This is a genomic window from Actinoplanes sp. NBC_00393 (assembly GCF_036053395.1).
Classification (GTDB): Bacteria; Actinomycetota; Actinomycetes; order Mycobacteriales; family Micromonosporaceae; genus Actinoplanes.
Genome location: NZ_CP107942.1, coordinates 8,705,001 through 8,761,761, shown reverse-complemented (window position 1 = coordinate 8,761,761; position 56,761 = coordinate 8,705,001). Strand labels below are relative to the sequence as shown.

The following is a 56,761-nucleotide window of genomic DNA, read 5'->3' as shown; positions in this document are numbered from 1 at the left end:
TCTCCGCCGCGCTGCGGCGGAGGATCATGCGGGGATTCCGCTCACCGCATCGGCGACGGCCTGCACAAGATCAACGGTACGGGGACCCCAGCGCGACGCGATGTCGTCATCGAGCGGGTAGATCTGCCCCTTCTGCACCGCGGTCACGGCCGCCCAGCCGTTGCGGGCCTTGACCGTCTCGGCGGACTGCTGGCAGCACTTGGCATCGGCCAGGAACACGGTGTCCGGGTTCGCCTTGACCAGCGCCTCCTGCGCCATCTGCGGATATCCGCCGAGCTTGCCGTCCGGGTCCGCGGAGTCCGCCACGTTCGTCATGCCGAACAGCGTGAACACCGAACCGATGAAGGTCTTCGAGGTAGCCGTGTAGAGCTCCGGGCCCAGCTCGTAGAAGTAGCTGAGCGGCTTGCTCCGGGCCGGCACCGACTTGACGATCCCGTCGATCTTCGCGGCCATCTCGGTGCTGACCTTCTCCGCCTCGGCCGCGTGGCCGGTCAGCGTGCCGATCTCGCGGATCTCCCGGTAGGTGTCCTCGAGCGTGACCGCGGCCGGCGTCAGATAGACCGGAATCTCGAGTTTCCCGAGCTGGGCGACGATGTTGTCGGTGTCGTTGGAGAGCAGCACCAGGTCCGGGTCCTTGGCGGCGATCGCCTCCGCGTTCGGCTTGAAGCCGGAGAGGTCGGTCTTCGGTGCCTCGGCCGGATAGTTCGACTGGTCGTCGACCGCGGTCACCTGCGGCCCGGCGCCGACGGCGAAGAGCATCTCGGTGGCGGTCGGGCTGAGCGAGACGATCTTCTCCGGCCGGGCATCGAGGGTCACGGTTCCGACCGTGACCGGGTACGCGGCGGACGCGCTGGACGAACCGGCGGCCGGCTCCTTGCTGTCCCCGCCACAGCCGGCGGTCAGCAGAGCGATAGCCGCCACCGCGGCGGCGAGCAGACGTTTCACGATTCCTCCTGTCGGCAGGGCATGTGGTGCTTCGCCGACAGGGGCCACTCTCGGCCGCCGCCCGCGAGGCGCCCCTCCCCGAGAGCGCTACTTCGCGACCGACGCCCAGGCGACCTGGCTAGACCTCACGAACGGAGGGATCACAGTTGCGGGACAGCTCCGGTTTCTCACCGGCTTCGCTGCGGCGCGGTCTGAGGAAACGCTAACCCACCGCCGTTTCTCCGGCTCAGCCGAGTAGCACGATTCGCCCTTCCACCTCGTTCATCCCGAACGTGCCCCAATGCCGCGAATCCTGCGCCGCATCCCGATTGTCACCCAGCACGTAGATCTCCCCGGCCGCCACCGTGACCAGCTCACCTCTGGACGTTGGCCAACAGAGCCAGACAAGGCCGCTCCGCTTCTGGGCGCTGACCGACAGAGCCGGACGCGGCCACCCAACCCCCGGGCCACCGACCCACAGAGCCGGACGCGACCACCCAACTTCTGAGCCTTACAACAAGGCCAGGCGCGGCTGTTCAGCTTCCAGCCGCTCGTGGCGCTAGGCGCGGCCCTCAGGCCTTGGCTTTGCCTGGCGCCGCGTCTTCGGCGTCGGCCGCGGTCACCCGGTCGCCGGCGGCTGCTGCGGTCTCGTCGCCGGCGAGGGCCGAGCGCAACCGCTCCTTCTCGGCCGACCGCTTGGAAGCGATCGAACCGAGCTGCTCGGCCATCTCATCGCGCCACTTGCGCAGCAGCAGGAACGAGAGGGCGGCCGACGCCACGAACGCGACCATCAGCTTGACCAGCGGGTTGAGCGGCACTGGCAGAAGCGCTGTGAAGGAGGCCGCGAACAGGCCGAGCCGGCCGAGTGTGTACTTGACGGCGGGACTCATGATTTCTCTCCCTCAGCCGGCCCGATGGCTGAGCCACCGCAGACCGTAGAACCAGACCAGGCAATACACGACCGTACCGGTAGCCGCTCCGACTCCGCCGCTGACCAGGGCCGGTACGAAACCGGCGATGAGCCCGGCGGCAGTCATGCCCGCTGCGACGCCGAAGCCTGCGCCCAGGCCGGCCACCAGGATGCGGTGGGCCCCGAAGCCCTCGGCCCGGAACTCCTCGGTGAAGAGCCAGACCGGCAGGATCAGTGCCAGCCAGCCATTGGTGTCGCCGAACGTGCTGATCCCGGTCAGCGACAGCACCGCTTCGAAGATCAGAAGAACGGCGAGACCGGCAGCGAGACCGGCGAACGCGGAGCCCAGCAGGTCGCCGATGGTCGCCAGACGCCCGCCGGCATCCCGGCGAAGACCGCGCACACTCCTCTGCTGAGTCATCGCGGTGCTCCTAGGCCCAGACCCGTTGCGGCTCGCTGCGCCGCTCGGCCAGCGTGGGCGGCTGCTCATACTCCCGGACGACCTGGTAGCGGGTGTTGCGCTCGACCGGCTGGAAACCGGCGTCCCAGATCAGGTGGAGCAGGTCGTCGCGGTGCATGGTGTGCGGCGTCCCGTACGAATCGGCGTCGTGGGTGATCTTGTATTCCACCACCGAGCCGTCCAGGTCGTCGGCACCGAAGTTCAGCGAGAGCTGGGCGACCGACAGCCCGTGCATCACCCAGAAGCACTTGACGTGCGGAACGTTGTCGAAGAGCAGGCGCGAGACCGCGAAAGTCTTCAGCGACTCGGCCGGCGCGGCCATCGTCGTACGCTCCTGGATTCGGTTGCGAACCTTGCCGTCCGCCGAGTCGTGGAAGTCGTGCTGATAGCGCAACGGGATGAACACCGCGAACCCGCCGGTCTCGTCCTGCAGCTCGCGCAGGCGCAGCACGTGGTCGACCCGGTGCCGCGGCTCCTCGATGTGCCCATACAGCATCGTGGCGGGCGTACGCATACCCTTCTCGTGCGCCAGCCGATGGATCCGCGACCAGTCCTCCCAGTGGCAGTTGTGGTCGACGATGTGCTGCCGGACCTCCCAGTCGAAGATCTCCGCACCGCCGCCGGTGAGCGACTCGAGGCCGGCCTCCATCAACTCGTCCAGGATCTGGCTCGCCGGAAGGCCACTGATCTTCTCGAACCACTGCACCTCGGTCGCGGTGAAGCACTTGAGCGCGACGTTGGGCAGAGCGGCCTTCAGCTCGCGCAGCACCGTGGGGTAATAACGCCAGGGCAGCGCCGGGTGCAGGCCGTTGACGATGTGCAGCTCGGTGAGCTGCTCGTCCTCCATCTCCTTGGCCTTGCGGACGGCCTCGTCGACGCGCATCGTGTACGCGTCCTTCTCCCCCGGCTTACGCTGGAACGAGCAGTACGCACAACTGGCCGAGCAGACGTTGGTCAGATTGAGGTGCCGGTTGACGTTGAACATCACCCGATCACCGTTCAGCTCGGTGCGCTTGTGGTGGGCCAGCCGGCCGAGCCAGGCAAGATCGTCCGACGCGTAGAGCGCGATGCCGTCCTCGCGGGTCAGCCGCTCACCGGCGTAGACCTTGGCCTCGAGCTCGCGCCTCAGTCCGGCATCCATGTACGCCCCTTTCCGTCACCTCGCCGTCGAGAGTACGTCCAGGGTCTGACAACGGACACGCGACGGGCTCGGCGTTGCCCGCGGCACCGGTAAGTCGAGAAATTCTCAGCGTGCTTTCACCTTCATTCGATCGACATCGGTACTCCGCGTGAGGTATGAACCTTAAGGAACGACAAGCGACGGTCCGGACCGACGCGGACGGGGAGCTCATGTCCAAGGCATTGCGGTACGGGTCACCGACCCCCTCGCGCCTGGCACGAACCTGGCTACGTCCCCTCACGATCTCGACCGCCACCGCGGTGGCACTCGCGGCGCTGCTCCAGCCCATTCCGGCGATGGCCGATCCGGTCGGCGCACCCGTTGCCGCGACCCCCTCGGTGCCCGATGCGGGAGCCCGCCCGGTGCAGACCGGGGCGCTGATCCTGCCCGGCACACCGGTCCGCCCGACCACGACCACCCCGACGCTGCTCGCCCCCGGTGCCAGCGCGAGCCCGATCGTCCAGCAGGTGGAGAAGGGCCGGGCCGAGATCGCCGCGCTCGGCGACCAGCTGATCCGGATCGGTCAGGAGCGCGATCTGGCCCAGAGCCAGTCGACCACCGCGAGCCAGAAGATCACCCAGGCCGAGGAGGCGATCCGGCTGGCCAAGGTGGATGTCGCCACCGCCGCGGACGCCGCTGTGCGACAGGCCGCCGCCCTCCCGCCCGGTGCGCTCGACGCTGACTCCGGACTGCTCGATCTCGACGCGCTCGCCCGCCTGCAGCGCGGTGACGTGCCGCCCGACGAGAGCGCCGCCCGCCGGCTCAAGGCGGCCGAGAGCAACCTCCAGGCCGCGCGGACCGAGCAGACCACCGCCAGCGGGCGATACACCGCGCTGGCCGCCCAGTGGACGCAGCTCAACACCCGGATCACGCAGAAGCAGGCCGCGCAGGCCAAGCTCGAGCAGAAGAACGCGGCCGAGCTGAGCGCGGCCGAGACCAGCGAGAACGCGGCCGACCAGCAGCTCGGCGCGGAGTATCTGGCCGGCGCGGCCGATGGCCGCAGCGCCGACCCGAAGGCCATCCAGGCACTCCAGTTCGCGCTCGCGCAGCGCGGCGATCCCTACGTCTGGTCAGAGGAAGGCCCTGATCAGTACGACTGTTCGGGCTTGATGTACGCGGCTTACCGCTCGGTCGGGTTCCCCCTGGTCCGCGTCTCCCGCGATCAGTACTACCAGACTCGCAACAAGGTGGTGGACCGCTACTCGCTGCTCCCCGGCGACCTGCTGTTCTTCAGCTCCTCCAACAGCTGGACGGGCATTCACCACGTCGCGATGTACGCGGGCAACGGCATGATGGTCGAGGCGCCGCGGACGGGGTTGAACGTTCGACTCGTACCGGTCCGCTGGAGCCGGCTCTTTCAGTCCACCCGGGTGTTCGGCTCGGTGGAGGGCGAGGGCGAGACCCCGGATCTCGGCACCCCCGATCCCGAGGAGCCGGGCACCAACCCGAACCCGAACCCGACGAGTCCCACCCCGCGGCCGACGACTCCGACGCCCAGCAAGAGTTCGACGCCGACCAGGCCGACGACCTCGCCGACCACGTCCACCTCGCCGACCACCCCGACCAGTCCGTCGTCGCCGCCGCCGACTTCGCCGAGCCCGAGCGCCAGTTCGAGTTCGCCGCCGCCCAAGCCTTCGGAGAGCGCGTCGCCGGCGGCTCCGAGCACGACTCCAGCCCCTCAGGAGACGTCGGAGAAGCCGACCACGAGCCCGTCGGCGGCTGAGACCTCCAAGTCCCCGAGCGGCACCACCTCTTCGGCGAACGCCGCGGAGTCGTCGGTGGCTTCGACCGCAGGGTCGAAATCCCCGTCGGGATCCGCGTCGAAATCAGCCTCCCCGTCCGCTTCGTCCGACGAGAAGTAGGCCGACATTTAGTCCGGATATCGTGTAGTACGGCACCCGGGAAAATCATCCGAAACGGCCACATGCCCCTCAGGCATCGGTAGGGGTCCGGGTGAGTCCGATGCCGGGTGTGTTCACACCGGCTGATGTGGCACGGTTAAGGTCAGCGCCCGGCGTCCGAACCGTCGGCAGCGGTGGTCGGGAGGACCCAGATGGACGAGCAGCAGGCGACCCGGGACGGCGACACCGGTGCGCCGCCCGCCGCGCGCCCGCCCGCCACCGACAGCGACGGCTACACCCCACCGCCACCACCGGCCCCGGGCGCGCTGTGGGCCGCCCCGGCCAAGCCCACCAACGGCTCGACCTCAACCGCTGCCGCCCCGGAAAGCAGCTCCCCGTCCGACTCCGCGAGTATGCCGGCGTCCGGCAAAGCGGAAGAGGGAACCGGCACCCCTCCGAACGGCAAAGCGCAGGTGTCCGCCGCGGCTCCCACCGCAGGCGAGGCCGCAGCCCCCACACCAGGCGAAACCTCGACCGAGAGCAAGGCCACGCAGCCGGCCGAAACGTCGGCCACCGGCGAAAAAGCGAGCGCGGCTGCACGGCCGAGTGAGAGCTCGGTTGCAGGCGAAGAACCGGGCAAGACCACGCAGCCAGGCGAAACCTCCGCCGCAGGTAAGGCCGCAAGCAAAGAACCGAGCAAGACCACGCAGCCAGGCGAAACGTCCGCCGCAGGTAAGGCCGCAAGCAAAGAACTGAGCAAGACCACGCAGCCAGGCGAAACGTCTGCCGCAGATAAGGCCGCAAGCAAAGAACCGAGCAAGACCACGCAGCCAGGCGAAACGTCCGCCGCAGATAAGGCCGCAAGCAAAGAACCGAGCAAGACCTCGCAGCCAGGCGAAACGTCCGCCGCAGATAAGGCCGCAAGCAAAGAACCGAGCAAGACCTCGCAGCCAGGCGAAACGTCTGCCGCGCGTGGAGCTGCAGGCAAGGCCAGGCAGCCGGGTGAGACATCGGTCGCCGGTAAGGCTGCGGTGCCGGGCAGCTTCTCGGGGGCGGCGGCCGGGGTGAAGGGGTTTGCCGGTTCGGCGCGGCCTATCTCCGCTGCGCCCGGGTCGGGGGCGGCGCGTGCCGTGGTGCCAGGGGCGCTGCGGCCTGCTGCCGATGAGCTGAACGCCGGCCAGGCAGCCGGGCGGCCGTCTGTCTACGGCACGCCGCATCTGACGCCGGTTGCCGCGTCGGATCCCGTGGAGCCTGAGCCGGAGAAGCCTGCACCGTCCGAGCCTGAGCCGGGCAAGCCCGAGCCGGAGAAGCCGGAGCCCGGCGAGCCGGACCCGAGTGAGCCCGAACCGTCCGAGCCGAAGCCGCAGCCGGTCCCGTCACCTCCGAAGCCGGGCGAACCGAAGCCAGGTCAGCCGAAACCGGGCGAACCGAAGCCAGGCGAGCCGAAACCGGGCGAGCCGAGCCGGCCGGAGCCGATCAAGCCGCCGTTTCCGCAGCCGCCGGGCCCTTTCCCGACGCCGACGCCCGAGCCAGGGCCCTCACCGGTCCCGCCCGGCCCCGGACCGTCGCCCGTGCCACCCGGCCCGGGCCCCAGCCCGGTCCCGCCCAGCCCGGGCCCGAGCCCGGTGCCGCCCGGCCCGGGCCCCAGCCCGGTCCCACCCGGGCCCGATCCGGCGCCTAGCCCAGTCCCACCAGGTCCAGGTCCGGGTCCTGCTCCTGGCCCCACGCCCAGCCCGGTTCCGCCGGGCCCGGTTCCGCCGGGCCCCGGCCCCAGTCCGGTACCGCCCAGCCCGGGTCCGAACCCCGTGCCGCCAGGACCAGGCCCCGATCCCGTGCCGCCCGGTCCGGGGCCGAACCCCGTACCGCCGGGTCCGGGACCGAGCCCGGTGCCGCCCGGCCCGGGACCTGGCCCGATGCCGCCGATCGTGCCGCCGCCCCCGGTCATCGGGAGTGGCCTGCCTGCCTATACGCTGCCGCCAACCGGCTCGGCCGGTCTGCCGCCGACGACGTACGGCAAACCCGCCGCCACGCCGAACTCCTCCCCGCCGGAGAACATCGACATGACGCAGCCGGTACACAACGGACCTCCGACCCCGCAGTCGTCGTGGGGTGCGCCGACCACGCCCGTGGATCCGGTGCCCGGTGGCGTGCCGCAGCAGCGCGGTCAGGGGACGGTCTACAGCACCGGCGGCTACCCGGCGATCGACATGACGATGCCCGTCTCGGACCCGCTGGAGAACTCCGGGTCGCTGACCGGCCACATCCTGGCGCAGGGTTGGTACGACGCTCCGGTCGAGCAGCGCCGCAGCAACCTCAAGGTGGTCGTCGCCATGCTGGCCGTGCTCGGTCTGCTGGTCACGATGAGCTTGGTGTTCGTGTTCACCGCGGGTGACGCTTTCACCGACATGATCAACAACCTGACCAACTGACGGGTCACCGACAGGCGCCTTAACTCGAACCGGTGACCAGCGACGTTTGCTGCCCTGAGCAGCAAGCTCTAAGCTGGCGAGGTTGCGCTCCGGGGTGAGCCTGCCCACTACCCGACGGGAATGCGGTCGGCGGTTCAGGCGTTGACCCGTACACTGATGGTAGTTATTGACGCGGCGTGCCCACCCGGTGCACGCCACGGGCGTTCTTGCGGGCATTTCAGCGAGCGGCTGCATCTGACAGCCGCGGCGGGCCATTCGCGAGCATGCGCCCCCGTAGAGAGGTTCTCTTGACCACTTTCGCTGATCCCAGCACGTTTCCGTCCGTAAACGAAACCCCCGCCACTGAAATCCAGGAGCCGGAGACCGCGGCCGCCCCCGCCGCCCCGGTCCGCAGCTTCGGCGACCTCGGCCTTCCCGCCGAGATCGTCCGGGTCCTCAACCGTGAGGGCATCACCACCCCGTTCGAGATTCAGGCCGCGACCGTTCCGGACGCGCTGGCCGGCCGTGACGTGCTGGGCCGTGGACAGACCGGTTCCGGCAAGACCCTGGCGTTCGGTCTGCCCGTGCTCGCGCGTACCGCGCAGGGCGGCAAGGCCCGCCCGCACCACCCGAAGGCTCTGATCCTGGTTCCGACCCGCGAGCTGGCGATGCAGGTCGCCGACTCGCTGATGCCGATCGGCCGGGCCGTCGGTGTCTTCCTGAAGACCGCTGTCGGCGGGGTTCCGTACGACCGGCAGATGGACGCTCTGCGCCGCGGCGTCGAGGTGATCGTCGCCACTCCGGGCCGGCTCGCCGACCTGATCGAGCGGGGCGCCTGCCGGCTCGACGACGTCGAGGTCACCGTGCTCGACGAGGCCGACCAGATGGCCGACATGGGCTTCCTGCCCGAGGTCACCGATCTGCTGTCCAAGACCCCGGAGAACGCACAGCGGCTGCTCTTCTCGGCCACTCTGGACGGTGACGTCGACACCCTGGTCAAGCGCTTCATGCACGACCCGGTGACGCACTCGACCGCTCCGGCCGAGGCCAGTGTGTCCACGATGGACCACCACCTGCTGCTGATCCCGCCGTCGGACAAGTTCCCGATCACCTCGTGGATCGCGAACCGGGAGGGCAAGACGATCGTCTTCGCCCGCACCCAGATGGGCGTGGACCGGCTTGCCGAGCAGCTCGCGGCGGTCGGTGTGCGTGCCGGCGCTCTGCACGGTGGCAAGACGCAGCGGGTGCGTACCCGTACGCTCGCCGAGTTCAAGGAGGGCCGGACGAACGTGCTGGTGGCGACCGACGTCGCCGCCCGCGGCATTCACGTCGACGGCATCTCCCTGGTCGTGCACGTCGACCCGCCGAAGGACCCGAAGGACTACCTGCACCGGGCCGGTCGCACCGCCCGGGCCGGCGAGTCCGGCGCGGTCGTGACGCTGGTTCTGCCGAAGCAGCGCCGCAGCACCCAGGCGATGATGGCCAAGGCCGGGGTTGCTCCGGGTGAGGTCCGGGTTCGCCTGGGCGACGAGAAGCTGGCCGACATCACCGGTGCTCGCGAGCCCAGTGGTGTGCCGGTTGTCGAGGAGCCGGAGCCGCGCCGCGAGCGGGGCGACCGTCCACGCCGGTTCGGTGACCGCCAGCGCGGTGGTTACGGCGACCGTCCGCAGCGTTCCTACGGTGACCGGGGCGGCGACCGCAACGGTGGCGAGCGCAACTTCGGCGACCGGCCGCGGCGGCCCTACGGTGACCGGCCGTCCGGCGACCGCGGCGGGGACCGTCAGTACGGCGACCGCCCCCAGTACGGCGACCGCCTTCAGTACGGCGACCGCCCGCAGTACGGTGACCGTCAGCAGTTCGGGGACCGTCAGCAGTTCGGGGACCGGCCGCGTGGGGAGCAGCGCCACTTCGGCGACCGCCCGGCGCGCACCGAGCGGACCGGCGGCGACCGGCACTTCGGTGACCGCCCGGCCCGGACCGGCGACCGCCCGACCGGCCAGCGCCGCGACGGCCGCACCGACCGGCGCGAAGGCCCGTCCGGCCGCTTCGGCACGGCCCGCCCGGCACGCAGCCACTGAGAACGGCACGCAGCCATCTCAGAACGGCACGCAGCCACCTGAGAACGGCACGCAGCCATCTCAGAACGGCACGCACTCATAAAAGATGAACGGAACCCCCGGCACGCAATCGCGTGCCGGGGGTTTCGCATACCACCTGCCGTTTCCCGGCGGCCGCGCTGCGGCCCGGAGTAAAGCCCAGATCGCGCGGTAGTCAGAAGACGCGTAGTTGTTGTCCAGCCGGATTACCCGTACGTCCAAAAGGGGTAGGTTACGGGCATGCCGCTGCCCACCGCGCTGTTCTGGGAGCGCCGCGATGTCGCCGGCGCCGAGCATGCCCTCCTGGAGGCCCGCACGGGCCTCTATGCGCACGGCACCGCGCTGGCCGCCGCCCCCGTGCCCTACGCCTGCCACTACGAGCTGCAAACCGATCCGGGCTGGGTGACCACCCGGCTGGATGTGCGGGCCGAGGGCGCCGGCTGGGCCCGGAGTGTGCGCCTGGAGCTGGCGGCCGGGCGGTGGCGGATCACCGCGACCGAGTCTGGTGATCTGGATGCCGCGCTGGTCGCGGCCGGACATGCCCGCGCGGGGCTGCCGGGCAGTGAGGATCCGGACCTGTTGTACGGGGCGTTCGACGTGGATCTGGGCGGTTCGCCGCTGACCAACAGCCTGCCGATCCGCCGACTGGACCTGTTGAAGGCGGAGGCCGGCGTCGCGCATCGGCTGAGCGTCGCGTGGGTGCTGGTGCCGAGCCTGGAGGTGGTGCAGGCGGACCAGATCTACACGCCGCTCGGCGACAACCGGGTGCGCTATGCGGATGAGACCTTCGCCGCCGAGCTGACCTGTGACGACGACGGGTTCGTGGTGGACTATCCGGGGTTGGCGGAGCGGGTCACACCCGGCTCTTGATCCAGCTCAGGCAGGCCTTGTCGACGGCCGCGAAGGGCTTGCCGAACGCGGTCGGGGCGGCTGCGGCCGGTTTCTGGCCCTGACGCAGGACGAGGTCGGCGAAGCGCATGAGCTTGGGTTCGCCGTATTTGGCGGCCATGCAGCCGGTCGCGTAGTGGCCCATCGCGTAGAGGGTGGAGACCGTCAGGTCGTCGGCGTCGTCGGTCAGCGATTTCACCGCGATCGACTTGGGGCTGCCGCGCTTGCGGAACGCGTCGGCCAGCACGTAACGGCTGTAGGTGTTCTGCGGCTTCTTCGGGTAGGCGCCGATGTACTCGGCGATGCCTTCGACCAGCCACTGATCGTCGTCGGTGTCCCGGCTGCTGAGCCCGGCGAGGGTGGCCACGTGCCCGAGTTCGTGCTGGATGATCAGCGAGATGTCCTCTTCCTGGAGCACCTTGCGGGTGCGCAGGACGATGTCGGTGCCGGCCGCGTTGAGCGGGATGGCGTACCCGATGGCCCAGCTCGAGTCGTTGCCGCCGTACCAGTTCTTCCAGCTCTTCTCGTCGGCCAGGTAGATCCGGTAGCGGGCGTTCTGCTTGTTGCCGATCAAGCCGGCGTAGCGGTCGGCGACCGCAGCGGCCTTGTCGGCGGCCTTGAGGAACCGCTTGAGGTACTTCTTCTGGCTGCTGGAACCGGCCACGACCACTCGTTTTCCGGTCGCGAAGCTGAGTGCCGGCCCTTCCCAGGGTGGGGCGGACAGGGCGCCCTGGTTCCTGGTGGTTTCCAGCGCGGTGATGACGTAGCGGTCGCCGCGCCGGGTGAGCGTCACGTCCTGGTAGAGCTTCGGCGGGCCGGACGAGTACGTGTTGCGCCACTCCGGGCAGGTCGCCCCGGTGAAGCAGTAGCTGAAGGTGGCGCTGACGATGGCTTTGGCGCTCGTCGACACCGAGCCGGGACGGCCGTGGTACTCGACCGGGCCGACGCCGAGGCCGCGGAGGTTGCGGAAGGTCGTGCGATAGCGGGCGACGAGTTTCGGCTGCTTCGTGTCGACCGGAGCGAGCCAGGCCTTCTCGTCGCCTTTGCTCAACGCCGCCGCCTGGGCTTCGAGCACGTTGAGGCCCTGTTCGAACGGGGTCAGGGCCCGGGACGGCTTCGGGGTCGGCACGGCTGCGGCCGGCTCGTCGGCCTCCGGCCAGAGCACCGCGGCCGCGGCCCCGCCGGCCAGGATCAGGAGCGCGAGCACAGCCGCGAGGACCGGCTTGTGCGAACGCTGGGCCGTCGGCGCCGCGGGCAGTTCGAGCACCGAAGGCGAGTGATCTTCCACGACCGTGGATTGAAACACGTGCCTTCGATGTGTGGCTATCCCGTCCAGGTGCCGTCCGCGAGGAAGCGGTCGACGACCGTCGCGTACGGGATCAGGTCCAGCTGCTGCGCGGCCACCCACTCGTCGGAGTAGTAGGTGTCGGCGTACCGCTCGCCACCGTCACAGATCAGCGTGACCACCGATCCGGTCCGCCCGGCCGCGAGCATCTCGGCGATCAGCCGGAACGCGCCCCACAGGTTGGTGCCGGTCGAACCACCGAGCCGGCGGCCGAGCACCGCCGAGCCGGCCCGCATGGCGGCCAGCGACGCGGCGTCCGGCACGTGCTCCATCCGGTCGACGACGGCGGGCTGGAAGGACGGCTCCACGCGGGGTCGCCCGATGCCTTCGATGCGGGAGCCCCGGCCGGTCACGACACTCCAGTCGCCGGCGAGATAAGCCTGCCAGAACGCCGACCCCTCGGGGTCGACAACGCAGAGCTTGGTCGGGAATCGGCGGTAGCGGGCGTACCGGCCGATGGTCGCGCTGGTGCCGCCGGTGCCGGCGCCGACGACGACCCACGCCGGTACGGGGTGCCGCTCCAGGGCCAGCTGGCTGTAGATCGACTCCGCGATGTTGTTGTTGCCCCGCCAGTCGGTGGCCCGTTCGGCGTGCGTGAACTGGTCCATGAAGTGCCCGTCCAGCTGGGCCGCGAGCCGCCGCGCCTCGGCCACCACCTGGGTCGGGTCGGCCACCAGGTGACACTTGCCGCCCTGGAACTCGATCAGCGAGATCTTCTCCGGCGAGGTGGCGGCCGGCATCACCGCGATGAACGGCAACCCGAGCATTCGCGCGAAATACGCCTCACTCACCGCGGTCGATCCGGACGAGGCTTCCACGATCGTCGTCTGCGGGCCGATCCAGCCATTGCAGAGGGCGTACAGGAAAAGCGATCGTGCCAGACGATGCTTGAGTGAACCGGTGGGGTGCGACGACTCGTCCTTGAGGTAGAGATCGATCCCCCAGGACAGCGGCAACGGGAACGGCAGCAGGTGGGTGTCGGCCGAACGGTTGGCGTCCGCCTCGACCAGCCCGATCGCGTCGCGGGTCCAATCCCGGACGGCGTCGTCGGAGCGCTCCAGGAAGGTCATCCGAGACCTGGCTGGGGCCGGTGCTCCCACTTGGTGGAGAGGGCGATCGCGGTGCGCGTCGATGCGACGCCGGGCGTGCGGTTGATCCGGACGATCAGCTGCTCCAGCTCGGCGATGGTGCCGACCCGCACGATGAGCTGGTAAGACTCCACGCCGGCCATGAAATAGCAGCTCTCCACCTCGGGCATGGCGCGGACGGCGGCGAGCACGTCGTCGGTGTCCGCTCCGGAGTCCTCGATGATGCCGATCAGCGCCGTGACGCCGAGCCCGATCGCCTCGTGGTCGATGTCAGCCCGGTAGCCGCGGATCGTTCCGGCGGTCTCGAGCTTACCCACTCGCTCATGCACGGCGGGTGCGGAGAGCCCGACCTTGCGGGCAAGTTCGGCGTACGACGAGCGCGCGTTCTCTCGTAGCAGGTCGATCAGCCGGAGGTCGATGGAGTCCATGGCTGAAACCCTAATCGGGTGGCGCTCCAGCCTTCACGCCCGGTAGCGGTGAATGGGCGGCAGGATAATGACCACTGTCGCAATCGGGGCTTTTTCCGCATTTCACGGACTTGGTTCAGGGGCGGTGCTCTAATGGCTTTACGTCCAGATCGAGCACGCCGACACTCACCGTGACCACCGGCCGCTCCAGATACCAAACCGGAGGAGGGGGTTGTGGACACTGGAGATCGTCTGCTGACACCGGGTGAGGTGGCCGCGTTATTCCGCGTCGACCCCAAGACGGTGACGCGTTGGGCTGCGGCCGGACGCATCGGCAGCATCCGTACTCCCGGTGGACACCGCCGATTCCGCGAGTCCGAGGTTCGAGCCCTCCTCGAGGGCGACGGTGTGATCGAGGAAATGCGCGAGGACGACGCCGCCAACAAGCCGCGTAACAACGGCCCGAGCAACCCCGGTGCGGGCTACGGCCCGCCCAACGGGTTGCGCTGACCGCGTCCCTCACCCAATTCACCGGTCCATCTCCGGAACAGCGAGTGGGGTACGCCCAAAGCGTCCACCACTTTGCCAGCCACGAAGTCGATCAGTTGTTGTGCCGTCGCGTCCGCCCCGGACCCGTAGAACCCGGGGCTGGCCGGCAGCACCACAGCCCCGGCATCGTGCAGTGCGATCAAATGCTCCAGGTGACTACGTGTGACCGGAGTCTCCCGCGGAACGATGACTGTGCGTCGCCGTTCCTTCAGGTTGACCTCGGCCGCGCGTTGCAGCAGATCCTTGGAGAGACCGATCGCGATTCCGGCACACGCCGCGGTACTCGCCGGCACCACCACCATGCCGCGCGCCGGGTACGAGCCACTGCTCGGCCCGGCCGCCAGATCACCGGCCGGCCAGTAGGCCAGGTCGCCAACACCCGCGTCGCGGCCGAGCCAGGCCGCGACGTCGTCCTTCCAGTGCGCGTCGCGGATCGTCGCGCCGGTCTCGTCCAGCAGAGTCAGCCGGGCGGCCCGGGAGACGACCAGGTCGACGGACTCGCCGGCGTCCAGCAGGGCGGTCAGCACCGCCTTCGCGTACGGGGTGCCGGATGCTCCGGAGACGCCGACGATCCAAGGTTCACGCATGCCTACCAGTGTGCCGTCAGCCTCGGGGAAGCCGCGCAGACACCGGCACCGCGTCGTCGACCGGGAACCAGGTTCCGCGGTCGTCCAGGTCGGCCGCCGGGGTCACCGAGCGCAGCACCTGCCGCAGGTCGGCCACGTTGTCACCGCGCGCCTGGAACAGCACTCCGGCGCCCTTGTCCCACCGGTAGCAGTCGAGGTCGACGCACTGGACCTTGCCGTCCGGGTACTTCGACTCGGCGGCCGGGGTCAGCGACACGGTGAGGCTCTTGCCCGGGCGTTCGGTGTTCGACCCGAACACCTGCGCGTCCCGCAGCCGCGCCTCGGCGGCCTGGCTGGTGAGGAAGGTCAGCCGCATCGGCTCCACCCGGCCGATCACCGTGCCCGCCGTGATCAGCCGGTAGTCGCCGGGCAGCTCGTCGACCCGGAACCCGATCCTCGCCGGCTGCGCGGGCGCCGGAACGAAGCCCTCGGCGACCGTCTGCGCCTCGGCCCGGCTCATCTCCAGGCCCGGCCACACCACCGCGGTGGCACCGTCGGCATACTCCCACTGCAGGTACTCGGGGCCGTCGTCGCCGCTGGTGGTCCGCATCCACTTCGCCGGGCGGCCGTCGACCGTCGCGGTGCCCACGGTGGTGCCGGTGCCCCAGGGGAACTTGATGATCCCCAGCGGCAGGATCCAGAGCCGGCCGACCTCCCGCCCGGATCGCCGGATCTCCGCCATCGAGCCGTCCAGGCCGACCGTGTCGGGTCGCTGGACACGCAGATTGCCGACGGCGTACGGCTGTGACAGCTCGGACAGCGACAGAAGGTTCGAGGTGGCGCTCGGGCTCGGCACGGCCGGTACGATCGCCGGTCGCGCCTCCGGCCGGGCCAGCAACTGCGGCACCCCGATCGACGCGGCCACCGCCACCACAGCCGCGAGCGCCCACCCGGAGTTGCGGCGCCGGCGCCGGGACCGCCCGGCCGCCACCACGTCGTCGACGTCGTACTTCAGCGGCGGCGCCTCCACCTTCGCCTCCCGCAGCAGGTCAGACAGTTGCCTCATGGCGCACCTCCCACTCGGTGCCGAGAATCCGGCGGAGCGCGTCGAGCCCGCGTGACGTGTACGCCTTGACCGTCCCCTCCGGGCAGCCCAGTGCCGCGGCGGTCTGCTGCACGCTGAGCCCCTCCAGGAACCGCAGCACCAGCACCGCCCGCTGCCGGGGTGGCAGGGTGGCCAGCGCCGCGCGGATCTGCAGCCGGTCCTCGACCGCGTGCGTGGCGTCCGGCTCGGGGCGGTCCGGCATCGCGTGGCTGTGCGACTTCTCCCGCCGCCACCACGGCCGGCGGGTCTCGTCGATCGCCGCCCGGATCACGGCGCTGCGCGCGTACGCCTCCGGGTTGTCGATCCGGTTCCATTTCACGTACAGCCGGGACAGCGCTGCGAGGACGGCGTCCTCGGCCACCTGCCAGTCGCCGCACGTCAGGTACGCCAGGCCGCGCAGCGACTCCATCCGCGCGCCGACGAACTCCCGGAACTCGGCCTCTCTATCGCTCACGCGGATTAGACGGAGGGTCCGGTCGATCCGGTTACAGCAGAACCAGATCGAGCAGGGCGAAGAGGAACAGGGCGATCCCGATGAAGCCGTTGGCGGTGAAGAACGCCCGGTTGACCTTGGAAAGATCGTTCTCGGTCACCACGACGTGCTGGTAGACCAGCGCACCCGCGGTGAGCAGCAGCCCGATCCACCAGAGCCAGCCGAGACCGACCAGCTGGCCGAACCAGACGAACAGCGCGAACGTCACGACGTGGGTGACGGTGGAGATGTGCAGGGCGGTCCGCACACCCCAGCGGGCCGGGGTGGAGTGCACGCCGATCCGGCGGTCCACCTCCACGTCCTGGCAGGCGTAGATGATGTCGAAGCCGCCGATCCACAGGCCCACCGCGGCGCCGAGCACCCAGGCCGGGAAGGAGCCGTCGAACGTACCGGTGATGCCCAGCCAGGCGCCGACCGGCGCGACAGCCTGGGCCAGCGCCAGCACGTAGTGCGGGTAGTTCGTGAACCGCTTCGCATACGGGTAGATCACCAGCGGGACCACCGCGAGCGGCGACAGCACCAGGCAGAGCGGGTTGAGCAGGCCGGCCGCGACGATCAGGACGACCAGCGAGACCAGGGCGCCGGTCCAGGCGGTCCGGACGCTCACCGCCCCGGTGACCAGCTCCCGATTCTGCGTACGCGGATTCAGCGCATCGATCTTCCGGTCCAGGATCCGGTTGGCGGCCATCGCGAAGGTCCGCCCCGACACCATGGCGATCGTGATCAGCACCAGGTCGCCCCAGTGCCGCCCGGTCCCGTCCCGGTCGATCGCGACCAGCGCGGAGAGATAGGCGAACGGCAGCGCGAAGACCGAGTGCTCGATCATGACCAGCCGCAGGAAGGACTTGACCTTCCCGGGCTGTTCCTCGACCGCCGTCATATGCCGTATTCCTTCCACCGCTTGTCGACGAGGGAGACGACCTCGGAAGACATGGTCATCTCCTCCGGCCAGCCCCGGGTGTAGCCCTCGGTGGGCAGCTTACGGGTGGCGTCGACGCCCGCCTTGCCACCCCAGAACTGCTGGTAGGAAGCGTGGTCCAGGTGGTCCACCGGCCCCTGGGTGAGCACCAGGTCGTGGGCGTAGTCGACGTTGCCGAACGCCCGGAACGCGACCTCCTGGTAGTCGTGCACGTCGCAGTCCTCGTCGACCACCACGATCAGCTTGGCCAGCGACATCAGGTGGGCGCCCCAGAGCGCGCTCATCACCTTCTGCGCGTGCTTCGGGTAGCGCTTGCGGATCGACACGATGAGGCAGTTGTGGAAGACGCCGGCGGCCGGCATGTCGTAGTCGACGATGTCCGGGATCAGCAGCTTCGCCAGCGGCAGGAAGATCCGCTCGGTGGCCTTGCCGAGGCCGTGGTCCTCCTGCGGCGGCTTCGACGTGATGATCGAGTGGTAGATCGGCTTCTTGCGCATCGTCATGGTCTCGACGTGCAGCACCGGGAACGGCTCGACCGGCGTGTAGTAGCCGGTGTGGTCGCCGAACGGGCCCTCCGGTAGCCGCTCGCCCGGCTCCAGGTAGCCCTCCAGCACGATCTGCGCCTCGGCCGGCACCTGCAGCGGCACGGTCAGGCAGTCGACCATCTCGATCCGCTCGCCCTTGAGATAGCCGGCGAACAGGTATTCGTCGATGTCGGACGGCAGGGGCGCGCTCGACGCGTACGAAACCACGGGGTCGCAACCGAAGGCGACCGCGACCGGAAGGCGCTGGCCGAGCCGCTCGGCCACCGCGTGATGCGCGGTGGAATCCTTGTGGATCTGCCAGTGCATGCCGAGGGTGTTCCTCGAATGCTGCTGGAGCCGGTAGAGGCCGAGGTTGCGCTTGCCGGTCTCCGGGTGCTTGGTGTGCGTCAGCCCGAAGTTGTGGAAGATGCCGCCGTCACCGGGCCAGACCTGCAGACCGGGCAGCTTGTTCAGGTCGACGTCGTCGCCCTTGAGCACCACCTCTTGGCAGGGCGCGGACTTGATCTTCTTCGGCGGCATCGACTTGAGCTGAAGCACCTTGCCGATGCCCTCCCGGATGCCGGACCAGCCGACCGGCAGCTCCGGTTTGATCATGGAGCCGATCCGCTCGCCGACCTCGTCGAGGCGCTCGACGCCGAGGGCCATCGCCATCCGCTTCTCGGTGCCGAACAGGTTGATCACCAGCGGCATGTCGCCCCGGGTCGGCCGCTCGAAGAGCAGCGCCGGGCCACCGGCCCGCACGGTACGCGTGACGATCTCGCTGATCTCCAGCGTCGGGTCCACCGGCACCTTGATCCGGCGCAGCTCACCGGCTGCTTCCAGGGCGGTGATGAAGCTCTGCAGATCGGCATAGGGGAATCCACGGGGCGCCATGGCAACCAGTCTTGCACCGGAGTGCTGTGGAGCCCCTGGCAGCCCCGTCACTCGTGATCGGTTACTCGCGTTGAGCGGGGCGTGAAGCTCCGCAACGTGGCCCGGTGGTGTGCCCTGACCGGAATCGTCGCCGGCCTGGCGGTCGCCGGGCCGGCGATCTCGGCCCGGGCGACGCGTCTGCCGGAGTGCGCGCCCGGCCCGAAGTCGACCCGTCCGCCGACCGGGCCCGCCGGGCCGAAGGCCCCGGGCGCCTGCCGCGCCTCGGGCCGGATCCTGGAGTCGGGGGTACGCATGACCCGCCCCGGGAACGGCTTCACCCCCAGCGGCTACCACCATCTCGGGGCCGGTACGAGCGGCGAGTGGAGCGGCGTCTCCGGCCGGTTCTCGATCGTGGACGGCTCGATCCGCCCGAACACGTACGACTTCGTGGCCGGCCGGTTCATGGCGAAACGGGACATGGGCGGCGGCCAGATCCGGTGGCTGGAGGCGGGCTGGGCGGAGACCGGCTGGGCCACCCCCGGCCGCCAGCACATCTACACGTTCAACACGAACACCAACGTCTGGCAGTTCCACAACCAGTACGCGGTGCGCCCCGGCGACCAGATCTGGTTCGACCTGAACTCCGACGCGAACGGCGTCTGGCGGGCCTGGCTCTGGTGGAACAACCGGTGGAACCTGCTGACCACCCAGAAGCTGCCGATCGGCGCGACCGCGCAGATGGAGCAGTACGTCGAGGTGCACGTCGACAGCAGCCGGCCGGCCCGGATCGACGTGCCGAAGGTGACCGTGGACAACGTCCGGTTACGCCCGGCGGACCGTGGACCGGCCCGGTACTGGCGCGAGGACGTGGGCACGCTTACCGGCGCTGAAGTCAATCAACAGCAGCGCCGGGGCGGTTTCTGTCTGGACTGGGTGACCCGTTACGACACGTGGACAGCGGGCGGCTGCTGAGGCCGTCGGGTCAGCCCGCGTCGGCGTACGAGTGCAGGCCCTCGAAGAACAGGTTCACGCCGAACAGGTTCATCAGCATCGTGACGAAGCCGAGCAGCGCGATCCAGGTCGCGGTCGTCCGCTTCACGCTGGGCGTGGCCCGGGCGTGCAGGTAGGCGGCGTAGACGATCCAGGAGATGAACGCCCAGACCTCCTTGGGGTCCCAGCCCCAGTACCGGCCCCAGGACGCCTCGGCCCACAGCGGTCCGGCGATCAGCGCGCCGAACGTGAAGAGCGGGAAGGCGAAGGCGTGCAGCCGGAAGGTGAGCCGCTCCAGCCCGGTCGCGTCGGTGACATGCTTGCCCAGCGTGTACGGGAAGCTGCGCTTGCCCTCGTCGTACCCGTTCTTGATCAGGAACATGGCGGCCGGCACCGCGCCGATCAGGAAGATCCCGGAGGAGACGATGATCGTCGACACGTGGACGATGAACCAGTACGAGTTCAGCGCCGGGACCAGCGGGCCGACCGGGGTGTAGGCGATCAGGTTCGCCGCGCCGAGCAGCACCACGAGGGTCAGCGAGGTGAACAGGCCGAGGTGCCGGACGGCCGGCTTGCGGATCAGCACACCCGCCCAGACCACGGCGCCGACCAGCGTCGCGGAGAGGATGTACTCGTACATGTTGCCCCAGGGCATCCGCTCGGCGGCGATGCCCCGGGTGGCCGCGGAGCCGAGGTGCAGCGCCAGGCCGAGGAAGGTGAAGGCCACCGCGATGCGGCCGGACCACTCGCCCCGGGTCAGCTTCGCCTTCTCCTCGACCGGGGGCGCCTTTCCCACGACGGGCGCCCCGGCGCCGACCAACTCCCGGACGGCGGCCCGGCCGACCCGGCTGCGCTTGCCGAACGCGTACTCACCCGCATGACTGATCATGGCGACCAGATAGGCCAGCACGGTGAACGCCATGAGCTGGTCGGACAGCTCCGCCATCAGGACTTTCCTTCCTTGATAACGCCTTGGGTCAACGCCTCGAACTCGTCGGCGAACCCGGAATAGTCGGTGCGGGGCAAACCACCGGCTTCGATCACGCTACTCCCCGTCTCGCCGGGGGCCGGCGAGACCCGGAACCAGACCCGGCGGCGGTGCACGGCGAGCGAGAGCATCAGGCCGATCAGGCCGAGCACCGAGCCGATGAGCAGCACGAACTGCGTCGGGTCGTACCGGATGGAGAGGGTGGCGAACTGCCGGGTGCCGACGAACTCCAGCTTGCTGCCGTCGTCCAGGGTCCAGGTTTCGCCGGGGCGCAACACGTACGGCCGCTCGCCGCTGATCTTGGCCAGCTTGCCGTTCGCGATCTGGCCCCGGTCCAGCGAGTAGACCGAGCCCGGGATGCCGACGTCCAGGCCCAGGTCACCCCGGTAGGCGGCCAGGTAGAGCACCGGATTGTTCTCGGCCGGGAACTGCGAGCGGGCACTGCCGTCGGTCCCGCCGGTGGGCAGGTAGACGCCCTCGAAGCCCATCTGCAGCTTGTCGTCGCGCTTGTTGGTCTTCGGATCGATGTTGACGTCCGGGAACTGGGCGACGCCCTCGCTGGTCAGCATCCCGTCGGTGGGCAGGAACGGCACGATCTTGGTCTGCTGGACGCCGTACCGGTCGGTGAACCGCAGCACCGGCGCGTAGCCTTGACCGAGCAGGTAGACGTTCGCCCCGTCCAGCCGCAGCGGGTCGTTCACCGTGAACGACCGGATCTGATCGGTCCCGCCGCCCTCGCTGACCGCGACGGTCGCCAGGAACGACTTCGGTACGCCGTTCGCCTGGTAGCTCGCGTCGAACTTGTCGAGCTTCATGCAGAAGTCCGGCAGGTCGTCCGTGGACACCTGCGGGCCGAGGGCCGAGTCGTCGAACTGGGTGAGCGTGTTGCAGAAGCCCTGGTCCGGGCCGGCCACCAGCAGGCGGTTGGCGTGCCAGCCGTACCAGTGCCCGAAACCGACGCCGATCAGCACCGCCAGCATGGCGAAGTGGAACAGCAGGTTGCCGGTCTCCTTGAGGAAGCCCTTCTCCGCCGAGATGGTCCAGGAGCCGTCCGGCAGCTCGCGCAGCCTTGTCCGGAAACGACGGCCGCGCAGGAACTTCGCGATGCCTTCGGCAGTCGCTTCCGGAGCCTCCGGGCGCGAGGTCGCGGCGAGATGCTGCGGCAGGCGGTCCATCCGCTTCGGAGCATCCGGGGGTACGGTCGTCAGCGCGCGAACGTGATCACGAAGCCGGGGCAGCACACACCCGACCAGTGAGGTGAAGAGCAGCAGGTAGATCGCCGCGAACCACGGTGACGAGTAGACGTCGAAGGCGAAGAACCGGTCGAGGGTCGGCGCCAGATCCGGGTGCGCGGCGAAGTACTCCGCGACGTTCTCCCGGTTCACCGTCCGCTGCGGGAAGATCGAGCCGGGTACGGCCGCCACCGCGAGCAGGAAGAGCAGGATCAGCGCCGTACGCATGCTGGTCAGTTGCCGCCACGAATTGCGCAGCAGGGCCCACAGCGGGTTGACGCGCCGCGGCGGTGGCGCGTCGGCCGTGGCGGGCCGGTCCTCGACCACGGTCATAGGTACAGCTCCTGACCGAAGTTGAGGGTGGTCATCAGCCAGGCCAGGAAGTAGTTCCACTGGCCGCTGATCAGCGTCACGCCGATGACGAGCATCAGTGCCCCGCCGATCCGGGTCACCCAGCGGCTGTGCCGGCGGATCGCCTTGAAGACGCCGAGCAGCCGGCGGAAGAAGAGCCCGAACAGGATGAACGGGATACCCAGCCCCAGGCTGAAGGAGAGCGCGAGGATCACCGCCCGGTCGGTCTGCCCGCTCGTGGCGGCCAGCGCGCCGACCGCGGCCAGCGTCGGGCCGATGCAGGGGATCCAGGAGACCGCGAAGATCGCCCCGAAGACCGGCGCGCCGAGCAGCCCGGCGGCCGGCAGCTTGCTGATCCGGGCCTCCCGCTGGAAGCCGGGGATCCAGCCCAGGTAACCCAGGCCGAGCACGATGATCAGGGCGCCCAGGACGACGTTCAGGGTGTCCCGGTGCATGATCAGGGTCGCGCCGATGTTCGCCACCATGGTCATGAGCAGCGTGAACACGACCGCGAAGCCGAGCACGAAGAGGCTGCTGCCGAGCAGGACCCGGCTCTTCAGGGCCACAGTCCGGGTGCGGGTCGCGACCGCGCCCTCTTCTTGACGACCGGTGCCCATCGCGGTGTCGAGGTCGGAGCCGGCCAGCCCGGTGACGTACGACAGGTAGCCCGGAACCAGCGGCAGTACGCACGGCGAGAGGATGCTGACCAGACCGGCGATGAGCGCCGCGCCGATCGCCAGCAGCAGCGGCCCACTCATCGCGGTGTTCTGGAAGGCGTCGCCCATCAGGGGTTCCCCTCCGCGGCCACCCGTTCCACCAAAGGCTGGAGCTCACCGGCGGTGGTGGCTCGGCGGATGGCGACGGCGATCCGGCCCTGCCGGTCCAGGATCAGCGTGCTCGGCGTGCTCGCCTGGGTCGGGTCGAACTTGACGGCCAGCTTGGCGTCCGGGTCGAAGATGCTCGGGTAGGTGACCCGGCCCCGCTCGAAGTTGATCGCCGCGTCCCGTTCGTCGCGCGCGTTCACGCCGACGAACGTGACGTTCTTGTCCTTGGTCGCCTGGTACGTGCTCTCCAGGTCGTCGGCCTCGGCCCGGCACGGCGCGCACCACGAGCCCCAGAAGTTGACCACGACGACCTTGCCCCGGTCGCCGGCCAGGTCGTAGTCGGCGCCGTCGAGCAGCTCCCCGGTCACCCCGTCGACCAGCGGCCGGTTCTCCGGCGTGCACTGGACCACCTGGTCGGCACTCTCGCAGTTCGCCGTCCAGCTGTCTTCGCCGCAGCCGGCCAGGAGCCCGGCAGCGGCGAGCGCTGCGACGGTGACGGCCACGCGGCGGCGCACGGTCACGCCCCCTTGGCGGTCTTGGCGGTCGCGGACATGGCAACCAGGTGCGCGGCGGGCTCCGAGTAGTCGATACCGACCACCTTGGACCCCTCGAAACGGAACGAGGTCAGGCTGGCCAGCCCGCACTCCCGCTTACGCGGGTCGTGCCAGAGCCGCTTGCCCTCCACGTACCGGCGCAGTGTCCAGATCGGAAGCTGGTGCGAGACGCAGACCGCCTCGTGGCCCTCGGCGGCGACCCGGGCGGCCTGCACCGCGGCGAACATCCGCTGCGCGATCACCAGGTAAGCCTCGCCCCAGGACGGGGTGATCGGGTCGCGCAGCACCCACCAGTGCCGCGGGTTGCTGAACGCGCCGTCGCCGACCGAGACCTTCTTGCCCTCGAAGTAGTTCGCACTCTCGATCAGCCGGATGTCGGACGCCGTCTCCAGCTTGAACTCGGCCGAGATCGGCGCCGCGGTCTCCTGGGCACGCTCGAGCGGACTCGCGACCACATAGGTGATGTCCCGGCCCGCCAGAGTCTCGGCCGCGGCCTTGGCCATCTGATGACCCAGCTCCGAGAGGTGGAAGTCGGGCAACCGGCCGTACAGAATCTTGTCCGGGTTGTAGACCTCACCGTGCCGGAACACGTGCACCGTGGTCTTGGTCGGCTCGCTCAAGGTCAGACTCCCGCTGCCGCTCGGGCCGCGTGCGGCACCGCCGCGGCGATCTGTTCCAATGCTGCGTCGTCGATGGCGGTCGAGACGAACCACGACTCGAAGGCGCTCGGCGGCAGATAGACGCCGCGCGAGAGCATCGCGTGGAAGAAGGCCTTGAACGCCGCGGCGTTCTGGGTCTTCGCCGAGTCGTAGTCGACGACCTCCACATCGGTGAAGAAGATCGAGAACATGTTGCCCGCGTACGACAGCCGGTGCGTGACGCCCGCCGCGCTCAGCGCCTCCGAGCAGAGCGAACCGATCGTGTTCGCCAGGTCGTCGAGCCGCTTGTAGACCGCGTCGTCGGCCAACCGCAGCGAGGCCAGGCCGGCCGCGCAGGCCAGCGGGTTCCCGGAGAGGGTGCCGGCCTGGTAGACCGGGCCGGCCGGGGCCAGCCGCGACATGATCTCCCGGCGGCCGCCGAACGCCGCAGCGGGCAGGCCACCGCCCATCACCTTGCCGAAGGTGAACAGGTCGGCGTCGACCGGGTGCAGCCCGGCCCAGCCGCCCGCGGAGACCCGGAAACCGGTCATCACCTCGTCGATGATGAGCAGCGCGCCGTGCCGGTGGGCGATCTCGGCGAGCTTGCCGTTGAAGTCGTCGCGCGGCGTGACCACACCCATGTTGCCGGGCGCCGCCTCGGTGATGATCGCGGCGATCTCGCTGCCCTCTGCGGCGAACGCCGCCTCGACCGCGGCGACGTCGTTGTACGGCAGCACGATCGTCTCGCTGGCCGCGGCGCCGGTGACGCCGGGCGAGTCGGGCAGGCCGAGGGTGGCGACGCCGGAGCCGGCCGCGGCGAGCAGCGCGTCGACGTGGCCGTGGTAGCAGCCGGCGAACTTCACGATCTTCGACCGGCCGGTGAAGCCGCGGGCCAGCCGGATCGCGGTCATGGTCGCCTCGGTACCGGAGTTGACCAGCCGGACCTCGTCGATCGGCGTACGCCGGACGATCTCCTCGGCCAGGTCGACCTCGCCGGCGGTGGGCGTACCGAAACTGGTGCCCAGCGCGGCCGCGCGCTGCACGGCCTCGATGATCTCGGGGTGCGCGTGCCCGTGGATCAGCGGCCCCCAGGAACAGACCAGGTCGACGTAGCGCCGCCCGTCGACGTCGGTCAACCAGGGCCCGGAGCCCGACGCCATGAACCGCGGCGTGCCCCCCACCGCCCGGAACGCACGCACAGGTGAATTGACCCCGCCCGGCACGATGGCCTGGGCGCGGTCGAACAGGGCCTGGGAGACCGGGGCATCCTCCGGGTACGGAAGCTCCGCGGTGGGATATGTCGTGGTCACAGCGGTTCCCATTCTGTCAGCGGCGTACGTCGAGTATTCCTGGAGGGTTCTTCACGTCACCTTCAAGCGTCCGGCCTGACCGCGCCTGACAGGCCGTTTCGCCCGGAAGAGGATAGGCTGAGCCGCGTGGAGCGACCCGAACTGTCGATCGCGGTTCAGCGCGCCCCGGACGAGGTAGTGATCCAACTCGCCGGGGAAATCGACGTGCTCACGGTGTCTGAGCTGTCCACGGTCGTCAACGAATTGCTGCCCGAGCCGCCGGCCCGGATCATCCTCGACATGGCCGGCGTCACCTTCTGCGACTCGCAGGGCCTGGGCACGCTCGTGGTGCTCAGCCGCAAGGCGCAGCACGCTCAATCCGTGCTGTCCCTGACGAACGTCGGCGAGTTCCTGATGCGGGTGCTGGACATCACCGGGCTGCGCAGCGCGCTGATGATCAGCAGCACCGCCTGAACGACCTGGCATACCGCGATGCTTGCACACCGCCGGTACACGTTTCCTGTGGGCGGCGTCGGCAGTGGAATGAAGCTCAGGTTCCGGAGAACTCGCCGCTGACCGGCACGGTGGCGCCGGATGCGGTGGTGGCGACCACGGCGTAGGCGTCGGCGTCGGCATTCCGCCCGCCCTCGGCATGCGTGTATCGCGCCGCGAAGGTGTAGGTCCCCGGCTCCATGGTGTCGCCGGAGGACAGCACGAAACGGTAGACCAGCGCGTCCGCCTCCTCGGCGACCGTGCTGGTCACGCTCGCGCCGGGCACCTGCTGACTGCCGCCGCGCGAGACCAGCTCCGGGGTACGCGTCACCCGGACCGTCACCTCCAGCGCGGTGAGCCGCTCGGTTGTTCGTACCGTCACGACGCTGCTGCCTTGGGAATCGCTGTCCGGAGCGATCGAACCGTCGGCCTTGAGCGGCGTGCTCGCCGTGGCGGGCGCGCTGGACGGCGACGGCGGCGCGGGCCTCGACCGGCTCGGGGACGGGTTCGCCGTGGTCCTGGTGGAGCTCACCGACGGTGGAGTGGTCGGTGTGGCTGTTGGGGCCGGCTCGCTCGGTGACGGGGTCACCGGCACGCTGACCGTCGGCTGCACCGGCTGCGGCCGGGGCTCGGTGTCACCGGCGAGCGCCCACTGGGCGAAACCGCCACCCCCGAGCACCGCGGCCACCGCGACGGCGGCGCCGGCGACCCGGATCCGCGGTGCCGGCTTCCGCTTGGCCAGATGGTTGCGCATGGCGGTCTGGGTGATCCGGTCGAGCATGGCTTCCCGGTCGGGCCGGTGCGCCGCCGCCTCGGCGCGCAACGCCGCGCGCAGCTCAGGTTCGATGAGCGTCATCGCGCCGCCTCCCAACCGTCGATTCGTGCCGTGGCGACGCGGTCGCCGCTGAGTGTGGGGCCGTGGCCGCCGGGGTCCCGTCCGGCGGCCACGGGCGGATCACTTGAAGGTGATGTCGGACGCGGTGTACTTGCAGTACGTGCCGTCCGGGCCGGTACCGACCTTGGTCGGCTCCTTGCCGCTGTTGTTGCCGGTGAACCTGACGCAGATGTCCAGGCTCTTCTTGCCGACCACGGTGATCTTCGACAGGGTCGCGGTGTCGCCGTAGTTCTGGTTGATGCCGACCAGGCTGCCGGCCGGGGCGGTGGCGGTCACGTTCTGCACGACGACCGCGCGCTTGTGCTGGGTGGAGCAGTTGCCGCAGGACCGGTAGAGCTTGCCGAAGTCGGAGACCTGGAAGTTCTTGATGGTCAGCGTGCCGCCGCCGTTGTGCTGGAAGACCTTGTCGTCCGCGCCCTTGGCGCCGCCGCCGTCGACGGTGTAGGTCGCCGAGGCGCCGCCCTTGAAGGTGGCCGCATCCTCACCGACGTTCTCCCACCACACGTTGATCAGCGTGCAGGAGCCGGAGCAGTGGACGCCGTCCGCGGCCGGGGCGCCGAGGATGACGTTCTTCAGCACCGCACCGTCGGCCAGCTTGAACAGCGGGTCCTGGCCCTCGTCCTGGCCGTCGCCGCCCAGCGCGCCGCTGCCGTAGTAGCGGACGTTGCCGCCGTCGAGCGTGCCGGAGACGGCGATGGTCGCGGTGACCGGCTTGGTTCCGGTCGCAGCCGGCCACGCAGTCGTCGTCCCGGTCGCGGTCGGCGTCGGCGCCGGGGTGGTGGCCGTCTTGGTCGGCGTCGGCGACGCGGTCGCGGTCTTCGTCGCCGTGGGCGACGCGGTGGCGGTCTTGGTGGCCGTCGGCGACGCAGTCGCGGTCTTCGTCGCGGTGGCCGTCGCGGTCGCGGTGGGCGCGGCGCCGAGCGGGTTCACCGAGACGTCGTCGAACGAGGCCGACGCGTAGCTGGTGACCAGGCCGATCCGGCCGGTGCCGGCCAGCGCGCCGGTGCCGGAGGCGACCTTGACGCCGTCGACGTAGCCGGTCACCGTGCTGCCGGAGACGTCGACCTTCAGGGTGTGCCACGAGGTCAGGTTGCTGACCGCGGCCGAGCCGAGCGCGGTGATCGCGCTGCCCTTGACCGCCTGCAGCTCGGCCTTGCCGGCGCCGGTGAGGGCCAGCCGGTACATCGTCGAGGAGCCGCTGGCCCGGGCCGCGACACCGGCCAGACCGCTGCCGAGGCTGACCGGCTTCACCTTGGCCTGGACCGAGTAGTTCGTCCACGAGGTCTCACCGGCGAAGACGCGAGCCAGCTCGCTGTCCGCCTTGGACTGCCGGTAGACCTTCGAGCCGTCGGAGACCACGGCCCAGTTGCCGCCGGACTTGGACCAGCCGTTCGCGCCGTCCTCGAAGTTGTCGTCGAAGAGGGTGGCGGCCGAGGCCGACGGAACGAGGACGGCGACCAGCGCGGTGACGGCGCCGGCCGCACCCGCCGCGCCGAGGCCGGCCACCAGGCGACGACGCCGGCGGCTCGGGGCTGCTTCGGGCATTGCGTGCCGCATGTTGCTCCTAACCAGGGGATGAAGACCGCATGATCAAGCGATCACGCCCCGGTAGTGGCGCGGCTGCCCAGCAAGGTTGTTCAGCGTGACCCAGGTCACACTTGAGGGGTCAGCTCCCCCAGCGGGCCTTCTCCAGCAGGTCCAGCGCCTCCGCGGCGGCCGCATCGCCACCACCGCGGAGCACCCGGGCCGCCTCGTCCACCGTGTCGGTGAGCCGCTGCCACTGCGCGTCCCGCTCCTTCGACGCCTCGGCCTGCGCTTTGAGCTGCTGATTCTTCGTCCAGAGCTCGACGAAGATCGACACCTTGGCGCGCAGCACCCACGGGTCGAAAGGCTTCGTCAGATAGTCGACGGCACCCACCGCATACCCCCGGAGGGCCAGCTGGGCATCCCGGTCGGCCGCGGTCAGGAACAGGATCGGTACGTGCCGGGTGCGCTCCCGCCGCTTGATGTGGCTGGCCGTCTCGAACCCGTCCATGTTGGGCATGTGCGCGTCCAGCAGGATCACCGCGAAGTCGTCGGTGAGCAGCTGCTTGAGCGCCGCCTCGCCGCTCTCCACGGCCACCGGTGTGACCGGCAGGCCCTGGAGGATCGCCTCCAGGGCCAGCAGGTTGTCCCGCCGGTCGTCGACCAGCAGCGCCTTGGCGCGCTCACCCACGCGTACTCACCTCGCCCTTCAGCCGCGTTCCGGCTCGTTGTCCTCCGCGTTCACCCAGCGCGCCATCAATTCGATCAGCTCGTCCAGGTCGACCGGCTTGGTGATGTAGTCGCTGGCACCGGCAGCGAGCGCCGACTCCCGGTCGCCCGGCATCGCCTTCGCCGTGAGGAAGACTACCGGCAGGTCCTGGAAACGCTGGTTGCGCCGGATTCCCCGGGTGGTCTCGTAGCCGTCCTGATCCGGCATCATCGCGTCCATCAGCACGATGTCCACCTCGGGATGCTCGGCCAGGATCCGTACGCCGTCCACGCCGTTGTCCGAGTAGAGGACGTGCAACCCGTGCATCTCCAGGGCGCTGGTCAGGGCGAACACGTTCCGGACGTCGTCGTCGATGATCAGCACGGTGGCGCCGTCCAACTGCCGGCCGCCCGGGATCACCGCGGGTTCCTCCTGCCGGGCCGCCACCAGCGCCGGCATCTCCATCAACGGCAGGTCCAGCGAGGCGGCCGGCCGCACCGACACCGCCTTGGCCGGCACCGCGGGCAGCGCCGGCATCGGGATCGCGTCCGGCACCAGGGCTTCCGGCATGTAGAGGGTGAACGTCGAACCGCCACCCGGCACCGATGACACGGTGATCGTGCCGCCGAGCAGCGCGGCGAACTCGCGGCTGATCGACAGGCCCAGGCCGGTGCCGCCGTACTTGCGGGTGGTGGTGCCGTCGGCCTGCTGGAACGGCTCGAAGATGATCGCCAGCTTCTCGTCCGAGATGCCGATGCCGGTGTCGGTGACCGCGAAGCCGATCACCTGCCGGCCGGTGACCATCGACGGCATGTCGAGATCCGGGTCCGGGGAGGCCGGGAAGATGCTCAACGTCACCGAGCCGCTGTCGGTGAACTTGACCGCGTTCGACAGCAGGTTGCGCAGGATCTGCTGCAGCCGCTGCGGGTCGGTGACGATCGAGTCGGGCAGCTCGGGCGCCACGTCGACCCGGAAGTCCAGGCCCTTGTCGTCGGCCTGCGGCACGAACGCCTGCTCGACATAGCTCCGGATGCCGTCGAAGTCGACCACGTCGGGCTCGACGTCCATCCGGCCCGCCTCGATCTTCGACAGGTCGAGGATGTCGTCGATCAGGGAGAGCAGGTCGGAGCCGGCGCTGTGGATCGTACGAGCGAATTCGATCTGCTTGCTGCTCAGGTTCTGCTCGGTGTTGTCGGCGAGCAGGCGGGCCAGCAGGAGCAGGGAGTTGAGCGGCGTACGCAGCTCGTGGCTCATGTTCGCCAGGAACTCGGACTTGTACGTGTTCGCCCGGGACAGCTGCTGCGCCTTCTCCTCCAGGCCCAGCCGCGCCAGCTCGATCTCCCGGTTCTTCAGCTCGATGTTGGCCTTCTGCTCGCTCAGCAGCTTGGCCTTGTCCTCCAGCTCGGCGTTGGTGCGCTGCAGCTCGGCCGACTGGTCCTGCATCTCCCGGGCGAGGCGCTGCGACTGGGCCAGCAGCTCCTCGGTACGCCGGTTCGCCTGGATCGTGTTCAGCGCGACGCCGATCGTGGCGACCAGCCGCTCCAGGAACGTCAGGTGCAGCCCGGAGAAGGCGGCCACCGACGCGAACTCGATCACGCCGAGCATCTCGCCCTCGAACAGCACCGGCAGCACGACCAGGTCGTTCGGCGCCATGGTGAGCAGGCCGGACCGCATCGTCAGGATGCCGTCGTGGGTGGCTCGCACCCGGATGGTGCGCCGGGAGACGGCCGCCTGGCCGACCAGGCCCTCACCCGGTCCGAAGGTCACCTCGTGATCGCGGGCCACGTAGCCGTACGCCGCGGCCAGCCGCAGGCGCATCACCGCTTCCTCGTTGTCCACCAGGAAGAAGGCGCCGAGCTGCGCGTCGACCAGTGGCGTCACCTCGGTCATGATCATGCGGCAGACCTCGCCGACGTCCCGCTGACCCTGCAGCAGGCCACCGATGCGGGCCAGGTTGGAGTCGAGCCAGCCCTGCTCCGCGTTCGTCTTCGTGGTGTCGCGGAGCGTGACGATCATCTGGTTGATGTTGTCCTTGAGCTCCGCCACCTCGCCCTGCGCCTCGACGGCGACGCTCTGGGTCAGGTCACCGCGGGTCACGGCGGTGGACACCTCGGCGATGGCGCGCAGCTGGATGGTCAGCGTGGAGGCGAGCTGGTTCACGTTGTCGGTGAGGTCGCGCCACGTACCAGAAACGCCCTTGACCTGGGCCTGACCGCCCAGCTTGCCCTCCGAGCCCACCTCGCGCGCCACGCGCGTGACCTCGTCGGCGAAGGACGAGAGCTGATCCACCATCGTGTTGACGGTGTTCTTCAGCTCCAGGATCTCGCCGCGGGCGTCGACCGTGATCTTCTGCCCGAGATCGCCCTTGGCCACCGCGGTGGTGACCGAGGCGATGTTCCGCACCTGGGCGGTCAGGTTCGACGCCATGTAGTTCACGTTGTCGGTGAGGTCACGCCAGGTGCCCGCGACACCCCGCACCTGCGCCTGACCACCGAGCTTGCCCTCCGAGCCCACCTCGCGTGCCACTCGGGTCACCTCGTCGGCGAACGACGAGAGCTGGTCGACCATCGTGTTGACGGTGTTCTTCAGCTCCAGGATCTCGCCCTGGGCATCGACCGTGATCTTCTGCGACAGGTCGCCCTTCGCCACCGCGGTGGAGACCTGAGCGATGTTCCGCACCTGGCTGGTCAGGTTGGACGCCATCGAGTTCACGTTGTCGGTGAGGTCACGCCACGTGCCCGCGACACCCCGCACCTGCGCCTGACCGCCGAGCTTGCCTTCCGTGCCCACCTCGCGGGCCACACGGGTCACCTCGTCGGCGAACGACGAAAGCTGGTCGACCATCGTGTTGACGGTCGACTTGAGCTCGAGGATCTCGCCGCGGGCGTCGACCGTGATCTTCTGGCCCAGATCGCCCTTGGCCACCGCAGTGGTGACCGAGGCGATGTTCCGCACCTGGCTGGTCAGGTTCGACGCCATGTAGTTCACGTTGTCGGTGAGGTCGCGCCACGTACCAGAAACGCCCTTGACCTGGGCCTGACCGCCCAGCTTGCCCTCCGAGCCCACCTCGCGCGCCACCCGCGTGACCTCGTCGGCGAACGACGAAAGCTGGTCGACCATCGTGTTGACGGTGTTCTTCAGCTCCAGGATCTCGCCGCGGGCGTCGACCGTGATCTTCTGCGACAGGTCACCCTTCGCGACGGCGGTGGAGACCTGCGAGATGTTCCGGACCTGGGCGGTCAGGTTCGCGGCGAGCTGGTTCACGTTCTCGGTGAGGTCGCGCCACGTACCGGAAACGCCCCGGACCTGGGCCTGACCGCCCAGCCGGCCCTCGGTGCCCACCTCGCGCGCCACCCGCGTGACCTCGTCGGCAAACGACGACAGCTGATCCACCATCGTGTTGACGGTGTCCTTGAGTTCGAGGATCTCGCCCTGCGCGGCCACCGTGATCTTCTGCGACAGGTCACCCTTCGCCACCGCGGTGGAGACCTGAGCGATGTTCCGCACCTGGCTGGTCAGGTTCGACGCCATCGAGTTCACCGAGTCGGTGAGGTCCTTCCAGGTGCCGGCCACGTTCGGCACCTCGGCCTGGCCGCCCAGCTTGCCCTCGGTGCCCACCTCGCGGGCGACCCGGGTCACCTGCTCGGCGAAGAGCCGCAGGGTGTCGGTCAGGCCGTTCATCGTGTCGGCCAGCTCGGCCACCTCACCGCGAGCCGACACGGTGATCTTCTGGGACAGGTCGCCGCGGGCCATCGCGGTCGCCACCTGCGAGATCGAGCGCACCTGGTGGGTCAGGTTGGAGGCCATCGTGTTCACCGAGTCGGTGAGGTCCTTCCAGGTGCCGGCGACGCCGCGGACGTCGGCCTGACCGCCCAGCTCGCCCTCGGTGCCCACCTCGCGGGCCACCCGCGTCACCTCGTCGGCGAACGACGACAGCTGGTCCACCATCGTGTTCACGGTCCGGCCGATCCGCAGGAATTCACCGCGTAGTGGTCGGCCGTCCATCTCCAGCGCCATGTGCTGGGAGAGGTCACCCTCGGCAACCGCCACGATGACCCGGGAGATCTCCGTGGTCGGCCGGGCCAGGTCGTCGATCAGCGAGTTGACCGAGCGGACGCTGTCCGCCCAGGCGCCGTCCAGGCCCTCTTCGTCGAGGCGTTCGGTCAGCCGGCCGTCGCGACCGACGATCCGGCTGATCCGGCGCAGGTCGAGGTTCTGCCGTTCCTGCAGCGAGACGACCTCGTTGAACGCCTCCGCCACGGCCCCGGCCATCCCGCCACGGCGGGGCAGTCGAACCTTGAGATCGCCGCGGCGCACTCGTCGCAGCGCATCGGCGAGCTCACCGAGCAGAACGGTCTCGTCGGGCACGCCGACGCTGGCTTCTTTCGCCGCTGTCATGCTGTCCTCACTCGCTGTCCAACTGAAGCCTGTTCAAGACCTTGGGTGGTGCACCTGCCGTGCCGTCCTGAACGAGCTTCGCCGCCGGGGGTTCCCTATCCTCTCTCGCCCGACCGGGTCAATGCGAGAGACGACTTTGTGCATACACCCGTCCACGGGAGAGGATGCATGGGTGCCAGCCGAGGTCGGAACCAGGACGAGCATCCCATCAGGGGCTCAGTCCGAGACCATGGTGCGCCGCACCAGGTTGCCCAACGATCGGCGGACCCCCGCGGCAGCCCGCGCGCTGGTCCGTTCCGTGCTCGAGGAAACCGGTCTGGTCAGCCTGCTCAACGAGGCACTGCTGCTGACCACTGAGCTCTCCACGAACGCGGTGGTGCACGCCAACACCGACCTGGAGATCGAGGTCACGGCCGACCCGGGCGGACTGACCGTCACGGTCACCGACTTCGCGCCCGGCCCGGTGGAGCAACTCGCCGTCGGCCCCCGCAACGAGACCGCCGACATCGGTGAGGTCGCCGAGCGCGGCCGCGGCCTGCTGCTGGTCGACCACTTCGCCAGCCGGTGGGGCACCGTGCACGAGGGCGACGGCAAGGGCGTGTGGTTCCGCCTCGACCAGCGGCAGGACGGTCCGGGCGGGCCGGTCGTCCGCGTGCCGGCCCAGTCCGAGACCCCGAGCCTCGGCGCGCTCACCGGCCTGCTCCGCAGCGGCTCGGACCGGCACTCCGACGAGGGACTCGCCGACCTCGCCACCGACCTGCTCTCCCGGCTGGCCCGGCTGACCGGCGCGGCCGGCGGCGTGGTGCGGCTGGACCGCGGCGACGGCATGGGACGGCAGCTGCTGGCCCGGTACGGCCGGGCACCGCGCGACAACGCCGACATCATCCGGGTGCCGCTGAGCACCCACCGGCCCTACTCCGGAGAGCTCGAACTCGACGCCGCCCCCGTCGGCTACGCCCAGTCGCTGGCCGCCATGGTCGCCGAACGGTTCTCGCTGCACCTGGAGAACGACCGGCTCCGCCGCGCCGACGTCCGCCGGCAGACCTGGATCACCTTCCTGGCCGAGGCCAGCGAGCTGCTCGCGCAGTCCCTCGACGTCAACCTGACCATGGCCCTCATCCCGCAGCTGGTGGTGCCCCGGCTCGGCCAGTGGTGCGCGGTGCACACCACCGACGCCTGGGGCCGGCTCCAGCTCGCAGCCGCCACCCATGCCGAGGAGTCGGCGCTGGCCCAGTTGCACGCGTCCCTCGCCGAGGCGGGTCCGGAGTCGATCCTGGCCCGGCTCGAGGAGGCGTCCCGGCTGGGCACCCAGGTGATGTTCGGGGCGCCGCTGGAGGGATACGCGGTGCCGCTGGTGGCCCGGGGGACCCGGCTGGGCACGCTCGCCGTCGGCCGGCACCCGAAACACCGGCATGATGCGGACGAGGTCGCGGTCCTGGAGGACGTGGCCCGGCGAGCGGCGCTCGCCATCGACAACGCACGGATCCATGATGAGCGGCGTACGGTCGCGCGTACGCTCCAGGCCTCCCTGCTCCCACCCGCGTTGCCGCACGTCGACGGCATCGGCTTCGCCGCGGAGTACGTGCCGACCGGCTCCGAGGTGGGCGGCGACTTCTACGACGTGGTCCCGTTCGGCGAGGAACAGTGGCTGGTCGTGGTCGGCGACGTCTCCGGCAAGGGCGTCCAGGCGGCGACCGTGACCGGCCTGGTCCGCGACGTGATCCGGATCCTGGTCGACGACGGCAAGACGCTCAGCGAGATCCTGTGGCGGGTCAACCGGACGCTCGTACAGCGTGGTGGTGGCAGATACTGCACACTCGCCATGGCCTCGGTCACCCGCAAGGGCGACAACCAGCTCAACGTCTGCCTCCACCTGGCCGGCCACGACCGCGCCGTGCTCGTCCGCGCCGACGGCAAGACCGGCTTCGTGGGCGAGGGCGGGACCGCGCTCGGCCTGCTGGAAACGATCACCAGCCCGGACGTGGCGGTCACGCTGGGGCCTGGGGACTCGCTCATCTTCTACACCGACGGCGTCACTGAGCGCCGGCGTGGGCGGGAGCTCTTCGGCTCCGGCCGGCTGCGGGAGGCCTGCGCACCGCTCGCGGGATATCCCGCTGATGTGATGGCTGCGCGGTTGCGCTCCACCACGATCAATTTCTCGGTGGAGGAGCCTCGGGACGACATCGCCATTCTGGTTCTGCGCAACGACGCATAAGCGTACGAACTGGGCTTGAGTTTGGCTCTACTTCGCAGGTTTGCCCCAGCGTGGCCGTCATTCGCGCTACTTCCCATCTAGCGCGGCCACCGCCCCCGGTCCGGCCTCAGCGCGGCCACGTTCCACCCCCACCGGGCCGCCGGCGCCCTACTCCCAGCGCGGCCACGTTCCGGCCAAAGGCTGGCCACCCGGCGCCTTACTTCCGACCCCCTGCGCGGCCGCCGGGAAATGTCAGAGGGTGGTGGCAGGGTCGCGGGCATGAAGACGCAGTACTACACCGCGACCACCGTCGACGGCTTCATCGCCGACGAGCACAACTCACTGGACTGGCTCTTCGAGGTCCCGCAGGGCGACGCCGACCCGTTCACCGGCTTCTTCGCCGGCGTGGGCGCCGTGGCCATGGGCTCGACGACCTATCAGTGGATCGTCGACCATGAGAAGGCACTGGAGAACCCCGAGGCCTGGCTGGGGCCGTATGGAGACACCCCAGCCTGGATCTTCACCCATCGCTCACTGCCGGCCATCCCCGGCGCCAACCTCCACTTCGTCCAGGGCGACGTGGCCCCCGTGCACCGCTTGATGACCGCAGCCGCCCGCGACAAAAACATCTGGATCATCGGCGGCGGCGACCTGGCCGGCCAGTTCGCCGATCAGGGCCTCCTGGACGAGCTGATCCTCGGCGTAGCTCCGGTAACCCTGGGCCGCGGCGCCCCTCTCCTTCCACGCCGCTTGACCTCCTCCCGCCTGACCTTGACCGCCGCCCACCCAGTCGGCCAGTTCGCCTACCTCACCTACGAGGTCACCGGCCCCAAGTAACCACCCACCTCAATCCGCCGCCGGGTCCCACCCTCCCCGTCCCAACTCAGCCACGCCCGCCGCACCCCGGCGCCGACCGGCAACACCCGGCCACCCGCCACCCGTCGCCACTACCCGGCCCGGCCGCCTCAAGTCCCGTTCGCCACCCAGCGCTGTTGGATCCAGCAGCCCGGGTCTCGCTCACTGCCGGGGCCTGACTACCCAGCGGCCCAAGTCCCGCCCTGCTCTCCGCCCCGGCCGCGCCTCACCTACGCCTCGCTCGTCAACAACCCCGGGCGCGCTGTTCCCTCGGCGCCTGCCTCGTCGTTGGCGGCCGGCTGCGGGACGCACCCGAAGTTCCGAATCGGGCTCATGGTCCTGATCGATCCGCCCTTTTTGTCAGCTCTCGCATGGCATGGTGTTGGCATGGCGAAGACGCAGTACTACACCGCCACCAGCATCGACGGCTTCACCGCCGACACGAGGAACTCGCTGGACTGGCTGTTCGAAGTCGATGAAGGCACCGAGAACCCGTTCGGCGAGTTCTTCGACGGCGTCGGCGCGTTCGCCATGGGCGCACGGACCTATGAGTGGGTCCTGGAGAACGACAACCTCCTCGAGGAACCGCAGAACTGGCACGACATGTACGGCGACGTACCGTGCTGGGTCTTCACCCACCGCGACCTGCCCCCGGTCGAGGACGCCAACGTCTTCATGATCAGCGGCGACGTCCGCCGGGTGCATGAGGCGATGCTGGTAGCCGCCCAGGGCAAGAACGTCTGGCTGGCCGGCGGAGGCGACCTCGTCAGCCAGTTCGTCGCCGAGGGTCTGCTCGACGAGATCATCCTCGGCATCGCCCCGGCCATCCTCGGTGAAGGCATCCCGCTGCTACGCCGCCGTGTCCCGGTCGACGACCTGATCCTCACGGGCGTCCGCGAAGTGGGCCAGTTCGCCTACCTCACCTACGCAGTCGGCGACGTAGCCCGCATCGGCCGCCACCTCGCATCCGAGGCCGTAACCCGCATCCCATCCTTCGGCTGAAGCTGACAAACCACCCGGCCCGACGCCCAGCTGAGCCTCCGAAACCGCTCCCGCGGGCCGGCCGTCCAGAACAGCTCCCGCGGGCCAGCCGTCAAGAACCGCTCCCGCGGGCCGGCCATCCAGAACAGCTCCCGCGGGCCAGACATCCAGAACAGCTCCCGCGGGCCAGCCGTCTAGAACAGCTCCCGCGGGCCGGCCATCTCGATCTCCGACGCCAGCTCCGGCGGCGCGGTCAGCACCGCAACCCGGCCGCGCCGGGCCAGCAGGACCTGCTCCATGCTGGCGACGATCTCGTTCACCCGCACCGCGCTGAGGCCTCGCGGCAGCACCGCGTGGAAGGTCCCCACCCCGGCCGACCCCCGAAGCGGCACCGGCGCACCAGCGCTGTCCCGCAGGGCATAGGCCACCGCCTGCAGGTCACGCGGCCGCGCCGCGATGCGCAGCACGACGTCGCCACCGCCGAACGGATACCGCCCCCACCAGGGCGGCGCCACCGGCGCGATCACCGTGTCGCCGCCCCACTCCCGGACGACCTCGTCGGCGACCTGGTTGACCACGTCGACCTCGCCCTCCAGCAGCATGGCGAGCATCGCGCCGTCGCGGCCCGGCAGGTCCACCTCGATGGCGCTCGGCTCCAGCTCCCGCGCCACCACCCAGGCGGCCAGCTCGCTGGCCTCGGTCGGCGTGGAGACCGCCCGGCCGACCCAGCGCCGCGCCGCGGGCTGCGGCTCGAGCCGGAGCACCGCCGAGGTGATCACCCCGTCGATGTCCGCGATGCCGGGCCGCCCGTCCTCCCCGTCGGATGAGCCCTCCACCCCGGCCGCATCCACGAAATCAATGCTCAGCGTCTGCGTGGCCGGGCTCCCGTAGCGGTGCCGCAGCGGCCCGGACTCGTTGACCGCGAGCATCCCCCCGATGGTCGCCTTGGCCGACGGCGGGTCGACGGCGAGGCGCTGCCCGCGCAGAGCGAGAGCCGCCTGCACCGCGGCAACCGGCGTCCCGGCCGCGATGACAGCCGTCGAGCCGTCGTGGTTCCACATCCCGTTGAGTCGCGCCGTGTCGACGATGAGTTCGATGGCCTGGCGCGGCGTACCCCAATCGATTTTGCTGCCGGAACCGCGCGGCAGGAAGCTCAGCCCGCGGTCGGCCGCAAGCCGCAACGTCTCGGCGACCGAGCGTGCTGTGGCCGGCTCCGCGACGAATCCGGCCCGTCGGCCGGACACCTGATCGGTGGAGCGCGCCGGGCGCGCGAATCCAGGCCCACAGATGTCCTCGAGCGCGTCGAGAAGGGAATCACCCACGTCCGAAGCCTCCCCAGGAACCGGAACAGAAGCGGAACAAGAGCCCGAGCAAGAGCCAGAGCACGAGCTGGATCAAGAGCCGAACACAAGACGCCCACAAAGAAGATCATTGAAGATCGTCCACTCTGGCACATCGTACACATGTTCGAATGAGGGAGGTCGACGTGTGTAAGAAACTCATCGCGGACCAATCGGCCGGTAACGTGTCTCCGGTGACGATTGACGGCCCACCCACTGCTCGTCAGGCCCCCACCGAGCGCACGTTCCACGGCGACACGGTCACCGACGAGTTCGCCTGGCTGATGGACAAAGACGATCCCGCGACCATCGCCCACCTGAAGGCGGAGAACGCCTGGACAGAGCAGGCGACCGCGCATCTCGAGGGGCTCCGCGAGACGATCTTCCAGGAGATCAAGAACCGGACCCAGGAGACCGATCTGTCGGTGCCCAGCCGCAAGGGTGAGTACTGGTATTACACGCGAACCGTCGAGGGCAAGCAGTACGGGATCCACTGCCGCGTCCCGGTGCGCCCGGGCGAGACCGCGCCCCCGCTCGACGGGGAGAAGCCGGGCGAGGAGATCCTGCTCGACGGCAACGAGCTGGCCGAGGGCAAGGAGTTCTTCGCGCTGGGCACGTTCGACGTCAGCCCGGACGGCGACTGGCTCGCCTTCTCCACCGATTTCGCCGGCGACGAACGCTTCACGCTGCGGGTGAAGAACCTGCGGACCGGCGAGGTGCTGGCCGACGAGGTGAAGGACACGTTCTACGGCAGCGCCTGGTCCGCCGACGCGGGCACGCTGTTCTACATCACGGTCGACGAGGCCTGGCGGCCCAACCGGGTGTGGCGGCACACGATCGGCAGCACCGAGGACACCGTCGTCTACGAGGAGGCGGACGAGCGGTTCTGGGTCGGTGTCGACCTGAGCCGCAGCGAGAAGTTCATCGTGATCGACGCGCACAGCAAGATCACCTCTGAGGTACGCGTCATCCCCGCCGACCACCCCACCGCCGAGCCGGCCCTGATCGCCGAGCGCCGTCAGGGCGTGGAGTATTCGGTGGAGCACCACGGCCACCGGTTCCTGATCCTGCACAACCTGGACGCCGAGGACTTCGCGCTGTCCTGCACCTCGGTCGACAACCCGGGCGAGTGGATCGAGCTGATCCCGCACCAGCCGGGCACCCGGCTCGAGTCGGTCGACGCCTTCGCCCGGCACATCGTGGTGTCGCTGCGCCGAGACGGGCTGACCGGCCTGCGCGTGATCACCGACGGCAGCACCGACGCCTACGACATGTCGTTCCCGGAGCCGCTCTACAGCGTCCACCTGGCCGGCAACCCGGAGTACGAGACCACGTCCGTCCGGATCAGCTACACCTCGCTGGTCACCCCCGAGTCGGTGTACGACGTCGACCTGATCAGCCGAGCCATGACGCTGCGTAAGCAGAAGCCGGTGCTCGGCGGTTACGATCCGGCCGACTACGAGCAGTTCCGGGAGTGGGCGACCGCCGAGGACGGTGTTCGCGTGCCGATCTCGATCGTGGCGCGCAAGGGCACCCCGCGGGACGGTTCCGCGCCCGCCGTGCTCTACGGATACGGCTCCTACGAGCACTCCATCGATCCGTACTTCTCGATCGCCCGGCTGAGCCTGCTCGACCGCGGCGTGGTCTTCGCGATCGCGCACGTCCGCGGTGGTGGCGAGCTCGGCCGCCGCTGGTACGAGACCGGCAAGATGCTGGCGAAGAAGAACACCTTCACCGATTTCGTCGCCTGCGGGAAGGCCCTGGTCCGCAGCCGGTGGACCTCGGCGGACCGGCTGGTCGCCCGCGGCGGTTCGGCCGGCGGCCTGCTGATGGGCGCGGTCGCCAACCTGGCGCCGGAGTCGTTCGCCGGCATCCTGGCCGAGGTCCCGTTCGTGGACCCGCTCACCTCGATCCTGGACCCGAGCCTGCCACTCACCGTCACCGAGTGGGAGGAGTGGGGCAACCCGCTCGAATCAGCCGAGGTCTACAGCTACATGAAGTCCTACAGCCCGTATGAAAACGTCACGAAGCAGGCGTACCCCAAGATTCTTGCGGTGACCAGCCTCAACGACACCCGCGTGCTGTACCACGAGCCCACCAAGTGGGTCGCGCGCCTGCGCGCGGTCGCCCCCGAGGGCGATTACCTGCTCAAGACCGAGATGGGCGCCGGCCACGGCGGCCCCAGCGGCCGCTACGACTCCTGGAAGGAAGAGGCCTTCAACGTCGCGTGGATCTTGGACACCATCAAGACCGTTTGAGAGTACGCACGACGAGAAGTCCCCGCTTCCCCAAGCGACCACCTGCAACACCGGGCCGAAGCGCCCGCATCCGGGCGGATGCGGGCGCTGAGCCTCACCCCACCCGCAATTCCTCGAGATCGGTGCTGGACCGCAGCACCATCGCCCCGATCCCGACCACGATGAGCATCGCCAGCAGCGCGCCCCCGCCGAGCAGGAGGAGTTGCTGCAGCGGGATCGGGATCGGCACCACGAGCAGCGGGTCGACGAACGTCTGCTTGGCGCAGGTGGCGTAGTCCGCCATCGGATCGATGCACTCCTCGCGCGGGCCGCCGTGCCGCACCTCGGTGCCGACCAGCCGGAACAGCGCCGCGCCGGAGACGAGGGCCAGCAGCACGGCCGGCACGAGCGGCACGAAGGTGTGCCAGAGCAGCACCTGTCGCAGGGTCCGGCGCGGCACCCCGGTGGCGGTCAGTGCCGCGTACGCCCGTCGCCGCGCCACGATCCCCTCGACGAACGCGACCAGCACCCCGGCCGCGGCGACCACCATCGCCAGGATCACCGCGATCATGATCAGCCGCAACGCGCCGAAGTAGAACTCGTTGTCGCTGGCGAAGCCGATCGACGACGTCGCATTCGGGTCGATCATGGCGTTGTACTGCTCTGCCGCCCGGAACTCGGTCGCGAGCTGCGCCCAGTAGCCCAGCGTCCCGGCCCCGACCACGACCGCGCCCAGCAGGGCAGCGAGCGTCCGGCTCCCGTTCCACGGATCGGTCATCAACCGGCCACCGGCGAGCAGCGTCGCCGCACCCCGGCCGTACCGGCGCAGCAGCCGCCCCGACGTGTACGAGATCCACCCGGTGCCCAGCACCACGCCGAGCATCACGAGCAGCACTCCGACGCCCATGAAGGCGAGCGGCGCCCAGTCCGGCAGCTGGACGCTCGACGGAAGGAATTTCGGCAACACGAACAGCGGCAGCCCGACCGCGATGAGCAGGCCCGGCCCTGGTCCCGGCCCGTCCTCCCGGTTCCGCCGGACCACGCCCAGCGGGGTGATCACCACGCGGCGCATCAGCAGCACCCCGATCCCGCCGGCCAGCAGCGGCACCAGCAGCAGGGCGACGACGATGAGAACCGGGTTCGGCAGGACATCCACCGGGAGCACCAACTGGCCCTGACCGTTGCGGAAGTCGAGCAGTTCCCGAAGCCCGAGGAAGACGGCGAAGCCGGCGATCGAGCCGAGCAGCGCGGCCGCCGCGGTCTCGGCCCCGGCGATCAGGACCGCCTGCCCGGGTGTCGCCCCGCCCAGCCGGAGCGCGGCGAGCCGCCGGTCCCGGGCCGGCGCACCCAGCCGGATGCACTGCCCGGCCAGCGCCAGCACCGGCAGGGCGAGCATGACCAGCATGAAGATCACTCCGGGGCGCAGACCGGCCTCGGCCAGCAGCGCGTTCGAGTAGTCGGCGCCCGGGCCCATGACCCGCATGCCGTCCGGATCGTCGATCCACTCGCCGCCCCGGATCGACGCGACCGTCGCGGCCGCCAGCAACGCCAGCGCGGCCAGCGCCGCACTCCCGGCCGTCAGCACAGTCCGCAGCCGATCGGTACGGTTCCCGGCCAGGCTGAGCCGGACCAGGGTGGACGGCTTCACGGCGTCACTCCGAGGCCGGTCGGGTCGATGGCACCGTCGCGGAGCACGATCTCCCGGTCCGCGTACGCCGCGATCGGCGCCTCATGCGTGACCAGCACGACCGCCGTGCCCTGCTCGCGCACCGCCTGGACCATCGCGGCCAGCACCTGTTCCCCGTTGAGCTGGTCCAGCGCGCCGGTCGGCTCGTCGGCGAAGACCACCCGTGGCTCGGTGACCAGCGCCCGGGCGACCGCGCAACGCTGCTGCTGCCCGCCGGACATCGCCCCGGGCCGCTTGTCGGCCAGGTCGGCCACCCCGAACCGGTCCAGCCAGACGAGCGCCGCCGCCCGTGCTTCTCGCCGCCCCGAACCGGCGAGAAGCAACGGGAGGGCGACGTTCTCCGCGGCGGTCAGTTCGGGCACCATCTGCCCGAACTGGAACAGCACCCCGAAATCGGTACGCCGCAACCGCGACCGGGCTGTCTCGGACCAGAGCCCGATGTCCTGGTCCCGATAGCGGATCTCGCCGTCGTCGGCCCGCAGGATGCCGGCCAGACAGTGCAGCAGCGTGGACTTGCCGCAGCCGCTCGGCCCGGTGACGGCGACGATCTCGCCCTCCCCGACCGTGATGTCGACCCCGCGCAGTGCCGGTGTGTTGCCGTAGCTCTTGGTGATCCCCGTGCCAGTAAGCAACGTCATGCCGTCACTTCCTTCTGTAGGTCGGCGACCCGGGCCAGCGTGGTCTGCAACCAGCGCAGGTCGGCGTCGAGGTGCCCGATGGCGTAGTCGGCGGCGATCACGTCGCCGACGGTGGCGCCAGGGGTGGTCTTGATCGAGGTCAGCTCGCGCAGCCGGGTCATGTGCGCGGCCCGTTGCGAGGTCAGGTACGCCCGGGCCCGGTCGGCGTCGGCCGCCAGCAGCGCGACGACCACCCGGCTGAACAGCGCGCTGGTCACGTGGGGCGCCGGCGGCTCGACCTCGGTGAGCCAGTCGTCGAGCCGGGTCCGGCCGGCTTCGGTCAGCACGTACGACGTACGCTCCGGGCCGCCCTCCTGGTCCTGCCCGGACTGCTCGACGAAACCGTCCCGCTCCAGGCGGCCGAGCGTGGAGTAGACCTGCCCGTACGCCAGCGGTTTGGCCTGGGGCAGGCGCTCGTCGTGCGCTCGTTTGAGGTCGTAGCCGTGCCGTGGCCCGGCGGCGAGCAGACCCAGCAGGACGTGTGCGGTGGACATGGCCGCTACTATTCACTGAGTGAATAGCCGCCGTCAAGGAGGCCGGTCGATGGATCCGCGAGAGTCAGGCGGTGCGGCGCAGCGCGACGACCGCGATGTCGTCCGCCTGCTCGCCGGCACCGGCGAGCTGGGTGAGCAGCCGACGGCAGAACGCGTCGAGGTCGTCCTCCACCTCGGCAGCGCAGGCGGCCAGCGCGGCCAGCCCCACGTCGATGTCCGCGTCCCGGCGCTCGATCAGCCCGTCGGTGTAAAGCACGAGCGTGCCGCCCGGCGGCAGGGTCAGCTCCAGTTCGGCCCGGCGCGGCGCGTCCAGGCCGAGCAGCGGGCCGCGCGGTTCCAGGAACCGCACCTCACCGTCGACATGCATCAGCGGCGGCAGGTGGCCGGCGCCGGCCATCCGGATCCGGCCGGTCGCCGGATCGAGCGTGAGCAGGCAGAGGGTCGCGGAGTCCGACGGCAGCACGGTACGCATGAAGCGGTTGACCAGCTCCAGAACAGCGCCCGGCGGGTGCCCCTCGACGGCGTAGGCGCGGACCGCGTGCCGCAGTTCCGCCATCACCGTCGCCGCGTGCAACGAGTGCCCGGCCACGTCCCCGATCGCCACCAGCAACTGGTCGTTCAGCACGGTCAGCTCGTAGAAGTCGCCGCCCACCTCGGTCTGCGCGCCGGCCGGCTCATACAGGACGGCCTGCTCCACGCCCGGGACCTCGGGCAGCCGCGACTGCAACAGGCTGCGCTGCAGAGTAACCGCGATCCGGTGCTCCTCGTCGAAGGACCGCTGGGCCTCGACCGCCGCCGCGACCGCCTGGGAGAGCTGCCGCAACACCGGGAAGCCCGGCGTCTGCGTGCTACCCGGTGCCACCACGTAGACCGGCGGCCGGTCCGCGCGCAGCCGTGCCGCCGCCACCGCCACCGCCTCGTCGGCCGGCCACTCCGTCACGTCCCAGTCCGCCGCGTCGTCGGTGCGCACCAGCGAACCCACCGCCACCCGGTGGACCGGGACCGCCCACGGGCGTACCGATGCGGGTTTGCCGACCGCCGCCAGGCTCTCGCCCTCCGAGGTCTCCGCGACCACCACGACCGGCCCGCCGAAGATGTCGCGGGCGCCCTCGGCGGCCGCCGCGAGCAGCGTGGTCAGGGTTGGGGCCGAGTTGATCGCCAGCGTGGTCTCGGCCAGCCGGACCATCCGCTCGGCGAGCAGTTCGGCCCGCTGCCGGGCGCGGTAATAGCGGAGCACGGCCTGCGCGGTCGCGATGAGCTCGTCCGGCTCGATCGGCTCCACCAGGTACGCGTCCGCCCCGCGGTTCAGACCCTGGGTACGGTCACCCACATCCACCGCGTGCGCGGAGACGTGCACGACCGGCAGTACGCCGTACCGTTGATCGGTCTTGATCCGCTCGCAGACCTCGAAACCGCTCATGTCCGGCAGTTTCACGTCCAGAACGACGAGGTCCGTCTCGAACTCGAGCAGTTTGGTCAGCGCCTCCCCGCCGGTCTCCGCCTCCAGCACCGTGAAACCGGCCCGGGTCAGCCAGCTGACCAGCAGGTACCGTTTCGTCGCGCTGTCATCGACGACCAGTACGGTGGCTCGCGCCGAGGGCTGCACGTTCTTCATGAGGCCTCGGCCGGCAAGCGAAGGGTGAATGTGCTGCCCTCACCGGGCACCGAGTCGACCCGCAGGCCACCGCCGAGAATGCCGGCCAGCCGGCGGGCGTAGGGCAGACCGAGCCCGGTGCCCTTGCCGCTCACCGGCTTGCTCCCGGGCACCTGATAGAACTCCTCGAAGATCCGCTCGTGCAGCTCCGGCGGGATGCCCGTTCCGGTGTCGGCGACCACGAACTCGACGTCGTCCCCGGCGATCCCCGCACTCAACCGCACCGTGCCGGACTCGGTGAACTTGATCGCATTGGTCAGCAGGTTGCGCAGCACCTGGGCGAGCAGCACCTCGTCGCTGCGCAGCACCGGCACAGCCGGGTCCTCGACCACGAAGTCCACCTCGGGCCGGGTGGCCAGTGGGCGCAACGTCCCGCGCAGCTGCCCGAACATCGCCTTGAGGTCCACGTCGGACCAGTTCGGCTCGATCCGGCCGGCCTCCGCCTTGGCCAGGTCGAGCAGACCGTTCACCAGGGTGAGCAGGTCACTCGCCGAGGTACGGATCAGCTCCACCTGGCGGCGCTGCTCGGCGGTCAGCTCGTCCGAAGCCGAGTCGGTGAGCAACCTCCCCAGCCCGATGATCGCGGTGACCGGCGCCCGCAGCTCGTGGCTGACGTTGGCCAGGAACCGGCTCTTCGCCTCGCTCGCCGCGCGCAGCTGCACCGACTTCTCGTCCAGCTCGGCGTAGAGCGCGACCACCCCGCGGTTCGTCTCCTCCAGCTCCTCGGAGAGCTGGTGATAGAGAGCCATCACCCCGCGGTTGGTCTCCTCCAGCTCGGCGTTGAGCCGGGCCAGGTCGTCGCGTTGTGCCCGCACCTCGTCAAGTGCGGCGATGAGCTGCTGGTTCTGCACCGCCAGCTCGTCCAGAGGACTGCCGGGCACGTGCTGAGCCAACCCGGCACGGATCTCCTCCATGCGACCGGGGGTCAGCCGGGGTGCACCCGGCGGCAACCGCCGAGCCATCCGGACAACCGTTCCGGTACCACCATCGTCGACCTCCATCGTGTCGACCAGGCGGCCGACCTGCTGCAACTGCTCAGCCAGCCGAACCGCCTCGCCGGGCGCGGAATGCGTCAAAGTCACCTGCAGACTTGGTACCCCGTACGGCTCGACGGTGAACGCCACATCGGCGTGCCGCCCTGCGGCGAGCAACACGCGGCCCACCTCACTGAGCGCCGTCGCCATCCGGGTCTGGTCCTGTGACTCCATTCCTACCGCGCGGGCGACCTCCCGGCCCAGTTGCCGTACCACGAAGATGTCCTGCTCCACCCGCAGGCGCATTTTCATCAACGGCGCGGCGGTCACGACGACGACCTGGCCACCAGCACGCCGGCATCGTCGCGCCGGGTGCCCGCGTCGCGCAAGACAGTGGCGGCGATCACTTCAGGCGATCGGGTGAACAGACCCGGATACCCCGCCGGGGTCCAGCGGTCCACGACGCCGTCGGTGTGCATCACCACGAGCGCGTCGGGGGCGAGCGGGTAGTCGTACTCCCGGACCTGACGCCGCTGATGGCCGGCAATGCCGGGCATCGAGATCATGCCGCGCCGCGTGCCGTCCACCCCGAACACCGTGCCGGAGATGTTGCCCAGGCCGGCGTAGCGGACCAGGCCGGCCGCACTGTCCAGCTCGGCGACCGCGAGCGCGGCGCCGCGGGTGTGCCCGAGAGCCCGGTGCAGCGCCTCCACCAGCACCGCGGGCGGACCGGGTGGCGCCTTCCGGAATGCGCGTACCGCCTCCTGCGCAGCGGCCGCGGCCAGCCCGCCGTGGCCCAGGCCGTCGCAGACCAGGATCTGCCGGCGGTCGGCGATCTCCCGGACCGCGTACGCGTCACCGCTGACCGTCTCGCCGGTGAGCGGCCGGGTCAGACCTGCCGCCCACTCCGGCTCCGGGACCTCGGCCGGCCACACCTGCACGGCCAGGACGGTCCCCTTGCCCGGCACCGAGTGCAGATCCCACCGGCTGGCCTGGCGCAGGATCGCGCCGAGCCCTATCCCGAGCGTGCCCGCAGTGGAGTGCCCGTCGCCGATCGCCCGCTGGACGTCAGCCATCCCGGGTCCGCTGTCGACCACGATCAGCTCGACACCGGCCTGCTCGGTGGTCCGCACCGCCCGGACCAGAATGGTGCCCTGATCAGCGTGCTTGACCAGGTTGCCGGCAGCCTCGGCGGCGACGATCGACAGATCCGCCACCCGCTTCTCCGGCATCGCCAGCGCGGCGGCGAGGCGTTCGGCCGCCCGGCGTACGGCCGACGCCGAGCTGGCTTCCTCCACCCGGAACCAGACCCCACCGTCCAGGAGCCCCTCGGGCAGCGACGCCACCGTGCCTCCGCTCATCGGCACCACTTGACAACGGTAATGGTCGTTCCCTTACCCACCTCGGTGTCGATGGCGAACTCGTCGACCAGGCGACGCGCGCCACTCAGCCCGAGCCCCAGGCCGCCGCCGGTGGTGTAGCCGTCGGTCAAGGCCAGATCCAGGTCGGCGATGCCGGGACCCTGGTCGGCGAAGACGATCCGGATGCCGGCCCGCCGCTCGTTGCGGACCCGGCTCACCTCCACCGTGCCACCACCGCCGTAGACCAGTGTGTTGCGAGCCAGTTCACTCGCGGCGGTGACGAGCTTCGTCTGATCCACCAGGGACAGCTTCACCGCGACCGCGACCGTACGCACCAGCTGCCGGACACGAACGACGTCCTGGTCACTCGAGACGGGAAGGCGCTGGCTCTCGTCGTTCACGGCGTGGTTACCGCTGCCGCGTCGGCCTCATCCTCGTCGTCGTCCAGGTCGTCGTCGTCACGGTCGCGGGCGAGCATCTCGATGCCCAGCTCGACGTTGAGTGCCGTCCGGATGCCGGGCAGCGAGAGGCCCAGTTCGACCAGGGTGATCGCCACGGCCGGGCGCATGCCGACCACGACGGTCTCGGCGTCCAGCACGCGGGAGACCGAGGCGATGGTGGCCAGCGTACGGCCGACGAACGAGTCCACGATGTCGAGCGCGCTGATGTCGATGATCACGCCGTGGCAGCCGGTCGCCACGATCCGCTCAGCCAGGTCCTCCTGCAGCTGGAGCGCGACCTGGTCCTCCATGTCGATCTGGATGGAGACCAGGAGGATGTCACCGATCTTCAGGACCGGCACCCGCTCCACGTCAGCGCTCCGGCCGTTTGGCCGCGGAGATCCGGCTGCCGTTCTTGCTGAGGACGTGACGCAGCGCGTCGGCGAGCGAGGCCTTGGTTGCGATGTCCCCGAACTCGATGCCGAGCGCCACGATGGTCTGCGCGATCTGCGGCCGGATGCCGGAGATGATGCAGTCGGCGCCCATCAGCCGGGCGGCCACCACGGTCTTCAGGATGTGCTGCGCCACCTGGGTGTCCACCGCCGGCACACCGGTGATGTCGATGATCGCGTACGGCGAGCCGGTGTCGACCAGCGTCTGCAGCAGCCGCTCCATCACCACCTGCGCGCGTGCCGAGTCGAGCGTGCCGACCAGCGGCACGGCCACCACGCCCTCCCACAGCTTCACCACCGGGGTGGAGAGCTCGAGCAGCTGCTCGGCCTGGTCGGCGATGAGCGACTCACGTACCTGTACGTAGCTGTCGAAGGTGAACAGCGCGGCCCGGTCCACGAAGGTGGAGAACGCCACGAAATCCCGAAGCGTGGTCGCGTCGGTGTGCTCACCGAGGATGTCGAGCGTCGCGTCCTTGAACGCGAACACGCTGACCGCCGTCTCGGTGGCGCTGAACCCCTGCCGCGCACGGTTGCTGGAGAGCTCGCTCAACTGGGCACGCAACTCGGCGGCCGCCTCGTCGCTCACCTCCACCGCTCCGGCGGAAAGTGCCTGTAGGAAGCCCTTCTGCAGGTCGACAGTCTGCCGTTGGAGCTCGGCACTACTCAGCCGGCCCCGTAGGCTCGTGGCGACCAATTCCGCCCAGCGGGCCGCAAGCGGCTCCGCGTGACCCTTGAGCAGGTCAGCGAAGCGACTCGCCTCGTCCGGACTCAGCGGCATCGCTGCCTCCCCAACCACCCGATCCGTGCGCAACGGCCGGACTTTACCATCAGGGCGTCCGTTACTTGCTGTAGACCAACTAATGGACACCGCCAAGCTTTGCCCTGTTCTGCGCATCCCCCGGTACGTGGAGTACCGTTCAGCAATAACTGGAGGTCGGCGAATGTCCCTGACGGTACAAACGGAACAGCGCGGCGACATGGTTGTCGTGTCGGTCGCGGGCGAGCTCGACATGGCCACCGCCCCCCAGCTGCAGGATCAGATCAGTGATCTGCTCGAGAAGGGGCGGACCCGGCTGATCTTCGACCTTGCCGAGGTGTCGTTCTGCGACTCCACCGGGCTGTCGGTCTTCGTCCGGGCCAAGAACAGCACCGACGACGCCGGCGGCACCGTGCGGCTGGCCGCGCCGCAGCGCGGTGTGCTGCGGATCCTCGAGGTGAGTGGTCTGGTCGAGGTGCTGCACACCTACCCGACGGTGGACGAGGCAGTCACCGCCGAGGAGCCCGCGCTCGACTGAGCCTCGCTGTTCACAGGCCGACCGGTCGGCGTAGTTTGTCGCCGACCGGCGGCGGGCACCCGTTGCCGGACGACGACATTCGGCCCCCGGGAGTGCCCGTGAGCAAGATGCTCCAAGGTTTCAAAGACTTCATCATGCGTGGCAACGTCGTCGACCTCGCGGTCGGCGTCGTGATCGGCGCTGCCTTCACCACGGTGGTGACCAGCTTCACCAACGCCTTCCTGAAGCCCCTGATCCAGCTGATGGGTGGCGGTAAGGGCCTCGGCGCCGGCATGTGGGACGTGAACGGCGTCAAGTTCGACTACGCGTCGTTCATCAACGCCCTCATCACCTTCGCGCTGACGGCCGCCGTCCTCTACTTCCTCGTGGTCTTCCCGCTGAACAAGCTGGCCGAGCGCCGCCGCCGCGGCGAGGAGCCGCCGCCGAAGGCACCCAGCGAGGAGGTCAAGCTGCTCACCGAGATCCGCGACGCGCTGCTCCGCGGCCAGGGTCACCAGGTCTCCAACAGCGCTCTCGACGAGGTGCTCGGGCGGCACCAGCAGCCCCCGCGCTGACACGCCGCCAAAAAGATCTGCCCTCCCGGCACCGTTCGAACAAATGTTCGATACGCTGCCGGGATGGAGCAGCGTAAGCACTGGTGGAACGGTAAGTGGGGACGTCTCGCCCGAAAGGACGTGTACCTACGAACCAGCGGCGACCAGTGGTATGTCGAGCAGCGCGCCGGCGGTTCCGACGGCGCCTCGCACTTCTTCGAGTACGACAGCGAGGACGCTGCTCTCGACATGGTCCGCGCCCTGCTCGCCGGCCCCGACGAGTGGCGCGAGCTGTCGGTCCGGCCACCCCGCTGATCAGGCCGCGCGGCGCTCGTCGTGCGACGCGGTCAGCGGGCCGGGCGGCGGGAGCAACCGCAGCCCCGGGCGCGGCGCCTCCTCGACGTCATCGGCAGGCGGGTCGAACCGTGCCCGCCAACCGGTGCCGATCCGGGAGCCGGGCGGGCGTTCCACTCCGCCGGCGCCCCGCGACAGCGCCACCACCAGGAAATAGCCGAGGATCACGAAGCCGTGGCCGACCAGCCGGGCGACGTCCACCCGGCCGCCGGTGAGATCGGTGATCGAGAGCAGCAGGAGCATCGCGACGAACGCGGTCAGCATCGGCACCAGACCGGTCGGCCGGGTCCGGCGCAGCGCGATGAAAAGGTATCCGGCGCCGACCGCGACATTCCAGGCGGCCGACTCGTGCCACAGATGCCCCGGCGTCGCGCTCAGGCCGAGATGAGCGTGCCCGGCGCTCGCGCCGCCACCCACCTGGGTCAGACCGAGGATGAGCTGCACCGTCCCGACCACGCCGAGCGCCACGTAAAGGACGGCCGCCGCCGGAATCCGCCACCAGCGCCGCGGACGTTCCTCCGGTGCCTTCTCCGGTGCCTTCTCCGACGCCGCGGGGAGCGCGGCCAGGATCGCCGCGGTCAGATCCGGCACCGTCGCCACCGGTCCGGTACGCGTCAGCCGGTTGACCGCCGCCGCCCGGTCCAGCCACTCCCGGCAGCCGGCACAACCGGCCAGGTGCTCGTCGACCGCCGGCCGCAGGGCCGGGTCGTCCTCGCCGTCCAACTGCGCGGAAAGCATCTCGCGCCACCGCTCACATCCCATGTCCCCATAGTCGCCCGGGGACGCCCGGAAGTTCCCGGCGGGCAGGAGATCAATGCTGTCCCGGCCGGGTCAGTGCGGTTCCGGCGAGTGCAGCAGCCCGATCTGCTGGCTGCCGCTGTTGCCGGACAGCCGGCGCCGCTCCCGGAAGGCCCGCAGATTGGCCGTGTTTCCGCAGGTGCTGACGTCGTGCCAGACCCCGCTGTTGTTCCGGGAGGTGTCGAAGAAGGCGGCCCGGCAGTGCGCGTTGTGGCAGAGCTTGAGCCGCAGCCAGAGACCGGCCTGCTGGGCCAGGAGCGCCTCGGCCCACAGCGCCGACGCCAGCCAGCGGATCCCCCGGCCGGTCGGCACCACCCGCACCCAGCCGGCCGCGTCCGGGACCAGGCTGACCTGGACGTCGGCGGGTGGCAGCGCACCGGCCGGCCCGGCGTTCGCCCCGGCCAGCACCACGTTCTCGAAGGCGGTCCGCAGGCGGCGCAGCGAACGCAGATCGGCGGTGGAGAGCAGCAGCGTCGGCGCCGGCAGACCGGACACCCGGGACCACATCCCCAGCGCGTCGGTCACCCACCACTGCGCGTCATCCGTCCCGGTCAGCAGATCCGGGCTGTACGCCATCACCTCACGGGTGTTCAGCAGCTCCTGCACGAGTGCGAATCCGCCGGGCGCCTCCCGTACGCCATGCCGTGCGCTGGCCTTCCATGACATAGCCAAAGGGTACTCGGCTCTTTTTGACGGTTTCCCCGGGCGGTCCACCCGGCCGAGTGGTCGATCACCGAACAGCCGTGGATCGTTGTGAATGAGTCCCTACAATGGCCCGACCACCAGCGAGGGAGAACACGTGCGGAGGATCCTGGCGTACACGCTCGCCGCGGCGGCGGTGCTGACCTTCGCCGCGGGCTGCGACACAGCCGATCCGGTCGCGGACGGGCCCCCTTCCGTACCTGTGACGCCCTCGGCTGTGCCTTCCGCGCCCAGCGCCGCCCCCTCCGTGCCGCCCACCACCGCTCCGCCGGCGAAGCCGAAGAAGCTGAAGTCCGGCGCCAAGGGCGCCGAGGTCGTCGCCCTCCAGACCCGGCTCACCGAGCTGGGCTACTGGATCGGCAAGGCCGACGGCAAGTTCGGCGGCACCACCCAGCAGGCGGTGTACGCGTTGCAGAAGGCCGCCGGCATCGGCCGCGACGGCACGGTCGGCCCGAAAACCTGGAAGGCCCTGGAAGAAGGGGTACGCCCAAAGGCGAAATCCACCAGCGGCAAGGTGATCGAGATCGACCTGAAGCGTCAGCTGCTGCTCCTCGTCGACGGCGGGCAGATCACGCAGATCTTCAACACCTCGACCGGGTCGAACGACTACTACGAGCACGAGGGCCAGACGTACCTGGCGGACACCCCGCGCGGCAAGTTCAAGGTGAGCCGGCAGATCGACGGCTGGCGGGACGCCCCGCTGGGCCTGCTCTGGCGCCCGAAGTACTTCAACGGCGGCATCGCCGTGCACGGCGCCCCGAGCGTGCCGCCCTACCCGGCGTCACACGGTTGCGCCCGCGTCTCCGTCTCCGCGATGAACTGGATGTGGAAGAACGACGCCCTGCCGATCAAGAGCCGGGTCTGGGTCTACTGAGGCCCCTTACAGGGCGCGCATCCGCACCAGGACCCGGTCCTCCTGCCGGCGCGGCGCCGGGATCATGCTCATCGGGGCGAATCCGGGCGGCCAGGCCGCGCTGTAGAGCTCGGCACAGATCACCACACCCAGCCACGGCACCCACGGCCCGCTGACCGTCACCGGCTCGCTGAGCCCCCGCACGTCCAGGACCAGCCGCCACTCCTCCGGCCGGGGCCGCAGAGCCGCGATCGACCGCAGCTGGTACTCCTCGTTGCCGAGAATCAGCCGCCGATCCGTGATCACCGCAAGCCGCCGTCCCACGCCGGCCACGTCCACCGGAAACCACCCGTACTGCTTCTCACCGCCCCGCAGCGCGACCGTCGGACTGATCGCCGCCGGCCGGCCACCCCGATCCACGAGGCTGGCCAGCATGCTCATGGATCGGAACCCCGCCGCGAGCTGTTCAGGTTCGTACGCGGACACCAGCATTCTCCGATCTAGACCGGCCGCCCCTGCGCGACCCATCTGACCCTGACATGCCAGGCCTGCCGTGACCAGCGCTTACACACCTCCGGGAAATGAATTGCCGGTAAGCACCACCCGACCAGAACCCCCGGCCCGCAATCTTCACCATTCCCGCTTAACCCGACAGAGTGCCTCCGGACCAACAAAAAACTGGCCGGCGCCCGGGATCACCGAACGCCGGCCAGTCATGACCGTGGGCCGCCAGGGACTCGAACCCTGAACCTATGGATTAAAAGTCCACAGCTCTGCCATTGAGCTAGCGGCCCATGTAGCGGATCTCAGGGTACCGGCCCCGGTTCCGCACCGACATCATGCACCCTCCCCCTTGTGGCGCGCTCGCTGTTAAAGCGTCGGCCACCCGGCGGTCAGGTTGATCGGGAACGCTCCGATGTCATGCATCGTACTGCCGGCTTAGCCGCTCTAGTCGCTCTGACCACGCTCGCCGCAGCCCCTGCGCACGCTGCGGAGCGTCCCGCCCGGGAGATCACCGCCAGCGTCGAGACCCCGTCGCTCTTCGACGACGAGGCGGGCGGCGACGCCGACGCGGACGACCCGGCCATCTGGATCAACCAGGCGGACAAGGCTCGCAGCCTGATCATCGGCACCGCGAAGAACGGCGGTCTGCGCGTCTACGACCTGGCCGGCCGCGAGGTGCAGGCGATCGCGACGCCGGATGGTGGCCGCTTCAACAACGTCGACGTGCTGACCGGCTTCAAGCTGGGCAAGCGCAAGGTGGACGTGGCCGTGGTGACCGACCGTGGCCTCGACAAGCTCCGCATCTACCAGATCGAGCCGACCGGCCTGACCGACATCACCGCCGCCGACGTACCGCTGCTCTTCTCCAAGGACGAGGCCGAGGTCGAGGAGCAGGCCACCGGCTACGGCCTGGCACTCTATGACCGCTACGCGGTTGTCAGCCGCCGCCACAGCACCCGCCTGGGCATCTTCCGCTTGCAAGAACAGAACGGCAAAGTCACTTACCGTACGTCGGACACGCTCGACCTTCCACGCCAGTTCCGCCTTCCCAACGGCACGTCCTGGAGCCCGTGCGCCGAACCCGGTGAGGACCCGCAGGTCGAAGGAATGGTCGTCGACACCGAGGCCGGCGTTCTCTACGCCGCCCAGGAGGATGTCGCCCTCTGGCGCATCAACATGAAGGGTGGCCACTTCAGCAGCGTCCCGCGGATCGTCGAGAAAGTCGCCGAATTCGGCGTCCCCGGCGCCTACGACCCGGAGTCCGAGGAATGCGTCCTCGACACCGCCAACGACCCCGGCTACGGCGGCCGTATCCACGCCGACGTGGAGGGGGCGACCATCTACCCCACCGGGAAGCGCGACGGCTACCTGATCGTCTCCAGCCAGGGCGACAACCGCTTCTTCGTCTACGACCGTCGCACGACGAAGCCGCTGACCGTTTTCACCGTCACTGACGGCTCGCGCACCGACGGCGTTCAGCACTCCGACGGGGCCGCAGCCACGGCAGTCGCTCTTCCCGGCTACCCGAAGGGTCTGCTGGTCGTCCACGACGGCGAGAACACCCCTGACGAGGGCCGTACCAACACCAACTTCAAGTACGTCGACTGGCGCCGCCTGGGCCTGCCGTCCTGACCCAGCTCGCCGAGGCCGGTCCCGTCCGGGGCCGGCCTCTCTTACTGGCGTTCTGCAGGCAAAAAGAAAGGCCCACCCCGCTCGGGGTGGGCCTTTCTGTCACGTTGAGTCCGGCGGCGTCCTACTCTCCCACACCCTCCCGAGTGCAGTACCATCGGCGCTGGCGGGCTTAGCTACCGGGTTCGGAATGTAACCGGGCGTTTCCCCACCGCTATGACCACCGAAACAACTATCAGCGAAACGCTAACCAGCAACCCGTGCCGGCCTTTTGAGGCCGAACAACCGGGGTGGTTGTTCGTTTGCTGTGAATCACACAGTGGACGCAAGCAGAAAATTTAGGGTGGTTAAGCCCTCGGCCTATTAGTACCGGTCAACTCAACACGTTACCGTGCTTACATTTCCGGCCTATCAACCCAGTCGTCTAGCTGGGAGCCTTACCCACTCAAGGTGGTGGGATACCTCATCTCGAAGCGAGCTTCCCGCTTAGATGCTTTCAGCGGTTATCCCTTCCGAACGTAGCCAACCAGCCGTGCCCTTGGCAGAACAACTGGCACACCAGAGGTTCGTCCGTCCCGGTCCTCTCGTACTAGGGACAGCCCTTCTCAAGTATCCAACGCGCACGGCGGATAGGGACCGAACTGTCTCACGACGTTCTAAACCCAGCTCGCGTACCGCTTTAATGGGCGAACAGCCCAACCCTTGGGACCTGCTACAGCCCCAGGATGCGACGAGCCGACATCGAGGTGCCAAACCATCCCGTCGATATGGACTCTTGGGGAAGATCAGCCTGTTATCCCCGGGGTACCTTTTATCCGTTGAGCGACACCGCTTCCACACGCAAGTGCCGGATCACTAGTCCCGACTTTCGTCCCTGCTCGACCCGTCAGTCTCACAGTCAAGCTCCCTTGTGCACTTACACTCAACACCTGATTGCCAACCAGGCTGAGGGAACCTTTGGGCGCCTCCGTTACCCTTTAGGAGGCAACCGCCCCAGTTAAACTACCCACCAGACACTGTCCCTCGACCCGATCAGGGCCGCAAGTTAGATACCCAAACCCAACAGAGTGGTATTTCAACAACGCCTCCACCCGAACTGGCGTCCGAGCTTCACCGGCTCCCACCTATCCTACACAATTAAATTCAGATACCAATGTCAAGCTATAGTAAAGGTCCCGGGGTCTTTCCGTCCTGCCGCGCGTAACGAGCATCTTTACTCGTACTGCAATTTCGCCGGGCCTGTGGTTGAGACAGTGGGGAAGTCGTTACGCCATTCGTGCAGGTCGG

The 56,761-nt window shown here is 69.5% G+C and carries 53 protein-coding genes, 1 tRNA gene and 2 rRNA genes (2 of these 56 only partly in view); 16 read left to right on the top strand and 40 right to left on the bottom strand.

What is annotated here, in order from left to right; all coding sequences use genetic code 11:
• The 6 genes from OHA21_RS40575 to mqnE all read right to left on the bottom strand — a co-directional run.
• Positions 1-28 carry the start of a FecCD family ABC transporter permease gene (locus OHA21_RS40575; RefSeq protein WP_328464370.1) on the bottom strand. It extends 1,121 nt beyond the left edge of the window, so the window shows 28 of its 1,149 coding nt (coding positions 1-28); its start codon is at positions 26-28; its stop codon lies beyond the left edge, outside the window.
• Positions 25-945: an ABC transporter substrate-binding protein gene (locus tag OHA21_RS40570; protein WP_328464368.1), complete on the bottom strand. Its 921-nt coding sequence runs from the start codon at positions 943-945 to the stop codon at positions 25-27. The genes OHA21_RS40575 and OHA21_RS40570 overlap by 4 nt, the downstream gene beginning before the upstream one ends.
• A 226-nt stretch (positions 946-1,171) precedes the next feature.
• Positions 1,172-1,288, bottom strand: a complete 117-nt coding sequence (locus OHA21_RS52850; protein WP_442874983.1) for a S26 family signal peptidase — start codon at positions 1,286-1,288, stop codon at positions 1,172-1,174.
• Positions 1,289-1,496: 208 nt separating this feature from the next.
• Positions 1,497-1,814 carry a DUF4229 domain-containing protein gene (locus OHA21_RS40565; RefSeq protein ID WP_328464366.1) on the bottom strand — a complete coding sequence of 106 codons (318 nt, stop codon included), beginning with the start codon at positions 1,812-1,814 and terminating at the stop codon, positions 1,497-1,499.
• 12 nt (positions 1,815-1,826) lie between these two features.
• Positions 1,827-2,255 carry a hypothetical protein gene (locus OHA21_RS40560; protein ID WP_328464364.1) on the bottom strand — a complete coding sequence of 143 codons (429 nt, stop codon included), beginning with the start codon at positions 2,253-2,255 and terminating at the stop codon, positions 1,827-1,829.
• Positions 2,256-2,265: 10 nt separating this feature from the next.
• Entirely contained in the window at positions 2,266-3,435 is a 1,170-nt protein-coding gene (gene mqnE / locus OHA21_RS40555; RefSeq protein WP_328464362.1) for an aminofutalosine synthase MqnE, read from the bottom strand.
• Between the two features lie 209 nt (positions 3,436-3,644).
• On the opposite strand from mqnE, the gene OHA21_RS40550 reads away from it, so the two are divergent.
• From OHA21_RS40550 to OHA21_RS40535, 4 genes are all read left to right on the top strand, one after another.
• Positions 3,645-5,336, top strand: a complete 1,692-nt coding sequence (locus tag OHA21_RS40550) for a C40 family peptidase (RefSeq protein ID WP_328464360.1) — start codon at positions 3,645-3,647, stop codon at positions 5,334-5,336.
• 1,892 nt (positions 5,337-7,228) lie between these two features.
• Positions 7,229-7,744, top strand: a complete 516-nt coding sequence (locus tag OHA21_RS40545; protein ID WP_328464358.1) for a hypothetical protein — start codon at positions 7,229-7,231, stop codon at positions 7,742-7,744.
• A gap of 287 nt (positions 7,745-8,031) precedes the next feature.
• Positions 8,032-9,801 (top strand): DEAD/DEAH box helicase, encoded by a 1,770-nt coding sequence (locus OHA21_RS40540; RefSeq protein ID WP_328464356.1) that lies wholly within the window; start codon positions 8,032-8,034, stop codon positions 9,799-9,801.
• Between the two features lie 258 nt (positions 9,802-10,059).
• Positions 10,060-10,689, top strand: a complete 630-nt coding sequence (locus OHA21_RS40535) for a putative glycolipid-binding domain-containing protein (RefSeq protein ID WP_328464354.1) — start codon at positions 10,060-10,062, stop codon at positions 10,687-10,689.
• Here OHA21_RS40535 and OHA21_RS40530 read toward each other — a convergent pair.
• Genes OHA21_RS40530 through OHA21_RS40520 form a run of 3 tightly spaced genes read right to left on the bottom strand, consistent with a single transcriptional unit; the run spans position 10,673 to position 13,568 of the window.
• Positions 10,673-11,995, bottom strand: coding sequence for a hypothetical protein (locus tag OHA21_RS40530; protein WP_328464352.1), 1,323 nt, complete (start codon positions 11,993-11,995; stop codon positions 10,673-10,675). The two genes, OHA21_RS40535 and OHA21_RS40530, sit on opposite strands and share 17 nt — an antisense overlap.
• Before the next feature lie 35 nt (positions 11,996-12,030).
• On the bottom strand, positions 12,031-13,122 hold the full coding sequence (locus tag OHA21_RS40525) for a PLP-dependent cysteine synthase family protein (protein ID WP_328464350.1): 1,092 nt from the start codon (positions 13,120-13,122) through the stop codon (positions 12,031-12,033).
• Entirely contained in the window at positions 13,119-13,568 is a 450-nt protein-coding gene (locus OHA21_RS40520; RefSeq protein ID WP_196417080.1) for an Lrp/AsnC family transcriptional regulator, read from the bottom strand. Before OHA21_RS40520 ends, OHA21_RS40525 begins: the two co-directional genes overlap by 4 nt.
• Positions 13,569-13,781: 213 nt before the next feature.
• On the opposite strand from OHA21_RS40520, the gene OHA21_RS40515 reads away from it, so the two are divergent.
• Complete coding sequence (locus OHA21_RS40515; protein WP_045740459.1) at positions 13,782-14,057, top strand: BldC family transcriptional regulator; 276 nt, start codon at positions 13,782-13,784, stop codon at positions 14,055-14,057.
• Here OHA21_RS40515 and OHA21_RS40510 read toward each other — a convergent pair.
• Genes OHA21_RS40510 through OHA21_RS40490 form a run of 5 tightly spaced genes read right to left on the bottom strand, consistent with a single transcriptional unit; the run spans position 14,030 to position 18,597 of the window.
• Positions 14,030-14,683 (bottom strand): UbiX family flavin prenyltransferase, encoded by a 654-nt coding sequence (locus OHA21_RS40510; RefSeq protein WP_328464341.1) that lies wholly within the window; start codon positions 14,681-14,683, stop codon positions 14,030-14,032. The two genes, OHA21_RS40515 and OHA21_RS40510, sit on opposite strands and share 28 nt — an antisense overlap.
• Positions 14,684-14,699: 16 nt before the next feature.
• Complete coding sequence (locus OHA21_RS40505) at positions 14,700-15,728, bottom strand: hypothetical protein (RefSeq protein ID WP_328464339.1); 1,029 nt, start codon at positions 15,726-15,728, stop codon at positions 14,700-14,702.
• Entirely contained in the window at positions 15,712-16,221 is a 510-nt protein-coding gene (locus tag OHA21_RS40500; protein WP_328464337.1) for a SigE family RNA polymerase sigma factor, read from the bottom strand. The genes OHA21_RS40505 and OHA21_RS40500 overlap by 17 nt, the downstream gene beginning before the upstream one ends.
• A gap of 31 nt (positions 16,222-16,252) precedes the next feature.
• Entirely contained in the window at positions 16,253-17,140 is an 888-nt protein-coding gene (mqnP, locus tag OHA21_RS40495) for a menaquinone biosynthesis prenyltransferase MqnP (RefSeq protein WP_328464335.1), read from the bottom strand.
• On the bottom strand, positions 17,137-18,597 hold the full coding sequence (locus tag OHA21_RS40490; RefSeq protein ID WP_328464333.1) for a menaquinone biosynthesis decarboxylase: 1,461 nt from the start codon (positions 18,595-18,597) through the stop codon (positions 17,137-17,139). The genes mqnP and OHA21_RS40490 overlap by 4 nt, the downstream gene beginning before the upstream one ends.
• A gap of 81 nt (positions 18,598-18,678) precedes the next feature.
• On the opposite strand from OHA21_RS40490, the gene OHA21_RS40485 reads away from it, so the two are divergent.
• Positions 18,679-19,548: a hypothetical protein gene (locus tag OHA21_RS40485; protein ID WP_328464331.1), complete on the top strand. Its 870-nt coding sequence runs from the start codon at positions 18,679-18,681 to the stop codon at positions 19,546-19,548.
• Positions 19,549-19,558: 10 nt separating this feature from the next.
• Here the strand turns inward: OHA21_RS40485 and ccsB are convergent, their stop codons facing one another.
• From ccsB to hemL, 6 genes are read right to left on the bottom strand one after another with little or no spacing between them, the layout of a single operon-like run.
• Entirely contained in the window at positions 19,559-20,512 is a 954-nt protein-coding gene (ccsB, locus tag OHA21_RS40480) for a c-type cytochrome biogenesis protein CcsB (RefSeq protein ID WP_328464329.1), read from the bottom strand.
• Positions 20,512-22,119: a cytochrome c biogenesis protein ResB gene (gene resB, locus OHA21_RS40475; protein WP_328464327.1), complete on the bottom strand. Its 1,608-nt coding sequence runs from the start codon at positions 22,117-22,119 to the stop codon at positions 20,512-20,514. Before resB ends, ccsB begins: the two co-directional genes overlap by 1 nt.
• A complete protein-coding gene (locus OHA21_RS40470; RefSeq protein WP_328464325.1) occupies positions 22,116-22,922 on the bottom strand; it encodes a cytochrome c biogenesis CcdA family protein in 807 nt (268 codons plus the stop codon). The genes resB and OHA21_RS40470 overlap by 4 nt, the downstream gene beginning before the upstream one ends.
• Positions 22,922-23,482, bottom strand: coding sequence for a TlpA family protein disulfide reductase (locus OHA21_RS40465; protein WP_442874982.1), 561 nt, complete (start codon positions 23,480-23,482; stop codon positions 22,922-22,924). The genes OHA21_RS40470 and OHA21_RS40465 overlap by 1 nt, the downstream gene beginning before the upstream one ends.
• Positions 23,479-24,135 (bottom strand): histidine phosphatase family protein, encoded by a 657-nt coding sequence (locus tag OHA21_RS40460; RefSeq protein ID WP_328464323.1) that lies wholly within the window; start codon positions 24,133-24,135, stop codon positions 23,479-23,481. The genes OHA21_RS40465 and OHA21_RS40460 overlap by 4 nt, the downstream gene beginning before the upstream one ends.
• A gap of 2 nt (positions 24,136-24,137) precedes the next feature.
• The gene (gene hemL / locus OHA21_RS40455) at positions 24,138-25,475 is read right to left on the bottom strand and encodes a glutamate-1-semialdehyde 2,1-aminomutase (RefSeq protein WP_328464321.1); all 1,338 of its coding nucleotides are present in this window, start codon (positions 25,473-25,475) and stop codon (positions 24,138-24,140) included.
• Between the two features lie 114 nt (positions 25,476-25,589).
• On the opposite strand from hemL, the gene OHA21_RS40450 reads away from it, so the two are divergent.
• Entirely contained in the window at positions 25,590-25,916 is a 327-nt protein-coding gene (locus tag OHA21_RS40450) for an STAS domain-containing protein (protein WP_328464319.1), read from the top strand.
• Positions 25,917-25,992: 76 nt separating this feature from the next.
• Here OHA21_RS40450 and OHA21_RS40445 read toward each other — a convergent pair whose 3' ends face one another.
• The 4 genes from OHA21_RS40445 to OHA21_RS40430 all read right to left on the bottom strand — a co-directional run bounded on the left by OHA21_RS40445 (position 25,993) and on the right by OHA21_RS40430 (position 33,460).
• A complete protein-coding gene (locus OHA21_RS40445; RefSeq protein WP_328464317.1) occupies positions 25,993-26,790 on the bottom strand; it encodes a hypothetical protein in 798 nt (265 codons plus the stop codon).
• Between the two features lie 99 nt (positions 26,791-26,889).
• Entirely contained in the window at positions 26,890-28,374 is a 1,485-nt protein-coding gene (locus OHA21_RS40440; RefSeq protein WP_328464315.1) for a pectate lyase, read from the bottom strand.
• 121 nt (positions 28,375-28,495) lie between these two features.
• Entirely contained in the window at positions 28,496-29,044 is a 549-nt protein-coding gene (locus OHA21_RS40435; RefSeq protein WP_328464313.1) for a response regulator, read from the bottom strand.
• A gap of 18 nt (positions 29,045-29,062) precedes the next feature.
• Positions 29,063-33,460: a HAMP domain-containing protein gene (locus tag OHA21_RS40430; RefSeq protein ID WP_328464311.1), complete on the bottom strand. Its 4,398-nt coding sequence runs from the start codon at positions 33,458-33,460 to the stop codon at positions 29,063-29,065.
• 172 nt (positions 33,461-33,632) lie between these two features.
• Here OHA21_RS40430 and OHA21_RS40425 point away from each other — a divergent pair, with 172 nt between their 5' ends.
• From OHA21_RS40425 to OHA21_RS40415, 3 genes are all read left to right on the top strand, one after another.
• On the top strand, positions 33,633-35,675 hold the full coding sequence (locus tag OHA21_RS40425) for a SpoIIE family protein phosphatase (RefSeq protein ID WP_442874981.1): 2,043 nt from the start codon (positions 33,633-33,635) through the stop codon (positions 35,673-35,675).
• A gap of 258 nt (positions 35,676-35,933) precedes the next feature.
• Complete coding sequence (locus OHA21_RS40420) at positions 35,934-36,491, top strand: dihydrofolate reductase family protein (protein WP_328464307.1); 558 nt, start codon at positions 35,934-35,936, stop codon at positions 36,489-36,491.
• A 405-nt stretch (positions 36,492-36,896) separates the two neighbouring features.
• The gene (locus tag OHA21_RS40415; RefSeq protein WP_328464305.1) at positions 36,897-37,511 is read left to right on the top strand and encodes a dihydrofolate reductase family protein; all 615 of its coding nucleotides are present in this window, start codon (positions 36,897-36,899) and stop codon (positions 37,509-37,511) included.
• A 173-nt stretch (positions 37,512-37,684) separates the two neighbouring features.
• On the opposite strand, the gene OHA21_RS40410 is transcribed toward OHA21_RS40415, so the two are convergent.
• On the bottom strand, positions 37,685-38,812 hold the full coding sequence (locus tag OHA21_RS40410; protein ID WP_328464303.1) for an FAD-binding oxidoreductase: 1,128 nt from the start codon (positions 38,810-38,812) through the stop codon (positions 37,685-37,687).
• Between the two features lie 212 nt (positions 38,813-39,024).
• Here OHA21_RS40410 and OHA21_RS40405 point away from each other — a divergent pair, with 212 nt between their 5' ends.
• A complete protein-coding gene (locus OHA21_RS40405) occupies positions 39,025-41,088 on the top strand; it encodes a S9 family peptidase (protein WP_328464301.1) in 2,064 nt (687 codons plus the stop codon).
• A gap of 94 nt (positions 41,089-41,182) precedes the next feature.
• On the opposite strand, the gene OHA21_RS40400 is transcribed toward OHA21_RS40405, so the two are convergent.
• From OHA21_RS40400 to OHA21_RS40360, 9 genes are all read right to left on the bottom strand, one after another.
• The gene (locus tag OHA21_RS40400; RefSeq protein WP_328464299.1) at positions 41,183-42,715 is read right to left on the bottom strand and encodes an FtsX-like permease family protein; all 1,533 of its coding nucleotides are present in this window, start codon (positions 42,713-42,715) and stop codon (positions 41,183-41,185) included.
• On the bottom strand, positions 42,712-43,392 hold the full coding sequence (locus OHA21_RS40395) for an ABC transporter ATP-binding protein (RefSeq protein WP_328464297.1): 681 nt from the start codon (positions 43,390-43,392) through the stop codon (positions 42,712-42,714). The genes OHA21_RS40400 and OHA21_RS40395 overlap by 4 nt, the downstream gene beginning before the upstream one ends.
• Positions 43,389-43,925, bottom strand: coding sequence for a PadR family transcriptional regulator (locus tag OHA21_RS40390; protein WP_328464295.1), 537 nt, complete (start codon positions 43,923-43,925; stop codon positions 43,389-43,391). The genes OHA21_RS40395 and OHA21_RS40390 overlap by 4 nt, the downstream gene beginning before the upstream one ends.
• 64 nt (positions 43,926-43,989) lie before the next feature.
• Positions 43,990-45,540, bottom strand: a complete 1,551-nt coding sequence (locus tag OHA21_RS40385) for a fused response regulator/phosphatase (RefSeq protein ID WP_328464293.1) — start codon at positions 45,538-45,540, stop codon at positions 43,990-43,992.
• Positions 45,537-46,859, bottom strand: coding sequence for a sensor histidine kinase (locus OHA21_RS40380; RefSeq protein WP_328478849.1), 1,323 nt, complete (start codon positions 46,857-46,859; stop codon positions 45,537-45,539). Before OHA21_RS40380 ends, OHA21_RS40385 begins: the two co-directional genes overlap by 4 nt.
• A 20-nt stretch (positions 46,860-46,879) precedes the next feature.
• Positions 46,880-47,914, bottom strand: a complete 1,035-nt coding sequence (locus OHA21_RS40375) for a SpoIIE family protein phosphatase (protein WP_328464291.1) — start codon at positions 47,912-47,914, stop codon at positions 46,880-46,882.
• A complete protein-coding gene (locus tag OHA21_RS40370; protein ID WP_328464289.1) occupies positions 47,911-48,315 on the bottom strand; it encodes an ATP-binding protein in 405 nt (134 codons plus the stop codon). Before OHA21_RS40370 ends, OHA21_RS40375 begins: the two co-directional genes overlap by 4 nt.
• A complete protein-coding gene (locus OHA21_RS40365; RefSeq protein ID WP_328464287.1) occupies positions 48,312-48,725 on the bottom strand; it encodes an STAS domain-containing protein in 414 nt (137 codons plus the stop codon). Before OHA21_RS40365 ends, OHA21_RS40370 begins: the two co-directional genes overlap by 4 nt.
• Before the next feature lies 1 nt (position 48,726).
• Positions 48,727-49,584, bottom strand: a complete 858-nt coding sequence (locus OHA21_RS40360; protein WP_328464285.1) for an STAS domain-containing protein — start codon at positions 49,582-49,584, stop codon at positions 48,727-48,729.
• A gap of 163 nt (positions 49,585-49,747) precedes the next feature.
• Here OHA21_RS40360 and OHA21_RS40355 point away from each other — a divergent pair, with 163 nt between their 5' ends.
• From OHA21_RS40355 to OHA21_RS40345, 3 genes are all read left to right on the top strand, one after another.
• On the top strand, positions 49,748-50,101 hold the full coding sequence (locus OHA21_RS40355; protein WP_014440286.1) for an STAS domain-containing protein: 354 nt from the start codon (positions 49,748-49,750) through the stop codon (positions 50,099-50,101).
• A gap of 107 nt (positions 50,102-50,208) precedes the next feature.
• Entirely contained in the window at positions 50,209-50,655 is a 447-nt protein-coding gene (gene mscL / locus OHA21_RS40350; protein ID WP_328478847.1) for a large conductance mechanosensitive channel protein MscL, read from the top strand.
• 63 nt (positions 50,656-50,718) lie between these two features.
• Positions 50,719-50,949: a hypothetical protein gene (locus tag OHA21_RS40345; RefSeq protein ID WP_328464282.1), complete on the top strand. Its 231-nt coding sequence runs from the start codon at positions 50,719-50,721 to the stop codon at positions 50,947-50,949.
• Here the strand turns inward: OHA21_RS40345 and OHA21_RS40340 are convergent, their stop codons facing one another.
• Positions 50,950-51,750 carry a zf-HC2 domain-containing protein gene (locus OHA21_RS40340; protein WP_328464280.1) on the bottom strand — a complete coding sequence of 267 codons (801 nt, stop codon included), beginning with the start codon at positions 51,748-51,750 and terminating at the stop codon, positions 50,950-50,952.
• 69 nt (positions 51,751-51,819) lie between these two features.
• Positions 51,820-52,452, bottom strand: a complete 633-nt coding sequence (locus tag OHA21_RS40335) for a CGNR zinc finger domain-containing protein (RefSeq protein ID WP_328464278.1) — start codon at positions 52,450-52,452, stop codon at positions 51,820-51,822.
• Positions 52,453-52,585: 133 nt separating this feature from the next.
• On the opposite strand from OHA21_RS40335, the gene OHA21_RS40330 reads away from it, so the two are divergent.
• Positions 52,586-53,362 (top strand): L,D-transpeptidase family protein, encoded by a 777-nt coding sequence (locus OHA21_RS40330; protein WP_328464276.1) that lies wholly within the window; start codon positions 52,586-52,588, stop codon positions 53,360-53,362.
• Positions 53,363-53,368: 6 nt separating this feature from the next.
• Here the strand turns inward: OHA21_RS40330 and OHA21_RS40325 are convergent, their stop codons facing one another.
• Together OHA21_RS40325 and OHA21_RS40320 are read right to left on the bottom strand one after the other, a co-directional pair.
• Positions 53,369-53,782, bottom strand: a complete 414-nt coding sequence (locus tag OHA21_RS40325; RefSeq protein WP_328464274.1) for a hypothetical protein — start codon at positions 53,780-53,782, stop codon at positions 53,369-53,371.
• 281 nt (positions 53,783-54,063) lie between these two features.
• Positions 54,064-54,135: transfer RNA gene (locus tag OHA21_RS40320), tRNA-Lys, on the bottom strand.
• 61 nt (positions 54,136-54,196) lie between these two features.
• Here OHA21_RS40320 and OHA21_RS40315 point away from each other — a divergent pair.
• Positions 54,197-55,477 carry a phytase gene (locus OHA21_RS40315; RefSeq protein WP_328464272.1) on the top strand — a complete coding sequence of 427 codons (1,281 nt, stop codon included), beginning with the start codon at positions 54,197-54,199 and terminating at the stop codon, positions 55,475-55,477.
• A 108-nt stretch (positions 55,478-55,585) separates the two neighbouring features.
• Here OHA21_RS40315 and rrf read toward each other — a convergent pair.
• Both rrf and OHA21_RS40305 read right to left on the bottom strand, forming a co-directional pair.
• A 5S ribosomal RNA gene (rrf, locus tag OHA21_RS40310) occupies positions 55,586-55,702 on the bottom strand.
• Positions 55,703-55,817: 115 nt separating this feature from the next.
• Positions 55,818-56,761 (bottom strand): 23S ribosomal RNA (locus OHA21_RS40305) (it continues 2,166 nt past the right edge of the window).

Excerpts from the sequence above, each read along its gene's own strand:
- OHA21_RS40470 (WP_328464325.1), bottom strand. The coding sequence starts at position 22,922 with ATGGGCGACGCCTTCCAGAACACCGCGATGAGTGGGCCGCTGCTGCTG.
- OHA21_RS40415 (WP_328464305.1), top strand. The coding sequence starts at position 36,897 with ATGGCGAAGACGCAGTACTACACCGCCACCAGCATCGACGGCTTCACC.
- OHA21_RS40355 (WP_014440286.1), top strand. The coding sequence starts at position 49,748 with ATGTCCCTGACGGTACAAACGGAACAGCGCGGCGACATGGTTGTCGTG.
- OHA21_RS40380 (WP_328478849.1), bottom strand. The coding sequence starts at position 46,859 with ATGCGCCTGCGGGTGGAGCAGGACATCTTCGTGGTACGGCAACTGGGC.
- OHA21_RS40545 (WP_328464358.1), top strand. The coding sequence starts at position 7,229 with ATGCCGCCGATCGTGCCGCCGCCCCCGGTCATCGGGAGTGGCCTGCCT.
- OHA21_RS40550 (WP_328464360.1), top strand. The coding sequence starts at position 3,645 with ATGTCCAAGGCATTGCGGTACGGGTCACCGACCCCCTCGCGCCTGGCA.
- OHA21_RS40525 (WP_328464350.1), bottom strand. The coding sequence starts at position 13,122 with ATGACCTTCCTGGAGCGCTCCGACGACGCCGTCCGGGATTGGACCCGC.
- OHA21_RS40325 (WP_328464274.1), bottom strand. The coding sequence starts at position 53,782 with ATGAGCATGCTGGCCAGCCTCGTGGATCGGGGTGGCCGGCCGGCGGCG.
- OHA21_RS40490 (WP_328464333.1), bottom strand. The coding sequence starts at position 18,597 with ATGGCGCCCCGTGGATTCCCCTATGCCGATCTGCAGAGCTTCATCACC.
- OHA21_RS40440 (WP_328464315.1), bottom strand. The coding sequence starts at position 28,374 with ATGCCCGAAGCAGCCCCGAGCCGCCGGCGTCGTCGCCTGGTGGCCGGC.
- mqnP (WP_328464335.1), bottom strand. The coding sequence starts at position 17,140 with ATGACGGCGGTCGAGGAACAGCCCGGGAAGGTCAAGTCCTTCCTGCGG.
- OHA21_RS40535 (WP_328464354.1), top strand. The coding sequence starts at position 10,060 with ATGCCGCTGCCCACCGCGCTGTTCTGGGAGCGCCGCGATGTCGCCGGC.
- OHA21_RS40340 (WP_328464280.1), bottom strand. The coding sequence starts at position 51,750 with ATGGGATGTGAGCGGTGGCGCGAGATGCTTTCCGCGCAGTTGGACGGC.
- OHA21_RS40375 (WP_328464291.1), bottom strand. The coding sequence starts at position 47,914 with ATGAGCGGAGGCACGGTGGCGTCGCTGCCCGAGGGGCTCCTGGACGGT.
- OHA21_RS40505 (WP_328464339.1), bottom strand. The coding sequence starts at position 15,728 with ATGAGGCAACTGTCTGACCTGCTGCGGGAGGCGAAGGTGGAGGCGCCG.
- OHA21_RS40420 (WP_328464307.1), top strand. The coding sequence starts at position 35,934 with ATGAAGACGCAGTACTACACCGCGACCACCGTCGACGGCTTCATCGCC.
- OHA21_RS40560 (WP_328464364.1), bottom strand. The coding sequence starts at position 2,255 with ATGACTCAGCAGAGGAGTGTGCGCGGTCTTCGCCGGGATGCCGGCGGG.
- mqnE (WP_328464362.1), bottom strand. The coding sequence starts at position 3,435 with ATGGATGCCGGACTGAGGCGCGAGCTCGAGGCCAAGGTCTACGCCGGT.
- ccsB (WP_328464329.1), bottom strand. The coding sequence starts at position 20,512 with ATGGCGGAGCTGTCCGACCAGCTCATGGCGTTCACCGTGCTGGCCTAT.
- OHA21_RS40445 (WP_328464317.1), bottom strand. The coding sequence starts at position 26,790 with ATGACGCTCATCGAACCTGAGCTGCGCGCGGCGTTGCGCGCCGAGGCG.
- OHA21_RS40565 (WP_328464366.1), bottom strand. The coding sequence starts at position 1,814 with ATGAGTCCCGCCGTCAAGTACACACTCGGCCGGCTCGGCCTGTTCGCG.
- OHA21_RS40390 (WP_328464295.1), bottom strand. The coding sequence starts at position 43,925 with ATGTCCACCGCACACGTCCTGCTGGGTCTGCTCGCCGCCGGGCCACGG.
- mscL (WP_328478847.1), top strand. The coding sequence starts at position 50,209 with ATGCTCCAAGGTTTCAAAGACTTCATCATGCGTGGCAACGTCGTCGAC.
- OHA21_RS40385 (WP_328464293.1), bottom strand. The coding sequence starts at position 45,540 with ATGAAGAACGTGCAGCCCTCGGCGCGAGCCACCGTACTGGTCGTCGAT.
- OHA21_RS40520 (WP_196417080.1), bottom strand. The coding sequence starts at position 13,568 with ATGGACTCCATCGACCTCCGGCTGATCGACCTGCTACGAGAGAACGCG.
- OHA21_RS40345 (WP_328464282.1), top strand. The coding sequence starts at position 50,719 with ATGGAGCAGCGTAAGCACTGGTGGAACGGTAAGTGGGGACGTCTCGCC.
- OHA21_RS40510 (WP_328464341.1), bottom strand. The coding sequence starts at position 14,683 with ATGCGTGAACCTTGGATCGTCGGCGTCTCCGGAGCATCCGGCACCCCG.
- resB (WP_328464327.1), bottom strand. The coding sequence starts at position 22,119 with ATGACCGTGGTCGAGGACCGGCCCGCCACGGCCGACGCGCCACCGCCG.
- OHA21_RS40360 (WP_328464285.1), bottom strand. The coding sequence starts at position 49,584 with ATGCCGCTGAGTCCGGACGAGGCGAGTCGCTTCGCTGACCTGCTCAAG.
- OHA21_RS40430 (WP_328464311.1), bottom strand. The coding sequence starts at position 33,460 with ATGACAGCGGCGAAAGAAGCCAGCGTCGGCGTGCCCGACGAGACCGTT.
- OHA21_RS40395 (WP_328464297.1), bottom strand. The coding sequence starts at position 43,392 with ATGACGTTGCTTACTGGCACGGGGATCACCAAGAGCTACGGCAACACA.
- hemL (WP_328464321.1), bottom strand. The coding sequence starts at position 25,475 with ATGGGAACCGCTGTGACCACGACATATCCCACCGCGGAGCTTCCGTAC.
- OHA21_RS40335 (WP_328464278.1), bottom strand. The coding sequence starts at position 52,452 with ATGTCATGGAAGGCCAGCGCACGGCATGGCGTACGGGAGGCGCCCGGC.